63 protein-coding genes, 4 tRNA genes and 2 rRNA genes (1 of these 69 only partly in view) are annotated in these 55,116 nt (G+C 56.0%); 12 read left to right on the top strand and 57 right to left on the bottom strand.

Features of this window, described 5'->3' with window-relative positions; all coding sequences use genetic code 11:
• On the top strand, positions 1-378 hold the end of the coding sequence (locus EAH74_RS20940) for a lysylphosphatidylglycerol synthase domain-containing protein (RefSeq protein WP_140680795.1). It extends 609 nt beyond the left edge of the window; only the last 378 of its 987 coding nucleotides appear in the window; the start codon falls outside the window, past its left edge; it ends in the stop codon at positions 376-378.
• 141 nt (positions 379-519) lie between these two features.
• Here EAH74_RS20940 and EAH74_RS20935 read toward each other — a convergent pair whose 3' ends face one another.
• The 3 genes from EAH74_RS20935 to EAH74_RS20925 all read right to left on the bottom strand — a co-directional run bounded on the left by EAH74_RS20935 (position 520) and on the right by EAH74_RS20925 (position 3,541).
• Positions 520-1,278: an alpha/beta hydrolase family protein gene (locus EAH74_RS20935; protein ID WP_123365600.1), complete on the bottom strand. Its 759-nt coding sequence runs from the start codon at positions 1,276-1,278 to the stop codon at positions 520-522.
• Positions 1,268-2,377, bottom strand: coding sequence for a DUF3182 family protein (locus EAH74_RS20930; RefSeq protein WP_140680793.1), 1,110 nt, complete (start codon positions 2,375-2,377; stop codon positions 1,268-1,270). Before EAH74_RS20930 ends, EAH74_RS20935 begins: the two co-directional genes overlap by 11 nt.
• Positions 2,378-2,554: 177 nt before the next feature.
• Positions 2,555-3,541, bottom strand: a complete 987-nt coding sequence (locus tag EAH74_RS20925; RefSeq protein WP_140680791.1) for a GlxA family transcriptional regulator — start codon at positions 3,539-3,541, stop codon at positions 2,555-2,557.
• Positions 3,542-3,642: 101 nt separating this feature from the next.
• On the opposite strand from EAH74_RS20925, the gene EAH74_RS20920 reads away from it, so the two are divergent.
• The 10 genes from EAH74_RS20920 to EAH74_RS20870 all read left to right on the top strand — a co-directional run bounded on the left by EAH74_RS20920 (position 3,643) and on the right by EAH74_RS20870 (position 12,946).
• Positions 3,643-4,197: a cysteine hydrolase family protein gene (locus tag EAH74_RS20920; RefSeq protein ID WP_140680789.1), complete on the top strand. Its 555-nt coding sequence runs from the start codon at positions 3,643-3,645 to the stop codon at positions 4,195-4,197.
• A 282-nt stretch (positions 4,198-4,479) separates the two neighbouring features.
• Positions 4,480-5,061: a YjfI family protein gene (locus EAH74_RS20915; RefSeq protein WP_123365596.1), complete on the top strand. Its 582-nt coding sequence runs from the start codon at positions 4,480-4,482 to the stop codon at positions 5,059-5,061.
• A gap of 24 nt (positions 5,062-5,085) precedes the next feature.
• Complete coding sequence (locus tag EAH74_RS20910; RefSeq protein ID WP_140680787.1) at positions 5,086-5,784, top strand: PspA/IM30 family protein; 699 nt, start codon at positions 5,086-5,088, stop codon at positions 5,782-5,784.
• Between the two features lie 153 nt (positions 5,785-5,937).
• Positions 5,938-6,501, top strand: coding sequence for a rhomboid family intramembrane serine protease (locus EAH74_RS20900; RefSeq protein WP_140680785.1), 564 nt, complete (start codon positions 5,938-5,940; stop codon positions 6,499-6,501).
• 71 nt (positions 6,502-6,572) lie between these two features.
• Positions 6,573-7,607 (top strand): ion channel, encoded by a 1,035-nt coding sequence (locus EAH74_RS20895; RefSeq protein WP_140680783.1) that lies wholly within the window; start codon positions 6,573-6,575, stop codon positions 7,605-7,607.
• Entirely contained in the window at positions 7,594-8,271 is a 678-nt protein-coding gene (locus EAH74_RS20890) for a DUF2491 family protein (RefSeq protein ID WP_140680781.1), read from the top strand. The genes EAH74_RS20895 and EAH74_RS20890 overlap by 14 nt, the downstream gene beginning before the upstream one ends.
• A 15-nt stretch (positions 8,272-8,286) precedes the next feature.
• Entirely contained in the window at positions 8,287-8,715 is a 429-nt protein-coding gene (locus EAH74_RS20885; RefSeq protein ID WP_123365591.1) for a DUF350 domain-containing protein, read from the top strand.
• Positions 8,716-8,733: 18 nt separating this feature from the next.
• Complete coding sequence (locus EAH74_RS20880) at positions 8,734-9,450, top strand: DUF1190 domain-containing protein (RefSeq protein ID WP_140680779.1); 717 nt, start codon at positions 8,734-8,736, stop codon at positions 9,448-9,450.
• Positions 9,451-9,462: 12 nt separating this feature from the next.
• A complete protein-coding gene (locus EAH74_RS20875) occupies positions 9,463-10,620 on the top strand; it encodes a glutathionylspermidine synthase family protein (RefSeq protein WP_123365589.1) in 1,158 nt (385 codons plus the stop codon).
• Between the two features lie 121 nt (positions 10,621-10,741).
• Positions 10,742-12,946, top strand: coding sequence for an OsmC domain/YcaO domain-containing protein (locus EAH74_RS20870; RefSeq protein WP_140680777.1), 2,205 nt, complete (start codon positions 10,742-10,744; stop codon positions 12,944-12,946).
• Positions 12,947-13,011: 65 nt separating this feature from the next.
• Here EAH74_RS20870 and EAH74_RS20865 read toward each other — a convergent pair whose 3' ends face one another.
• On the bottom strand, positions 13,012-13,539 hold the full coding sequence (locus EAH74_RS20865) for a single-stranded DNA-binding protein (protein ID WP_016969466.1): 528 nt from the start codon (positions 13,537-13,539) through the stop codon (positions 13,012-13,014).
• Between the two features lie 9 nt (positions 13,540-13,548).
• Positions 13,549-14,946 carry an MFS transporter gene (locus EAH74_RS20860; RefSeq protein ID WP_140680775.1) on the bottom strand — a complete coding sequence of 466 codons (1,398 nt, stop codon included), beginning with the start codon at positions 14,944-14,946 and terminating at the stop codon, positions 13,549-13,551.
• A gap of 191 nt (positions 14,947-15,137) precedes the next feature.
• On the opposite strand from EAH74_RS20860, the gene uvrA reads away from it, so the two are divergent.
• Positions 15,138-17,972, top strand: a complete 2,835-nt coding sequence (gene uvrA, locus EAH74_RS20855; RefSeq protein ID WP_140680773.1) for an excinuclease ABC subunit UvrA — start codon at positions 15,138-15,140, stop codon at positions 17,970-17,972.
• A 66-nt stretch (positions 17,973-18,038) separates the two neighbouring features.
• Here the strand turns inward: uvrA and bfr are convergent, their stop codons facing one another.
• The 52 genes from bfr to EAH74_RS20595 all read right to left on the bottom strand — a co-directional run.
• Positions 18,039-18,503: a bacterioferritin gene (gene bfr, locus EAH74_RS20850; protein WP_140680771.1), complete on the bottom strand. Its 465-nt coding sequence runs from the start codon at positions 18,501-18,503 to the stop codon at positions 18,039-18,041.
• Between the two features lie 149 nt (positions 18,504-18,652).
• Complete coding sequence (locus EAH74_RS20845; RefSeq protein WP_140680769.1) at positions 18,653-20,107, bottom strand: catalase; 1,455 nt, start codon at positions 20,105-20,107, stop codon at positions 18,653-18,655.
• Positions 20,108-20,348: 241 nt separating this feature from the next.
• Positions 20,349-20,735, bottom strand: coding sequence for a 50S ribosomal protein L17 (gene rplQ / locus EAH74_RS20840; RefSeq protein WP_008145500.1), 387 nt, complete (start codon positions 20,733-20,735; stop codon positions 20,349-20,351).
• A gap of 42 nt (positions 20,736-20,777) precedes the next feature.
• Positions 20,778-21,779, bottom strand: coding sequence for a DNA-directed RNA polymerase subunit alpha (locus EAH74_RS20835; RefSeq protein ID WP_003186012.1), 1,002 nt, complete (start codon positions 21,777-21,779; stop codon positions 20,778-20,780).
• A gap of 22 nt (positions 21,780-21,801) precedes the next feature.
• Positions 21,802-22,422, bottom strand: coding sequence for a 30S ribosomal protein S4 (gene rpsD, locus EAH74_RS20830; RefSeq protein WP_003210056.1), 621 nt, complete (start codon positions 22,420-22,422; stop codon positions 21,802-21,804).
• A gap of 18 nt (positions 22,423-22,440) precedes the next feature.
• Positions 22,441-22,830, bottom strand: a complete 390-nt coding sequence (rpsK, locus tag EAH74_RS20825; protein WP_002555466.1) for a 30S ribosomal protein S11 — start codon at positions 22,828-22,830, stop codon at positions 22,441-22,443.
• Between the two features lie 30 nt (positions 22,831-22,860).
• Positions 22,861-23,217: a 30S ribosomal protein S13 gene (gene rpsM / locus EAH74_RS20820; protein ID WP_003186020.1), complete on the bottom strand. Its 357-nt coding sequence runs from the start codon at positions 23,215-23,217 to the stop codon at positions 22,861-22,863.
• 130 nt (positions 23,218-23,347) lie between these two features.
• Positions 23,348-23,464: a 50S ribosomal protein L36 gene (gene rpmJ / locus EAH74_RS20815; protein ID WP_002555468.1), complete on the bottom strand. Its 117-nt coding sequence runs from the start codon at positions 23,462-23,464 to the stop codon at positions 23,348-23,350.
• Positions 23,465-23,491: 27 nt separating this feature from the next.
• Entirely contained in the window at positions 23,492-24,820 is a 1,329-nt protein-coding gene (gene secY, locus EAH74_RS20810; RefSeq protein ID WP_003228718.1) for a preprotein translocase subunit SecY, read from the bottom strand.
• Entirely contained in the window at positions 24,821-25,258 is a 438-nt protein-coding gene (gene rplO / locus EAH74_RS20805; protein ID WP_007896782.1) for a 50S ribosomal protein L15, read from the bottom strand.
• 3 nt (positions 25,259-25,261) lie between these two features.
• Positions 25,262-25,438, bottom strand: a complete 177-nt coding sequence (gene rpmD / locus EAH74_RS20800; protein WP_003186033.1) for a 50S ribosomal protein L30 — start codon at positions 25,436-25,438, stop codon at positions 25,262-25,264.
• A 2-nt stretch (positions 25,439-25,440) separates the two neighbouring features.
• Complete coding sequence (gene rpsE / locus EAH74_RS20795; RefSeq protein ID WP_007943782.1) at positions 25,441-25,941, bottom strand: 30S ribosomal protein S5; 501 nt, start codon at positions 25,939-25,941, stop codon at positions 25,441-25,443.
• A 3-nt stretch (positions 25,942-25,944) separates the two neighbouring features.
• Entirely contained in the window at positions 25,945-26,295 is a 351-nt protein-coding gene (gene rplR, locus EAH74_RS20790) for a 50S ribosomal protein L18 (RefSeq protein WP_003186037.1), read from the bottom strand.
• Between the two features lie 10 nt (positions 26,296-26,305).
• The gene (rplF, locus tag EAH74_RS20785) at positions 26,306-26,839 is read right to left on the bottom strand and encodes a 50S ribosomal protein L6 (protein ID WP_007896774.1); all 534 of its coding nucleotides are present in this window, start codon (positions 26,837-26,839) and stop codon (positions 26,306-26,308) included.
• A gap of 12 nt (positions 26,840-26,851) precedes the next feature.
• Positions 26,852-27,244, bottom strand: a complete 393-nt coding sequence (rpsH, locus tag EAH74_RS20780) for a 30S ribosomal protein S8 (protein ID WP_003186040.1) — start codon at positions 27,242-27,244, stop codon at positions 26,852-26,854.
• A 209-nt stretch (positions 27,245-27,453) separates the two neighbouring features.
• Positions 27,454-27,759: a 30S ribosomal protein S14 gene (gene rpsN, locus EAH74_RS20775; RefSeq protein ID WP_003176414.1), complete on the bottom strand. Its 306-nt coding sequence runs from the start codon at positions 27,757-27,759 to the stop codon at positions 27,454-27,456.
• Positions 27,760-27,772: 13 nt separating this feature from the next.
• Positions 27,773-28,312 (bottom strand): 50S ribosomal protein L5, encoded by a 540-nt coding sequence (gene rplE / locus EAH74_RS20770; RefSeq protein WP_003176415.1) that lies wholly within the window; start codon positions 28,310-28,312, stop codon positions 27,773-27,775.
• Between the two features lie 20 nt (positions 28,313-28,332).
• Positions 28,333-28,647, bottom strand: coding sequence for a 50S ribosomal protein L24 (gene rplX / locus EAH74_RS20765; protein ID WP_008145498.1), 315 nt, complete (start codon positions 28,645-28,647; stop codon positions 28,333-28,335).
• An 11-nt stretch (positions 28,648-28,658) separates the two neighbouring features.
• Positions 28,659-29,027 (bottom strand): 50S ribosomal protein L14, encoded by a 369-nt coding sequence (gene rplN / locus EAH74_RS20760; protein WP_002555479.1) that lies wholly within the window; start codon positions 29,025-29,027, stop codon positions 28,659-28,661.
• Positions 29,028-29,050: 23 nt separating this feature from the next.
• Entirely contained in the window at positions 29,051-29,317 is a 267-nt protein-coding gene (rpsQ, locus tag EAH74_RS20755) for a 30S ribosomal protein S17 (RefSeq protein WP_003176419.1), read from the bottom strand.
• A 2-nt stretch (positions 29,318-29,319) separates the two neighbouring features.
• On the bottom strand, positions 29,320-29,511 hold the full coding sequence (gene rpmC / locus EAH74_RS20750) for a 50S ribosomal protein L29 (RefSeq protein ID WP_008030901.1): 192 nt from the start codon (positions 29,509-29,511) through the stop codon (positions 29,320-29,322).
• Positions 29,511-29,924: a 50S ribosomal protein L16 gene (gene rplP, locus EAH74_RS20745; RefSeq protein WP_008145497.1), complete on the bottom strand. Its 414-nt coding sequence runs from the start codon at positions 29,922-29,924 to the stop codon at positions 29,511-29,513. The genes rpmC and rplP overlap by 1 nt, the downstream gene beginning before the upstream one ends.
• A gap of 12 nt (positions 29,925-29,936) precedes the next feature.
• Positions 29,937-30,623 carry a 30S ribosomal protein S3 gene (gene rpsC / locus EAH74_RS20740; RefSeq protein WP_003176422.1) on the bottom strand — a complete coding sequence of 229 codons (687 nt, stop codon included), beginning with the start codon at positions 30,621-30,623 and terminating at the stop codon, positions 29,937-29,939.
• Between the two features lie 13 nt (positions 30,624-30,636).
• Positions 30,637-30,969 (bottom strand): 50S ribosomal protein L22, encoded by a 333-nt coding sequence (gene rplV / locus EAH74_RS20735; RefSeq protein WP_003103908.1) that lies wholly within the window; start codon positions 30,967-30,969, stop codon positions 30,637-30,639.
• A 13-nt stretch (positions 30,970-30,982) separates the two neighbouring features.
• On the bottom strand, positions 30,983-31,258 hold the full coding sequence (gene rpsS, locus EAH74_RS20730) for a 30S ribosomal protein S19 (protein WP_002555486.1): 276 nt from the start codon (positions 31,256-31,258) through the stop codon (positions 30,983-30,985).
• A gap of 16 nt (positions 31,259-31,274) precedes the next feature.
• Complete coding sequence (rplB, locus tag EAH74_RS20725; RefSeq protein ID WP_003176423.1) at positions 31,275-32,099, bottom strand: 50S ribosomal protein L2; 825 nt, start codon at positions 32,097-32,099, stop codon at positions 31,275-31,277.
• 14 nt (positions 32,100-32,113) lie between these two features.
• A complete protein-coding gene (gene rplW, locus EAH74_RS20720) occupies positions 32,114-32,413 on the bottom strand; it encodes a 50S ribosomal protein L23 (protein WP_002555488.1) in 300 nt (99 codons plus the stop codon).
• The gene (gene rplD / locus EAH74_RS20715) at positions 32,410-33,012 is read right to left on the bottom strand and encodes a 50S ribosomal protein L4 (protein ID WP_007896707.1); all 603 of its coding nucleotides are present in this window, start codon (positions 33,010-33,012) and stop codon (positions 32,410-32,412) included. Before rplD ends, rplW begins: the two co-directional genes overlap by 4 nt.
• 12 nt (positions 33,013-33,024) lie before the next feature.
• The gene (rplC, locus tag EAH74_RS20710) at positions 33,025-33,660 is read right to left on the bottom strand and encodes a 50S ribosomal protein L3 (RefSeq protein ID WP_003186059.1); all 636 of its coding nucleotides are present in this window, start codon (positions 33,658-33,660) and stop codon (positions 33,025-33,027) included.
• A gap of 80 nt (positions 33,661-33,740) precedes the next feature.
• Complete coding sequence (rpsJ, locus tag EAH74_RS20705; protein ID WP_003186070.1) at positions 33,741-34,052, bottom strand: 30S ribosomal protein S10; 312 nt, start codon at positions 34,050-34,052, stop codon at positions 33,741-33,743.
• Positions 34,053-34,193: 141 nt separating this feature from the next.
• Positions 34,194-35,387, bottom strand: a complete 1,194-nt coding sequence (gene tuf / locus EAH74_RS20700) for an elongation factor Tu (protein WP_046047317.1) — start codon at positions 35,385-35,387, stop codon at positions 34,194-34,196.
• 31 nt (positions 35,388-35,418) lie between these two features.
• Positions 35,419-37,524, bottom strand: coding sequence for an elongation factor G (gene fusA / locus EAH74_RS20695; RefSeq protein ID WP_140680767.1), 2,106 nt, complete (start codon positions 37,522-37,524; stop codon positions 35,419-35,421).
• A gap of 30 nt (positions 37,525-37,554) precedes the next feature.
• Positions 37,555-38,025: a 30S ribosomal protein S7 gene (rpsG, locus tag EAH74_RS20690; RefSeq protein WP_002555493.1), complete on the bottom strand. Its 471-nt coding sequence runs from the start codon at positions 38,023-38,025 to the stop codon at positions 37,555-37,557.
• 118 nt (positions 38,026-38,143) lie between these two features.
• On the bottom strand, positions 38,144-38,515 hold the full coding sequence (rpsL, locus tag EAH74_RS20685; RefSeq protein ID WP_002555494.1) for a 30S ribosomal protein S12: 372 nt from the start codon (positions 38,513-38,515) through the stop codon (positions 38,144-38,146).
• Between the two features lie 216 nt (positions 38,516-38,731).
• On the bottom strand, positions 38,732-42,931 hold the full coding sequence (rpoC, locus tag EAH74_RS20680) for a DNA-directed RNA polymerase subunit beta' (protein WP_123365583.1): 4,200 nt from the start codon (positions 42,929-42,931) through the stop codon (positions 38,732-38,734).
• A 64-nt stretch (positions 42,932-42,995) separates the two neighbouring features.
• Complete coding sequence (gene rpoB / locus EAH74_RS20675) at positions 42,996-47,069, bottom strand: DNA-directed RNA polymerase subunit beta (protein WP_008145491.1); 4,074 nt, start codon at positions 47,067-47,069, stop codon at positions 42,996-42,998.
• Positions 47,070-47,289: 220 nt separating this feature from the next.
• Positions 47,290-47,655, bottom strand: coding sequence for a 50S ribosomal protein L7/L12 (gene rplL / locus EAH74_RS20670; protein WP_008145490.1), 366 nt, complete (start codon positions 47,653-47,655; stop codon positions 47,290-47,292).
• 80 nt (positions 47,656-47,735) lie between these two features.
• The gene (rplJ, locus tag EAH74_RS20665) at positions 47,736-48,236 is read right to left on the bottom strand and encodes a 50S ribosomal protein L10 (RefSeq protein ID WP_010467255.1); all 501 of its coding nucleotides are present in this window, start codon (positions 48,234-48,236) and stop codon (positions 47,736-47,738) included.
• 198 nt (positions 48,237-48,434) lie between these two features.
• Positions 48,435-49,130 (bottom strand): 50S ribosomal protein L1, encoded by a 696-nt coding sequence (gene rplA, locus EAH74_RS20660; RefSeq protein WP_007896626.1) that lies wholly within the window; start codon positions 49,128-49,130, stop codon positions 48,435-48,437.
• Positions 49,130-49,561: a 50S ribosomal protein L11 gene (gene rplK / locus EAH74_RS20655; protein ID WP_003210097.1), complete on the bottom strand. Its 432-nt coding sequence runs from the start codon at positions 49,559-49,561 to the stop codon at positions 49,130-49,132. Before rplK ends, rplA begins: the two co-directional genes overlap by 1 nt.
• Positions 49,562-49,678: 117 nt before the next feature.
• Positions 49,679-50,212, bottom strand: a complete 534-nt coding sequence (nusG, locus tag EAH74_RS20650) for a transcription termination/antitermination protein NusG (protein ID WP_007896622.1) — start codon at positions 50,210-50,212, stop codon at positions 49,679-49,681.
• A gap of 9 nt (positions 50,213-50,221) precedes the next feature.
• Positions 50,222-50,590, bottom strand: coding sequence for a preprotein translocase subunit SecE (gene secE / locus EAH74_RS20645; RefSeq protein ID WP_008145488.1), 369 nt, complete (start codon positions 50,588-50,590; stop codon positions 50,222-50,224).
• 45 nt (positions 50,591-50,635) lie between these two features.
• A tRNA-Trp gene (locus EAH74_RS20640) sits at positions 50,636-50,711 on the bottom strand.
• A gap of 53 nt (positions 50,712-50,764) precedes the next feature.
• A complete protein-coding gene (gene tuf / locus EAH74_RS20635) occupies positions 50,765-51,958 on the bottom strand; it encodes an elongation factor Tu (protein ID WP_007896619.1) in 1,194 nt (397 codons plus the stop codon).
• Positions 51,959-52,042: 84 nt separating this feature from the next.
• Positions 52,043-52,118 (bottom strand) — tRNA-Thr (locus EAH74_RS20630).
• A gap of 26 nt (positions 52,119-52,144) precedes the next feature.
• Positions 52,145-52,218, bottom strand: a tRNA-Gly gene (locus EAH74_RS20625).
• A 24-nt stretch (positions 52,219-52,242) separates the two neighbouring features.
• Positions 52,243-52,327, bottom strand: a tRNA-Tyr gene (locus EAH74_RS20620).
• A gap of 142 nt (positions 52,328-52,469) precedes the next feature.
• The gene (locus EAH74_RS20615) at positions 52,470-52,910 is read right to left on the bottom strand and encodes a hypothetical protein (protein ID WP_123365581.1); all 441 of its coding nucleotides are present in this window, start codon (positions 52,908-52,910) and stop codon (positions 52,470-52,472) included.
• Positions 52,911-52,917: 7 nt separating this feature from the next.
• A complete protein-coding gene (locus EAH74_RS20610) occupies positions 52,918-53,667 on the bottom strand; it encodes a pantothenate kinase (RefSeq protein ID WP_140680765.1) in 750 nt (249 codons plus the stop codon).
• The gene (birA, locus tag EAH74_RS20605; protein ID WP_140680763.1) at positions 53,657-54,616 is read right to left on the bottom strand and encodes a bifunctional biotin--[acetyl-CoA-carboxylase] ligase/biotin operon repressor BirA; all 960 of its coding nucleotides are present in this window, start codon (positions 54,614-54,616) and stop codon (positions 53,657-53,659) included. The genes EAH74_RS20610 and birA overlap by 11 nt, the downstream gene beginning before the upstream one ends.
• A 135-nt stretch (positions 54,617-54,751) precedes the next feature.
• Positions 54,752-54,867: ribosomal RNA gene (gene rrf / locus EAH74_RS20600) — 5S ribosomal RNA — on the bottom strand.
• 154 nt (positions 54,868-55,021) lie between these two features.
• A 23S ribosomal RNA gene (locus EAH74_RS20595) occupies positions 55,022-55,116 on the bottom strand; the annotation flags it as partial.

Raw genomic sequence — 55,116 nt, 5'->3', positions numbered from 1 at the left:
ATACGCGGGATAGAAATCGACCTGCCCTCCCTGCGCATGGCGGTGCTGCAACTGGCCCTCGGGGCGCTGAACTGGTCGCTGATGGCGGCGGTGATTTTCACCTTGCTGCCGAGCAAGCTGGATTACCCGCTGGTGCTTGGGGTGTTGTTGATCAGCGCGATTGCCGGGGTCATTACGCACATCCCGGCAGGGCTCGGCGTGCTTGAAGCGGTGTTCGTGGCGCTGCTGCAACATGAAGCGTCCCGAGGCAGCCTGGTGGCGGGATTGCTGGCCTATCGGGCGATCTATTTCATCTTGCCGCTACTGATTACCCTGGTGATGTACCTGATCGTGGAAGCCAAGGCCAAGTCGTTGCGGATCGAGAAGAAACCTTCTTGAGCAATGCGCTGAAGCAGATGCCGCTATCGCGAGCAAGCTCGCTCCCACATTTGATATCTGGTGCTCACCAATACTGTGCTCACCTCAAATCCAGTGTGGGAGCGAGCTTGCTCGCGATTGATCGCAAGAACACCGCAGATCTTAACTGGATTGGATAATGCTCAACCGCTCACCCACCACCATCTCGGTGATCCAGCCCACCAGGATCGAGGTGTATGCCTGTTGCGAAACAGGCTCGCTCAAGGCGTGATCGGCGCCGTCGATAATCCGGTGGGTCAGCGAGTGAGTCTGCTGACAGGCCGCGCGGTAACTCATGATGGTGGCGTGGGGCACATAGTCGTCGGTCTCGGACTCCACCAGCAGCACATCCCCGGTAAATTGCGAACACGCATGCAGCGCACGATTGCTGTCGGCGCGGACTAACGTGCGGCGGTAATCACGTAAATCGAGCTTGTCCAGGTCACGTTTGGGTGTGTGCCATTGATCATCGCGATACAGCGCCGGCACCCGCAGCGCCAGCCAGCGCACCGGACGCAATGACGTCAGGATCGACGCCAGGTAACCGCCATAACTGGTGCCGACCACGGCAATCGCCGATGTATCGAGCGCCGGGTGCGCGAGCAAGCGGTCATACGCCGCCAGCAGGTCGCGCAGATTGTCTTCCCGTGTGACTCGATTCAGCGCAATACCGGCCCCGCCGGTGTGTCCGCGCAAGTCGAACGTCAGGCAAACACAACCCAGACCGGCGATGCCTTTCGCCCGCTCCAGGTCTCGCTCCTGACTGCCGCCCCAACCATGCACAAAGAGCACGCCGGGGACTTTCGATTTGGGACTGAGAAAGGTCCCGATCATCTGTTCATCGTCGATGTCGATCTGAATGGTTTCGCTTCTAGCCGTCATAGGATTTAACCGTTACGTACTTGAGAAGAAAGTCACTGTTTTGCGCCGGCCCGCGATACACCTCGATGGCGTCCGCCGGCAGCGGCTGGTCGATGTAGGTCTCGACCGACGACACGCGAATCGCACGCATCCCGGGGTCGTTGACGAAGCTCTGCAAGGCGGCGACTTCGGCGCTGCTGGCACCGCCCATCCGCCAGGACTGCTCGAGCACGCCGCTGCGCTGTTTGCCGTTACTGTCCACACCTTGGGCGATGTCGTAGTTGCGGCGGGAGGCGTAAAAACCGGGATAAGCCTCGTCCGCGGCACTGTCGAACACTTGCGCCTGGTGGATCGCCAGCCGTACATCGTCCGGCAGATCCAGTTCGAGCAGATCGTCGTAGTACCCCTGCACCACCAGCAGGTTGGACCCTCCATAAACCTGCTCGCCCTGACCGTCTTCGGTCAAGTATTGATCACCGCAATAACTCAGCACCTGGTCGCCGATAAAGCTCTGACCGACGCTGTGGGTGATCACCTTGTCCAGGTCTTGCTCCAGCACCACACCTTCAGTGAACAGCGTTTTGGCATCGGGCCTGGCGAGGATGGCGTCGAACTGGTCGAGGCTTTTGATCACTTCCTGACCACGGCCGGCGCAGGCATGAATCGGTTTGATGCGAATCGGGCCGCTGTAGAGCAGGTGTTCTGCCGCGGGCCGCGCATCGTCCATGGAAAAAACACTGAGACCATCGAGCACCACGCTGCGCACACGTTCGGAAAACAACGGCGACCAGCCTTCCGGTGCATGAGCATTTTTGTTGCGTAACCCGTGGCTGATGGCTTTGGTGCAGATGAAATCATGGTCGACGTAACCGCCCCACAAATCCTCCGGCCCTTTGACGCCCAATCGCCGGGCAGCAGCGACGCCAACAAGCGTCTGGGTTGGCAACAGATACAGGTCTCGACCGTTGTGCAGTTCCGGGTCGTAACTGCCGCCGTATTTAAGCCCCAGGACCTGTGCCAGCCAACGGGCCAGCGCACGATTGGTTTCCACTTCGTGCAACGGAGCCTCGGGGCGCACGGAGTGGGCGACCACCAGTTTTTTGCGGCTTGCTGGGGTCATGCGTCCCCCTTCAATCTGCGCTTGATGAATGTAGTAGAAGAGGTGCAGAGATCAGGCCAAGGGGGGCCAAAGACAAACGTTTTTCAAATCAGCCAGTTACGAAAAACATGATGGCACCGTGCCTGCTTGATTCTGCACGACAAGGGTATCAACTATGGCATTTTGCACGACTGACGCTCATCCCTGACTCGCTCCCACCCCGAACCGTGTCCGGTAATCACTGGGCGCCAACCCGGTAATCTTCTTGAACGTCGCCCGAAAGGCACTCGGATCCTGATAACCCACCGTCCAGGCAATGTGATCAATGGTGCCGTTGGTGAACTCGAGCATTTCCCGGGCCTTGCCGACCCGCAGGTGCTGGCAGTACTCGGTGGGTTTGAGCCCGGTTGCCGCACGAAATCGACGCAAAAAAGTGCGCTCTTCCAGCCCTGCCCGCTCGGCCATCGTCGCCACCGACACATCGGTCGCTCCGGTGCTTTGCAGCCAATGCTGGACCTTGAGAATCGAGGCGTCGCCATGGCTGAGAATGGGTGAAAAATTGCTGCCGCATTCACTTGCGCTGTCGCTGTGTTCCACCACCAGAAACCGTGCGGTACTGGTGGCGATGCTCGGCCCCAGCAGGCGGTTGACCAGGCGCAAGCCCAATTCGGACCAGGCCATCAGCCCGGCAGTGGTGATCAGGTCGCCGTCGTCAATGATGGGTGTGTCGGCCTTGAGCTTGATCGCCGGGTAACGCTCGGCGAAGGTTTTGGCCGAGGTCCAGTGGGTGGTGGCGCTGCGACCGTCGAGCAGCCCGCTTTCGGCCAACAGAATCGACCCCACACAAACCCCTCCGAGTGTCGCGCCATTAGCGTGTTGCTGACGCAGCCAGCGAATCAGCCCCTGCGGTGCCTGGCCTTCGGAAAAACCGGCAATCGACGGCGGGATCAACACCGCCACCAGCGCGCTGTCTGGAGCGGGATGACTGTCGTAGACCCGCTCGGGTGTCTGTTCGCCAGCAACCTGCCAATGGCTGACCCGCAGCAACGGCAACTGCGTCGCCTGATGCTCGGCGGCAATCCGGTTCGCCACCCCGAACAAGTCTGTCAATCCATGCACCGCCGCCATCTGCGCACCGGGATAGATCAGCACGCCCAGTTCGACGATTGGCCTTTCTGCGTCCATTGTCAGTTTTCCCCCTTCTATTGTCGGTGCGGCCAATCCTCGGACGGCCTGCGAGACCCAATACTTCATTCCACTCCAACAAGCACTTCGAGGACACAGTCATGGCCAAGCAAGCACTCATCGTAGTTGATATCCAAAACGACTACTTCCCCCAAGGCAAGTGGCCGCTGGTCGGCGCCGATGCCGCGGCGGACAACGCCGCACGGTTGATCAAAGCCTTCCGCGATGCCGGTGATTCGGTGGTACACATCCGCCACGAATTCACCTCCGACGACGCCCCGTTCTTCACCCCGGGTTCGGAAGGCGCGAAGCTGCACTCCAAAGTCCTGAATCGCGCCGATGAGCCTGTGGTGCTCAAGCATTTCGTCAACTCGTTCCGTGAAACACAACTGAAATCGATCCTCGACGAACAAGGCATCAAGGAACTGGTGGTCGTCGGCAGCATGAGTCACATGTGCGTCGACGGCATAACCCGCGCCGCGGCTGATTTCGGCTACACCGTCACCGTGATCCACGACGCTTGCGCCTCTCGCGACCTGGAATTCAACGGCGTCACGGTGCCCGCCGCCCACGTTCACGCCGCCTTTATGTCGGCCCTGGGCTTCGCCTATGCGAGCGTGATTTCCTCTGACGAATTCCTGGCGGCCACCCATTAACCACTTAACGCATTGATCAAATTCCAAAAAGGGCCCGCCGCGCTTGAGCGCTGCGGGCCTTTTTCGTGGGGCGAAAAATGTATGACAAAAAATCTCACGCGTGAGCTATTGAGCGTGACAAAAATTGCCTGTAGTGTTTCTCACGCGTGAGTTTTTCACAACGAGGTCAGCCCCATGAAAAGCAGCTCTCCATCGAGTCCTCCCACGGGGCCCGATAACGATTCGGCAAGCCGCAAGGGAGAGCGCTCGAAACCGTCCGCGAAGAAGCCATCGAGCTTTTACATGAAGCAGATGCGCGCGGGCCTGGGTGCCGCCGGTTATGTGAAACACGAGACTTGGGTGCTTCCCGAAAACCGAAGCCTGCTCAAGCAGATGGAGAAACAGCTTCGCCAACCGATTCTGGCTGGCTCATTCATGTCGGAGAATTACATGAGCGCAGGTACTAACTGGAACATCGATCGCCTCTACAGCGCCCTCCAGGCCCTGGATGAAGTGGTTTCGAACGACATTACGCTTTCTCTCGTTCAAGGCTCTGAATCCAGTATCAAGCTGGAAATGAACGATTTCGGTGGCTTGCCGATTTACATCGCGGTGGTGGGCGAACAAATCATCGTCGATACCGTTCTGGTCGACGTTGAGTCCATCAACGACATTCCGGCTTTCAACGACGCCGTGCTGCGCAGCCGGGAGATGTTCCCGCTGTCCTCGATCGGTATCGAGTCCATGCCGAACGGGCAGATTGTCTACAACATGTTCGGCGCTTTGAGCTCCGACTCCAGCCTGACGAACATCGTGACCGAGGTCAAAACCCTCGTCGACAACGTCCAGCGCGCCAGCGAAGCCTTCGAACGTTTCTTCAATTAATTACTCGGGAACAGGAAATATCCAATGACTCAGTCCATCTGGAGCAAATTGTTCACCGCGCTGCGTGGCGGTGCCAATGAAGTCGGCGAATCGATCGTCGACCAACAGGCCCTGCGCATCCTCGACCAGGAAATTCGCGATGCTGACAGCGCCCTGGCCAACGCCAAGCGTGAGCTGGTCACCATCATGGCCAAGCACAAACTCTCGGCTGACCGCGTCAGCGAGTACAACGCCAAGATCAAGGACCTGGAATCCAAGGCCCTGGCCGCAATCCAGGCCAACCGCGAAGACCTGGCCATGGAAGTGGCCGAAGCCATTTCGACCCTGACCAATGAGCTGGACGTCGAGCAAAAGCAGGCCACCGAGTTTGGCGGTTATGCGGACAATATGCGCAAAGACATCACCAAGGCTGAAAACCGCATCAAAAGCCTGCGTCAGCAAGTGGACATGGCCAAGGCGCGCGAAAGCGTACAGAAAGCCCAGGTCAGCGCGTCCATCGCCAGTGGCGGCGCCAATGGCAAGCTGGAAACCGCCGTCGGTACGCTGAACCGCCTGCAGGCCAAGCAGCAGCAACGCGCGGCTGAACTGGAAGCTCAGGACCAATTGGCCGATGCGTCGACGGGCACTGACCTGGAACGCAAACTGCGCGAAGCCGGCATCACGCCGAACGAAGGCAGCGCCAATGCGATTCTGGAACGCCTGAAGCAAAAATCGGCCGAGTAACTTTGCCGGACGCATAACCTGTGGGAGCGAGCCTGCTCGCGAAAGCGGTATGTCAGACAACATTGATGTCGACTGACACTCCCTCTTCGCGAGCAGGCTCGCTCCCACATGGAATGCGCCCAACTGACGGACATTCAACTGTCGAGGTCAAGGATGGATGCCCTGAAGGGTTTCAAGACAATCGCAGGCCTGGCCCTTTTCATGGTCGCGCTGCAACTGTTCAATGTAGCGACCGGCTACAGCCTCATGTCCTTCGGCCTGATCCCGAGAACCGTGCACGGACTGCTCGGCATCATCACCTCGCCTTTCCTGCACGCGTCCTTTGCACACCTGAGCGCGAACCTGGTTGCCTTCTTGACCCTGGGCACCCTGGTCATTGTCGAAGGGCTCAACCGGTTCATTGCCGTCAGTGCGATCATTATTCTGCTGGGCGGCTCACTGGTCTGGCTGTTCGGTTTTACAGGCGTCCACATCGGCGCCAGCGGCTGGGTATTCGGGTTATGGGCGTACCTCCTGTCCCGCGCCTGGTTCCACAGGAGCTGGGGCAACCTGATAACGGCCGGCGTCGTGGCCCTGCTCTACGGCGGTCTGATTTTTGGCTTCCTGCCTCGCCAGGGCGTTTCCTTCGAAGGCCATCTGTTTGGTGCGCTCGCCGGATTTATTGCAGCCAAGGTACTTTTCTCGGCACCGCGCAGCAGGTTAAATGCCGCCGGTTAAACGCACTTGCGCATTCAGACGCCGAGGCGATGAAGTCGCCAGGAACAAGTACCCACGGAGTCAGGGACGAAATGTCGATTTTCCTTTTATTGCGCCTGTACGCTTCCTCCCTCTTCCACCGATTCGGTTGGGCAGGCCTGGTCATTGCCTTGGGCGTACACCTGATCACCGCTTACCTGGGCCTGGTGCTTCTGGGCGAACAACACCTCACCGCCCCCGCCACGTTTACTTACTTCTATCTGACCACCACACTCACCGTCGGCTATGGCGATCTCGCGCCGCAGACAGCGGCGGGACGGATTTTCGTGGCCACCTGGGTGATGCTCGGGGGCATCGCGCTGCTGACGGCAGCCATCGGCAAAACCACCAGCAGCGTCATCGATGCATGGAGAAAAGGCATGAAGGGCAAAGGCGATTTCACCGGCAAGGTCGGCCATACGGTTCTCATCGGCTGGGAAGGCGCGTCCAGTGAACGGGTCATTGAGTTGTTGCTTCAGGACGAAACCTCGAGCGACAACCTGATCGTCATTTGCGATTGCACCCTCGAAGAAAATCCGATGCCGGGCAAAGCGAGCTTCATCAAAGGTGAAAGCCTGTCCTCTGTGGCCTTGCTGCTGCGCGCAGGGGTTCCCGGTGCCGAACGCGTTCTGGTGCGAACCTATTCAGACGACCTGACCCTGGCCACTGTGCTGGCGGTCAATCAACTGAAGCCTGTCGGGCATGTGGTCGCCCATTTCAATGACAGTGAAATCGCTGCGCTCGCCAGCGCCTACGCGCCCAGCCTGGAATGCACTTCAAGCATGGCCATCGAGATGTTGGTGCGCGCCTCTCAGGATCCGGGCTCGTCAGTGGTCATCAATGAACTGCTGTGCGTGGGCCAGGGCGCCACTCAATACCTGATGAAGCTGCCCGAAGCGTTCGAAGCCACGTTCGGCGACCTGTACTCGCGGATGAAAGAACACCACAACGCCACCCTCATTGGCTATCGCGCCAAAGGTGCCACACAACCGTCGATCAACCCGCCCAGCGCCACCCGCGTTGAGGGCGGCGAACTCTTCTACATCGCCTCCACTCGCCTCAAGGAAATCTCCAATGGGATGGTTTAAACAGTTGATGGGGCTTGAGGCCCCGAACGCGACGACCGAATCGAAATGGACCGCCAGCGAAACCCCGCCACCGGCCACTGGCCCATTGGGCCTGGGATTGGGCAAAGGCGTGATGTTCGACACCACCCTGAAATTGTTGCTCGACGGAAATACCACGGTGACCATCCCGGGCTCCCAGCAGATCTGGAGCAACGGCACCGTTGATCTCGGGCAGTCGACCTGGCTGTCGCGTTATTACATGAACGACGAAGACTACTGGCTGCAGGTGCACACCACCGGGGACATTGCCGGACAGGTCGAGTCGGTGATCCTGTTCAATTACCTCAGTTACATCACCATCAGCAGTGAAGCGGAGCTGCGCCGGTTGGCCGGTCCGCAAAGCCTGATCGGGCTGCCGACCTACACCCATAACAGCGTCGAATACACCCGTGAATGGGGCACCGAGAATGGCCAGACAGAGTTGGTGGCGCTGAGCGAACAGCTGAAGAATCCGGACGAGTCCTACAGTATCGAACACCGTTCGATGCTTTACGCTCGCGAAACCGGCCTGACCGATCGCCGGGAATTCCTGCTGTTTTCCGTCGAAGAAGACGCCGAAGGCACCATCAGTTTGAGCACGTCGCTGGGCATCTCGCTGTACACAACCGACCTGAACACGTTTTAAAAAAGGAAGAAGTCCATGCTAGAAGCACTCTCCATCTCCCTGAACAAAGCCGCCGTGTTCGGGTTTGTCACGTACCTTCTCGGCGCTGCCGTGTTGTTCGCCCTGTTCCAGTTCATCTACACCCGCATCACGCCGCACAAGGAATTCGAACTGATCCGCTCGGGCAACGTTGCCGCTGCGATCGCCCTGGGCGGCGCCATCATCGGTTTCGCCATTCCGGCCAGCAATGTGATTGCCTACTCGATCAGCATCCTCGACTTCGTCGTCTGGGCGGTGATCGCCGCCCTTGTACAACTGCTGGCGTTCCTGGTGACCAGCCTGGTGCTCAAAGGCACCTCCGAGCGCATCAAAAAAGGTGAAATCGCGGCCGGCATCTACGTGGCAGCCGTGGCCATCAGCGTCGGCATGTTGAACGCCGCGTGCATGACTCCTTCCCAGAACTGATTGCGCCCGGAGCTCCCGATGAAACGAAGCAAGTACGTTCAGCTTTCGCTGGCAGCGTCGGTCGCCATGGCGATATCAGGCTGCGGGCCGACGGAAAAAACCTACGCGGTGCAGAAGAAGTACAACTTCCAGTCCGTCCAGCAATGTGCCGATGAAAAGCTCCCGGTGGATGTCTGCTCGGACGCCTACATGACGGCCATGGCCGAGCACCGCCGCATAGCGCCGGTGTACGACAACCAGGCCGATTGCGATGCCGACTTTGTCGCCGACTGGTGCCAGCAGGACTCCGCTGGCAAGTTCATCCCCAAGCTGGGCGGTTTCGAACTGACCGCCGATGGCCAGGTCACGCAATCCCAGGTAGACGCAGCCAAGGCGCAATTACCGGCCTCGGAAGCGAACAGTGGCGGCTCGGGTTTCTCCACCAGCAGCCTGCTGACCGGCCTGCTGATCGGCAACATGCTGAGCAGCAACCGCAACAGCTACTACTCCGAGCCGGTGTACCGCTATCGCGATGATCGTGGCAGCTATTCGAACTCGACACTCAGCCAGCGGATTGCCAAGGGCTCGACGTTTACCAAGTCCAATCAGGCGAGGTACGGCAGCAGCAATTACGCCGACTCGGTCCGCTCTTCTTCCAGCAAGCCGGTCTCCGTTGCCTCGTCCACTTCCCGTGGCGGCTTCGGTAGCAAGGCCAGCGCACGCAGCGGCTGGGGCGGCGGCGGGTCGAGCAGTTAAGGAAACCGGGCCATGAAGAAAATCCATTGTGCAGAGCGTGCTGACTGGAAACAGACCGCCGAGAGTCTCGGCTTTCTGTTCCACACCATCGACAACGAGCCCTACTGGGACGAGAGCGCGTATTACCAGTTCTCGCTCAAGCAGATCGAGAACGATCTCGAAGACCCGACCACCGAGATCCATGATATGTGCATGGACCTGGCGGCCCGCGTGGTTCAGAGCGAGGAGTTGCTGGAGCGCCTGAGCATTCCCGCGCCATTCTTCGACATGGTTCGCACCTCCTGGCTCGAAGGTCACCCGCACCTGTACGGGCGCATGGACTTTTCCTACAACGGCACCGGACCCGCCAAGTTGCTGGAACTCAACTACGACACGCCAACCAGCCTGTATGAGGCCGCGGCGTTTCAGTGGGGCTGGCTGGAACAATGCATCGAACGCGGTTTGCTGCCCAAGCATGCCGACCAGTTCAACAGCATCGACACCAAACTGCATCAGGCCTTCGCTCAATTGCAGCTCAAGCAGCCCTTCTACTTCGCCTCGATGAAAGATTCGGTCGAAGACAAGGGCACCACCGATTACCTGCGGCTGGTGGCGGAAAAGGTCGGCATCGAGTCACGCCATATCGACATCGAAGACATCGGCCTGACCAGTGACGGACGTTTCGTCGACCTGGAGGATCGCTGGATTCCTCACCTGTTCAAGCTGCACGCCTGGGAGTTCATCTTCCACGAGCCCTTTGGTGCCGCGATTGCCCAGAGTGATACGCAGTTTTTCGAACCGGCCTGGAAATCCATCATTTCCAACAAAGGCATCCTGCCGCTGTTGTGGGAGTTCAACAAAGGTCACCCGAACCTGCTCGCGGCGCACCTGGATACTGACCCGGGGAAAGCGGTGCCGAAAGGCTGGGTGCGCAAGCCGTTCTTCTCGCGGGAAGGCGCCAACATCGAGTTGCAAACCGCTGACGGTCTGATCGTGAAAGAGGACGGGCCCTACACCGATGCGCCGTTTATCCTTCAGGAGTTCGCGCCGCTTCCGCAGTTCGGCGACAGCTTTACTTTGATTGGCTCCTGGGTAATCGGCGATCAAGCGGCAGGGATCGGCGTGCGTGAGGACAACAGCTTGATCACCAAGGATTCGAGCCGGTTCTTGCCGCATCTGATACTCGACTGAGCCCTCCGTCGCCCACTAAAAAGACCCTGTGTGGACATATCGACAGACGCCCGCAAGACTTATGGCTGAAATGCCGGATAATGGCCGCCAAATCGTCTAGCCGTTATTCTGGTAATCCCCCATGGAAATCAAGGTCAACTTTCTCGACAACCTTCGACTTGAAGCCAAGTTCGACGACTTCACGGTGGTGGCCGATCAACCTATCCGCTACAAGGGCGATGGCTCGGCACCGGGTCCGTTCGACTACTTCCTGGCTTCGTCGGCGTTGTGTGCGGCTTATTTCGTGAAGCTGTACTGCGACACTCGCAGTATTCCCACCGAAAACATCCGCCTGTCGCAGAACAACATTGTTGACCCGGAAAACCGCTACAACCAGATTTTCAAGATCCAGGTCGAGTTGCCGGCGGACATCTCCGACAAGGACCGCCAAGGCATCCTGCGTTCCATCGACCGTTGCACCGTGAAAAAAGTCGTGCAAGCCGGGCCTGAGTTTGTGATCGAAGAGGTGGAAAACCTCGACGCCGATGCCCAAGCGTTGCTGATGCCTGCTTCTACCTCAGAGGCGAGCACGTATATTGCGGGCAAGGATCTGCCGCTGGAGCAGACCATCGCCAATATGTCGGCCATTCTGGCGGACCTGGGCATGAAGATTGAAATCGCCTCGTGGCGCAATATCGTGCCCAACGTGTGGTCGCTGCATATCCGCGATGCGCACTCGCCAATGTGTTTTACCAACGGCAAGGGCACAACCAAGGAAGGCGCGCTGGCGTCGGCGTTGGGCGAGTTTATCGAGCGACTCAACTGCAACTTCTTCTACAACGACCAGTTCTGGGGCGAAGAGATCGCCAACGCGCCGTTTGTGCATTACCCGGACGAACGCTGGTTCAAGCCTGGCCGTAAAGATGAACTGCCGGCCGAAATACTCGACGCGTACTGCCTGAAGATTTACAACCGAGAGGGCGAGTTGCGTGGTTCCCACCTGATCGACACCAACTCGGGCAATGAAGAGCGCGGCATCTGCTCGCTGCCCTACGTGCGCCAGTCGGACGGCGAAGTGGTGTATTTCCCGTCCAACCTGATTGAAAACCTGTTCCTGAGCAACGGCATGAGTGCCGGCAACACGCTGGCCGAAGCCCAGGTGCAGTGCCTGTCGGAGATCTTCGAGCGCGCGGTCAAACGCGAAATCATCGAAGGTGAATTTGCCCTGCCGGACGTGCCGGCCAACGTGCTGGCGAAGTACCCCGGGATACTGGCCGGTATTCAGGCGCTGGAAGAGCAAGGGTTCCCCGTATTGGTGAAGGATGCGTCCCTGGGGGGTGAATTCCCGGTGATGTGCGTCACGTTGATGAACCCGCGTACCGGCGGTGTGTTCGCCTCGTTCGGCGCGCACCCGAGCCTGGAAGTGGCGCTGGAACGCAGCCTGACCGAGTTGCTTCAGGGCCGCAGCTTCGAAGGCCTCAATGACTTGCCCCAGCCGACGTTTGAAGGCCATGCGGTGACCGAGCCAAATAACTTCGTCGAGCACTTCATCGATTCCAGCGGCGTGGTGTCGTGGCGCTTCTTCAGCTCCAAGTCCGATTACGAATTCGTGGAGTGGGACTTCTCCGGCCAGGGTGAAAACTCGAATGCCGAGGAAGCCGCGACCTTGTTCGGCATTCTCGAAGGCATGGGCAAGGAAGTGTACATGGCGGTCTACGAGCATATCGGCGCGACGGCATGCCGCATCCTGGTGCCGGACTATTCGGAAATCTATCCCGTGGACGACCTGATCTGGGATAACACCAACAAAGCGCTGTTCTTCCGCGCCGATATCCTGAACCTGCATCGCCTGGACGACGACGAACTGCAAGCACTGGTTGAGCGGCTGGTGGAAAGTGAGCTGGACGACTACACCGACATCACCTCCCTGATCGGCATCGAGTTTGACGACAATACGGCCTGGGGTCAGCTGACGATCCTGGAGTTGAAGCTGCTGATTTATCTCGCCTTGCAGCAATTTGAAGAGGCGAAAGAGGCGGTGGAGATGTTCCTGCAGTACAACGACAACACCGTTGAACGTGGCTTGTTCTACCAAGCCGTCAACGCGGTGCTGGAGATGAAGCTGGACGAAGACCTGGAGCTGGAAGACTACGAGGCCAATTTCCACCGGATGTTCGGCAACGAGCGAATGGATGCAGTGATCGGCTCGGTGGACGGCAGCGTGCGCTTCCATGGCTTGACGCCGACCAGCATCAAACTGGAAGGCCTCGATAGACACCTGCGCCTGATCGACAGCTACAAAAAACTGCACGTGGCGCGGGCCAACGTGACGACGTTATCCAGTTAATAGCGCCCACAAAAAAGCGAAGCCAGATGGCTTCGCTTTTTTGTTACTGACTGGATAGCTGCTTTTTAGAACGGGATATCGTCATCAAAGCTGTCGAAATCCGGAGCCGGCTGCGGAGCGGCCTGCTGTGGAGCTGGAGCCTGACGCGACTGCTGCGGTGCCGACTGCTGCGGGCGCGGAGCCTGCTGGCGTGGAGCCGGGGCGGACTGCTGGTAGTTATTGCCCCCGCCTTGTTGGTCGCCCTGCTGTGGACGGCCGCCGAGCAGTTGCATGGTGCCTTGCATGTCGACCACGATTTCAGTGGTGTAACGCTTGATACCGTCTTTTTCCCACTCGCGGGTCTGCAGCTTTCCTTCGATGTAGACCTGCGAACCTTTACGCAGGTATTCACCGGCGATCTCGGCCACCTTGCCGAACATCGACACACGGTGCCATTCGGTCTTCTCGACCTTCTGACCGGTTTGCTTGTCGGTCCATTGTTCGCTGGTCGCCAGACTCAGGTTGGTCACGGCGTTACCGTTAGGCAAGTAGCGAACTTCGGGATCCTGGCCGCAAGTGCCGACCAATATGACTTTGTTAACCCCACGGGCCATAACGTTCTCCTAGGCTACGCACGCTGCCCCGGCCGGGTTGTTCACCAGGCGCTCAAGGGTGGTGCGATCCAATAGTTCTGTGTCCAATTTGATGTAAATCGCCGCCTCATCAGCAACGATTACCGCATCTGTTACCCCTACGACGGCCTTCAGGCGCTCAACCAGACCCGCTTCGCGGATCGCCTCGGGCGACAACGGCAAGCGCAGGCTCGTGACATAAGGTGGTTCGCGCATGGTAACAGCAAAGGCCAGCCAGAGGGCAGCCAGGCCGGCGCATCCGAGGAATACAACCGACAAACCGCCGTGCTGGAACATCCAGCCGCCGAGGATCCCGCCGAGCGCCGAACCGAGGAACTGGCTGGTGGAATAAACCCCCATCGCCGTGCCCTTGCCGCCTGCCGGTGAAACCTTGCTGATCAGCGATGGCAACGAAGCTTCCAGCAGATTGAACGCGGTAAAGAACACCACCGTGCCAATCACCAGAGCCCGCAGGCTATCGCCGAACTGCCAGAAGAATAGCTCAGTGAGCATCAGCGTCGCGACGGCGCCCAGTAAAACTCGTTTCATTTTGCGTTTCTTCTCGCCGTAGATGATGAACGGGATCATGGCGAAGAAGGAAATCAGCAGCGCGGTGAGGTAGACCCACCAGTGCTGTTCTTTGGGCAACCCGGCTTTTTCGACCAGGGCCAATGGCAATGCAACGAAGCTCGACATCAACATCGCGTGCAACACAAAAATGCCCAGGTCCAGGCGCAGCAGGTCCGGATGCTTGAGCGTCGGCATCAGCGCCGAACGGGCGACGCCGGACTCACGGTGCTGCAACGGGCCTGTGGAACGCGGCACCATGAACATCACGATCACGATACCGAACAGCGCCATGCCGCCGGTGGCGAGGAACAACCCGGACAGACCGAACGCACGAGTCAGCAACGGTCCTACAACCATGGCGACAGCGAACGACAGACCAATCGTCATGCCGATCATGGCCATGGCTTTGGTCCGGTGCTGTTCGCGGGTCAGGTCTGACAGCAACGCCATCACCGCCGCGGAAATCGCCCCGGCGCCTTGCAGGATTCGTCCGGCGATCACGCCCCAGATCGAATCGGCATTGGCTGCCAGCACGCTACCGAGGGCGAAGACGATCAGCCCGAGGTAAATCACCGGGCGACGACCGATGCGGTCGGAAATGAAGCCGAAAGGAATCTGGAAGATCGCCTGGGTCAGGCCGTAAGCGCCAATCGCCAGCCCGATGAGGGCCGGGGTCGCTCCTGCCAGATCCATCCCATAGGTCGCCAGTACCGGCAACACCATGAACATGCCAAGCATACGGAAGGCAAACACCAGGGCCAGACCGCTTGCTGCTCGGGTCTCGCTGCCACTCATGCGTTCGCTGTGGGGATCGTGCATGGAAAAACCTCATGTGAACCGGCGGCGATTCTACCAGTCCCATCGATTGACGGGGTATATCGCGACGCTTTGACGCGCTCCGCTGACAGACTCTTCATGTAAGACACCCATCCGCTCGTTTGATAGTGTGCATCCATCCAGTATTTGGCCGTATACTCCTACGTTTTCGACGCCCGCCAAGCGAGGCCACTTTGGACAAGATCCTGATTCGTGGGGCCCGAACCCACAACCTGAAGAACATCGACCTGACCCTGCCACGGGACAAACTGATCGTCATCACCGGCCTGTCCGGATCCGGCAAATCGTCCCTGGCGTTCGACACGCTGTACGCCGAAGGCCAGCGCCGCTACGTCGAATCGCTGTCGGCCTATGCCCGGCAGTTCCTGTCGATGATGGAAAAGCCTGACGTCGACACCATCGAAGGTCTGTCGCCAGCCATTTCCATCGAACAGAAGTCGACCTCGCACAACCCGCGCTCGACGGTCGGCACCATCACCGAAATCTACGACTACCTGCGCCTGCTTTATGCCCGCGTGGGTATTCCGCGTTGCCCAGATCACGACATTCCGCTGGAAGCGCAGACCGTCAGCCAAATGGTCGACCTGGTCCTCGCCCAACCGGAGGGCAGCAAACTCATGCTGCTGGCCCCGGTGATCCGCGAGCGTAAAGGCGAACACCTTTCGGTCTTCGAAGAACTGCGCGCCCAGGGCTTTGTGCGAGCCCGGGTCAACGGCAGGCTCTGTGAGCTGGACGAATTACCGAAGCTGGATAAGCAGAAGAAGCACTCAATCGATGTGGTGGTCGACCGCTTCAAGGTGCGCGCCGACCTGCAACAGCGTCTGGCCGAGTCGTTCGAGACCGCGCTGAAGCTGGCAGACGGCATCGCCCTGGTCGCGCCGATGGACGATGAGCCCGGCGAAGAAATCATCTTCTCCGCGCGCTTCGCCTGCCCGATCTGCGGTCATGCCATCAGCGAACTGGAACCCAAGCTGTTCTCCTTCAACAACCCGGCTGGCGCTTGCCCGACTTGCGATGGACTGGGTGTTAAGCAGTTCTTCGACATCAAGCGATTGGTCAATGGCGAACTGACGCTCGCGGAAGGCGCGATTCGTGGCTGGGACCGGCGCAACGTCTATTACTTCCAGATGCTCGGCTCGCTGGCTTCGCACTACAAGTTCAGCCTGGAAGTGCCGTTCAACGAACTGACGGCCGATCAGCAGAAGTTCATCTTGCACGGCAGCGGGTCGCAGAACGTCGACTTCAAATACCTGAACGACCGTGGCGACATCGTCAAACGTTCGCATCCGTTCGAAGGCATCGTGCCGAACCTGGAACGACGCTACCGCGAAACCGAATCCGCCTCGGTGCGTGAAGAGCTGGCCAAGTTCCTCAGCACACAACCTTGCCCGGATTGCCGAGGTACTCGCCTGCGGCGTGAGGCGCGGCATGTGTGGGTGGGCGAGAAGACGCTGCCGGCGGTGACCAATCTGCCGATTGGCGATGCCTGTGAATATTTTGGCGTGCTGAAACTCACCGGCCGTCGCGGTGAAATTGCCGACAAGATTCTCAAGGAAATTCGCGAGCGACTGCAGTTCCTGGTCAACGTTGGCCTGGACTATTTGTCGCTGGATCGCAGTGCCGACACGTTGTCCGGTGGTGAAGCGCAGCGTATCCGTCTGGCCAGCCAGATCGGCGCAGGCCTGGTTGGCGTTCTGTACATTCTCGACGAACCGTCGATTGGTTTGCACCAGCGAGACAACGATCGATTGCTCGGTACGCTCAAGCACCTTCGGGATATCGGTAACACGGTGATCGTGGTCGAGCACGACGAAGATGCGATTCGCCTGGCTGACTACGTGGTGGACATCGGTCCGGGCGCGGGTGTACACGGCGGGCATATCGTCGCTGAAGGTACGCCGGCCGAGGTCATGGCTCACCCGGATTCGCTGACCGGCAAATACTTGTCGGGCCGGGTGAAGATTGCAGTCCCAGCCAAACGCACGCCGCGTAACAAGAAGTTGTCGCTGTCCCTCAAGGGCGCTCGCGGCAACAACTTGCGCGATGTCGATCTGGATATTCCAATCGGCCTGCTGACCTGTGTAACCGGCGTGTCCGGCTCGGGCAAGTCGACGCTGATCAACAACACCTTGTTCCCGCTTAGCGCTACAGCTTTGAACGGTGCGACGACGCTCGAAGCGGCCGCTCACGACAGCATCAAAGGTCTGGAGCATCTGGATAAGGTTGTCGACATCGACCAGAGCCCGATCGGTCGAACGCCACGCTCCAACCCGGCGACCTACACCGGGTTGTTCACACCGATTCGCGAACTGTTCGCCGGCGTGCCGGAGTCCCGCTCCCGCGGTTATGGTCCTGGACGCTTCTCCTTCAACGTGAAGGGCGGACGTTGCGAAGCTTGTCAGGGCGATGGCCTGATCAAGGTGGAAATGCACTTCCTGCCGGACATCTATGTCCCATGTGACGTCTGCAAGAGCAAGCGCTATAACCGCGAAACCCTGGAGATCAAGTACAAGGGCAAGAGCATCCACGAAACCCTCGAGATGACGATCGAGGAAGCGCGAGTGTTCTTCGACGCGGTTCCGGCCCTGGCGCGCAAGCTTCAGACGCTGATGGATGTCGGCCTGTCGTACATCAAGCTCGGGCAATCAGCGACCACGCTGTCGGGTGGTGAAGCCCAGCGGGTGAAGCTGTCCCGTGAACTGTCCAAGCGCGATACCGGCAAGACGCTGTATATCCTCGATGAGCCGACGACCGGCCTGCACTTCGCGGATATTCAGCAACTGCTCGACGTGCTGCATCGCCTGCGCGACCACGGCAACACCGTGGTGGTGATCGAACACAACCTCGATGTGATCAAAACCGCTGACTGGTTGGTGGACCTGGGACCAGAAGGTGGTTCCAAGGGTGGCCAGATCATTGCAGTCGGTACGCCGGAAGAAGTGTCGGAAATGAAGCAATCTCACACGGGCTTCTACCTCAAGCCGCTGCTGGCTCGCGACAAAGCCTGAATCAGGCCCACGAAAAAGCCCCTGTCACTTCATCGGTGACAGGGGCTTTTTTTGTAGCCGCCGGAATTAGAACTGCGATTGCAGGTAATTCTCCAGACCGATCAACTTGATCAGACCCAACTGTTTCTCGAGCCAGTAGGTGTGATCTTCTTCGGTGTCGTTCAGCTGAATACGCAGCATCTCGCGGCTGACGTAGTCCTTGTGCAGCTCGCAGAGCTCGATGCCCTTGCAGAGTGCGGCGCGGACTTTGTATTCCAGGCGCAGGTCAGCGGCGAGCATCTCAGGTACGGTGGTGCCGACATCCAGGTCGTCCGGACGCATCCGCGGCGTGCCTTCGAGCATGAGGATCCGGCGCATCAGGGCGTCAGCGTGCTGCGCCTCTTCTTCCATCTCGTGGTTGATACGTTCGTAGAGCTCGGTGAAACCCCAGTCCTCGTACATCCGCGAATGGATGAAATATTGATCACGCGCCGCCAGTTCGCCGGTCAGCAACGTGTTGAGGTAATCGATTACGTCTGGGTGGCCTTGCATCGCCCTACATCTCCCTGCTTGAAAGTCAGCAGTTTGAACCAAGCCGGCTGCCTGGTCACTTCGTTTGCGCGACAAAAGCGAAGAAATCCTGAGAAATGTGGCTTAAATAACGCAAAAACCGCCCAAATAAGGGCGGTTCTGCTTCTCGTTTAGACTTCGTTAAGCTGTACGTCCAACGCCGTTGCGATTGCTTCTCCGTACGCCGGGTCGGCCCTGAAAAAATGCTGCAATTGACGATCAATCACGTCGCTGGAAACCCCTGCCATGGCGCCGGCAATGTTGTTGATCAGCAGCGTTTTCTGCGCATCGCTCATCAGACGGAACAGCGCACCCGCGTGACTGTAGTAGTCAGTATCTTCGCGATGATCGTAACGATCAGCTGCACCACTCAGCACCAGCGCCGGCTCTGCATAGCGAGGTGCTTGTTTCGGCGAGTCAACGTAGCTGTTCGGCTCATAGTTAGGTGTCGCACCTCCATTGCTGCCAAACGCCATCGAACCGTCGCGCTGATAGCTGTTCACCGGGCTGCGAGGCGCGTTCACCGGCAATTGCTGGTGGTTGGTGCCAATACGGTAGCGGTGAGCATCGGCGTAAGCGAACACTCGACCTTGCAGCATGCGATCCGGCGACAAACCGACACCCGGAACCATGTTGCTTGGCCCGAACGCCGCTTGCTCGACTTCAGCAAAATAGTTCTGCGGGTTGCGGTTAAGCTCCAACTCGCCCACTTCGATCAGCGGAAACTCTTTCTGCGACCAGGTTTTGGTCACGTCAAACGGGTTCTCGTAGTGCGCTGCGGCCTGAGCCTCGGTCATGATCTGGATGCACACGCGCCATTTCGGGAAATCACCGCGCTCGATCGCGCTGAACAGATCACGCTGTGCGTAATCTGGATCGGTACCAGCCAGGCGCGCCGCTTCTGCTGGCGCCAGGTTTTTGATCCCTTGCTTGGTCTTGTAGTGCCATTTCACCCAGTGACGTTCGCCATTGGCGTTGATCAGGCTGTAGGTGTGGCTGCCGAAGCCGTGCATGTGACGGTAGCCATCGGGGATGCCACGGTCCGAGAACAGAATAGTGACCTGATGCAACGCCTCAGGTGAGTGCGACCAGAAGTCCCACATCATTTGTGCGCTTTTCAGATTGCTTTGCGGAAGACGTTTTTGGGTGTGAATAAAGTCCGGGAATTTGAGCGGATCGCGAATGAAGAACACTGGCGTGTTGTTGCCGACGATGTCCCAGTTACCTTCTTCGGTGTAGAACTTCAGGGCAAAGCCACGTGGATCGCGCTCGGTGTCGGCCGAACCACGCTCACCGCCCACGGTGGAAAACCGCAGGAAGGTTGGGGTTTGCTTACCAACAGATTCAAACAGTTTGGCACTGGAGTACTCGGTGATGTCCCGAGTTACGGTGAACGTACCGTAAGCACCCGAACCTTTAGCGTGTACGCGGCGCTCAGGGATGTTTTCACGGTTGAAGTGGGCAAGCTTCTCGATCAGGTGAAAGTCGTCGAGCAGCAGCGGGCCACGAGGGCCGGCGGAACGGGAATTCTGGTTGTCGGCGACAGGAGCGCCACTGGCGGTCGTAAGTGTTTTATTTTGGCTCATGCGATCTTCTTCCTCTGTCAGTTTTGGAACTGCTGGCTAATCGGCTTGGGACGGAGTATTGACCATTGATCAGGAAGGCTACAAATTCATTAATTTGTGGAGATCAATAGAAAAATACTACCAACAATCCCGTTCGCATCATGACGGCATGAACCGCAGGGAAGCTTGTATAAACAGTGCGTTTTCTTACAGGCACAAAAAACCGGGCACTAGGCCCGGTTCTTCGTTTCAGACTGACGTCTTACTCAGCGGATACAGCTTCACCACCGGCAGGACGATCAACCAACTCGACGTACGCCATAGGCGCGTTGTCGCCAGTGCGGAAACCGCACTTGAGGATGCGCAGGTAGCCACCCTCACGGGTAGCGTAACGCTTGCCCAGGTCGTTGAAGAGCTTACCAACGATAGCTTTCGAACGAGTACGGTCGAAAGCCAGACGGCGGTTAGCCAGGCTGTCTGTCTTGGCCAAAGTGATCAGCGGCTCAGCAACGCGACGCAGTTCTTTAGCTTTCGGCAGTGTAGTTTTGATCAGCTCGTGCTCGAACAGCGACACTGCCATGTTTTGAAACATGGCCTTGCGGTGCGAGCTAGTGCGGCTCAGGTGACGACCACTTTTACGATGACGCATGGTTCATTCCTTACCAAACACAACGTTCGGTGATTACGACGATCAGGCAGTCGCCTTGTCGTCCTTCTTAAGACTTGCAGGCGGCCAGTTGTCGAGGCGCATGCCGAGGGACAGACCGCGGGAGGCCAGAACGTCCTTGATTTCAGTCAAGGATTTCTTGCCAAGGTTCGGAGTCTTCAACAGCTCTACTTCGGTACGCTGAATCAGGTCACCGATGTAGTAGATGTTTTCCGCCTTAAGGCAGTTAGCCGAACGTACAGTCAGTTCCAGATCGTCAACCGGGCGAAGCAGGATCGGATCGATCTCGTCTTCCTGCTCGACAACCACTGGCTCACTGTCACCTTTGAGGTCGACGAACGCAGCCAACTGCTGTTGCAGAATGGTTGCAGCGCGGCGAATTGCCTCTTCAGGATCCAGAGTACCGTTGGTTTCCAGATCAATAACCAGCTTGTCCAGGTTAGTACGCTGTTCGACACGGGCGTTTTCCACCACGTATGCGATACGGCGAACCGGGCTGAACGAAGAGTCAAGCTGCAAGCGACCGATGCTGCGGCTTTCGTCTTCATCGCTCTGACGCGAGTCTGCCGGTTCATAACCACGACCACGAGCTACGGTGAGCTTCATGTTCAGGGCGCCGTTAGACGCCAGGTTAGCGATTACGTGATCGGGGTTAACGATCTCGACATCATGATCCAGCTGAATATCGGCAGCGGTAACCACCCCCGAACCCTTCTTCGACAAGGTCAGCGTAACTTCGTCACGGCCGTGCAGCTTGATAGCCAGACCTTTAAGGTTCAACAGGATTTCAATTACGTCTTCCTGTACACCTTCGATGGCGCTGTACTCATGGAGCACACCGTCAATCTCGGCCTCGACTACTGCGCAGCCGGGCATTGAGGACAACAGGATGCGTCGCAGCGCGTTGCCCAGGGTGTGGCCGAAACCACGCTCGAGAGGCTCGAGAGTGATCTTGGCGCGGGTTGGACTGACAACCTGCACATCAATATGGCGGGGTGTCAGGAACTCATTTACCGAAATCTGCATGGATGCACCTATTTTCTAGCCCTTACTTGGAGTAGAGCTCGACAATCAGGCTTTCGTTGATGTCGGCGGACAGATCACTGCGAGCTGGAACGTTCTTGAAAACGCCCGACTTCTTCTCAGTGTCTACTTCTACCCATTCTACGCGGCCACGTTGGGCACACAGATCGAGAGCTTGGACAATGCGAAGTTGGTTCTTTGCTTTCTCGCGAATCGCGACCACGTCACCAGCACGAACCTGGTACGACGGCACGTTTACGGTCTGACCGTTAACGCTTACGGATTTGTGCGATACCAGCTGACGGGATTCGGCACGAGTAGAGCCAAAACCCATACGGTATACAACGTTGTCCAGACGGCATTCGAGCAGTTGCAACAGGTTTTCGCCAGTTGCGCCTTTCTTGCCAGCAGCTTCTTTGTAGTAGCCGCTGAATTGACGCTCGAGAACGCCGTAGATACGACGGACCTTCTGCTTTTCACGCAGTTGGGTGCCGTAATCGGATTGGCGACCGCGGCGTTGGCCGTGGATACCAGGTGCTGCTTCAATGTTGCACTTCGATTCGATCGCGCGCACGCCGCTCTTCAAGAAGAGATCGGTGCCTTCGCGACGAGCGAGTTTGCATTTTGGACCAATGTAACGAGCCATTCTTTACAATCTCCTGGATTACACGCGGCGCTTCTTCGGCGGACGGCACCCGTTGTGCGGGATTGGCGTCACGTCGGTGATGCTGGCGATCTTGTAGCCACAGCCGTTCAAAGCGCGGACTGCAGATTCACGACCTGGGCCTGGACCTTTGACGTTGACGTCGAGGTTTTTCAGGCCGTATTCCAGCGCAGCTTGACCAGCACGTTCAGCAGCTACTTGAGCAGCAAACGGGGTGGACTTGCGGGAACCGCGGAAACCCGAACCACCGGAGGTAGCCCAGGAAAGAGCGTTACCTTGACGGTCGGTGATGGTCACGATTGTGTTGTTAAAAGACGCGTGGATGTGGGCGATGCCATCAACCACTGTCTTTTTGACTTTTTTACGAGGACGAGCAGCAGGTTTAGCCATGATTAATTTCCTGTCGATTCGCTGGGGCGATTACTTGCGGATCGGCTTACGCGGACCTTTACGGGTACGCGCGTTAGTCTTGGTACGCTGACCGCGCACTGGAAGACCACGACGATGACGCAGACCGCGATAGCAACCGAGGTCCATCAAACGCTTGATTTTCATGTTGATTTCGCGACGCAGGTCACCTTCAGTGGTGAACTTCGCCACTTCGCCACGCAGCTGTTCAATCTGCTCGTCGCTCAGATCTTTGATCTTTGCGGCTGGGTTTACCCCAGTCACTGCACAGATCTTCTGTGCAGTAGTGCGACCAACACCATAGATGTAGGTCAGCGAGATAACAGTATGCTTGTTATCTGGAATGTTAACGCCTGCAATACGGGCCATTCAGTGGGACTCCAATTGACAGCTACCTACGCCCCGGAAGCCAAGAAATAGGGCGCGAGATAATATCGCTGTAATAACAAATAATCAACCCGGTAGCGCACTAGCTACCGGGCTTGAAGCACAATCACACTCAGCCTTGGCGCTGTTTGTGACGCGGTTCCGCGCTGCAAATTACTCGAACAACACCTTCGCGGCGAATAATCTTGCAGTTACGGCACAGCTTTTTCACCGATGCACGAACTTTCATCACCAACTCCTCGAACCTTATGGGTACTCAGCGCAACATGCCGCTGCCGTAACCCTTCAGGTTGGCTTTCTTCATCAGGGATTCGTACTGGTGCGAAACGAGGTGCGATTGTACTTGGGACATGAAGTCCATCACAACCACGACGACGATCAGCAACGAGGTCCCGCCAAGGTAGAACGGTACGTTTGCTGCAACCACCAGGAACTGGGGCAGCAAGCACACGGCCGTCATGTAAAGAGCACCGAACATGGTCAAGCGAGTCAGAACGCCATCAATATAGCGCGCAGACTGCTCACCTGGACGGATGCCCGGAATAAAGGCACCGGACTTCTTCAGGTTTTCCGCTACGTCTTTCGGATTGAACATCAACGCCGTATAGAAGAAGCAGAAGAAAATAATCCCTGCACTAAACAGCAGAATATTCAACGGCTGACCAGGAGCGATCGACTGCGAGATGTCCTGCAACCAGCCCATACCTTCAGACTGGCCGAACCAGGCACCCAACGAAGCCGGGAACAGCAAAATGCTGCTCGCGAAAATGGCCGGAATAACACCGGCCATGTTCACCTTCAGCGGCAAGTGGCTAGTCTGCGCAGCGAAGACCTTGCGGCCCTGCTGACGCTTGGCATAGTGAACAGCAATACGGCGCTGACCACGCTCAATGAACACCACGAAACCGATAATCGCTACTGCCAGCAAACCGATGGCAACCAGGGCGAAGATGTTGATATCACCCTGACGCGCAGACTCGAAAGACTGCCCGATCGCTCTCGGAAGACCGGCGACGATACCCGAAAAAATCAACATCGAGATACCGTTGCCAACACCACGCTCAGTAATCTGCTCACCCAGCCACATCATGAACATCGCACCAGCCACAAAAGTGGATACCGCGACGAAATGGAAGCCAAAGTCACCAGTGAACGCAACGCCCTGCCCCGCCAGACCAATGGACATGCCAATTGCCTGAACGAGAGCGAGGACGACAGTGCCGTAGCGGGTGTACTGGCTAATCTTGCGACGGCCAGCTTCACCTTCCTTCTTCAACTGTTCCAGCTGCGGGCTCACGGCGGTCATCAGCTGCATGATGATCGATGCCGAAATGTACGGCATGATCCCCAGTGCAAAGATGCTCATCCGTTCCAGCGCGCCGCCGGAAAACATGTTGAACAAGCTAAGAATGGTCCCCTCATTCTGTCGAAACAGGTCCGCGAGTCGGTCCGGGTTAATACCTGGAACCGGGATGTGTGCGCCTATTCGGTAGACGATAATCGCCAGGAACAGAAAACGCAGACGAGCCCAGAGTTCAGACATACCGCCTTTGCCGAGCGCAGAGAGAGCACCTTGCTTAGCCATTTATTCCTCGAACTTGCCGCCAGCTGCTTCGATAGCCGCACGCGCACCTTTGGTGGCGCCGATTCCCTTTCCGATGGTGACAGCGCGAGTAACTTCGCCGGACAGCATGATTTTCACACGCTGAACGTTGACGTTGATCACGTTGGCATCTTTCAAGGACTGCACGGTGACGATGTCGCCTTCCACTTTAGCCAGCTCGGACAAACGCACTTCTGCGCGATCCATGGCTTTCAGGGAAACGAAACCGAATTTCGGCAGGCGACGATGCAGCGGCTGTTGACCGCCTTCAAAGCCTGGAGCAATGGTGCCACCGGAGCGGGAGGACTGACCTTTGTGGCCACGGCCACCGGTCTTACCCAAACCACTACCGATACCACGGCCCGGACGATGCTTTTCGCGACGGGAACCCGGCGCTGGACTCAGATCATTGAGTTTCATCGATTAACCCTCGACACGCAGCATGTAGTAAGCCTTATTGATCATCCCGCGATTCTCGGGAGTATCAAGTACTTCTACAGTGTGACCGATGCGACGCAGACCCAAACCCTTAACGCACAGTTTGTGGTTAGGGATGCGGCCGGTCATGCTTTTGATCAGCGTAACTTTAACGGTAGCCATGATCAGAAGATCTCCTTGACGCTTTTGCCACGCTTGGCGGCAATGGATTCAGGAGACTGCATAGCTTTCAAACCTTTGAAAGTGGCGTGAACCACGTTTACCGGGTTAGTCGAGCCGTAGCACTTGGCCAGAACGTTCTGAACGCCAGCAACTTCGAGGACAGCACGCATAGCGCCGCCAGCGATGATACCGGTACCTTCAGAAGCAGGCTGCATGTACACCTTCGAAGCGCCGTGACCGGACTTCATTGCGTACTGCAGAGTGGTGCCGTTCAGATCAACTTGGATCATATTGCGACGAGCAGCTTCCATTGCCTTCTGGATCGCAGCAGGCACTTCACGTGACTTGCCACGGCCGAAGCCAACACGCCCTTTACCATCACCCACCACGGTCAACGCGGTGAAAGTGAAGATACGGCCGCCTTTAACGGTTTTGGCTACGCGGTTAACTTGAACCAGCTTCTCAATGTAGCCTTCGTCGCGCTTTTGGTCGTTATTTGACATAACTTAGAACTCCAGCCCAGCTTCACGAGCAGCATCAGCCAGCGCCTTGACGCGGCCATGGTACTTGAAGCCAGAGCGGTCGAAAGCCACCTGCGAGACGCCAGCGGCTTTAGCACGCGTAGCGACCAGCTGGCCAACCTTAGTGGCCGCGTCGATGTTGCCAGTGGCGCCATCACGCAGTTCTTTATCCAAAGTCGAGGCAGATGCCAGGACTTTGTTGCCGTCGGCCGAAATGACCTGGGCGTAGATGTGCTGCGACGAGCGGAACACGCAGAGACGCACGACTTCGAGTTCGTGCATTTTCAGGCGTGCTTTGCGAGCGCGACGCAGTCGAGTAACTTTTTTGTCGGTCATTTGCTATGCCCTACTTCTTCTTGGCTTCTTTACGACGGACGACTTCGTCCGCGTAGCGCACACCTTTGCCTTTGTACGGCTCTGGTGGACGGAAGTCGCGGATCTCGGCGGCCACTTGACCTACCAGCTGCTTATCGATACCCCGGATCAGGATGTCGGTCTGGCTAGGAGTCTCAGCGGTGATGCCTTCCGGCAGTTCATAATCCACTGGGTGCGAGAAGCCAAGAGCCAGGTTCAGCACTGTGCCTTTTGCTTGCGCTTTGTAACCAACACCGACCAGCTGGAGCTTGCGCTCGAAGCCTTGGCTTACGCCTTGGACCATGTTGTTTACCAACGCACGAGTGGTACCAGCCATTGCGCGAGTTTGTTGATCGCCATTGCGAGCAGCGAAACGCAGCTCACCAGCTTCTTCAACGATCTCAACGGACGAATGGATGTTCAGTTCGAGAGTGCCCTTGGCACCCTTCACCGAAAGCTGTTGGCCTGCGAATTTTACTTCGACACCGGCTGGCAGCTTAACGGGGTTCTTAGCGACGCGTGACATGCTTATCCCCCCTTAGAACACAGTGCAAAGAACTTCGCCGCCGACACCGGCAGCGCGCGCAGCACGATCCGTCATCACACCTTTGTTGGTGGAGACGATAGACACACCGAGACCGCCACGAACTTTTGGCAGATCATCGACGGACTTGTACTGACGCAGGCCTGGACGGCTAACGCGCTTCACTTCTTCGATAACCGGACGGCCTTCGAAGTACTTCAGCTCGATGGACAGCAGTGGTTTGATTTCGCTGCTGATCTGATAACCCGCAATGTAACCTTCGTCCTTCAGGACTTTGGCAACAGCTACCTTCAAAGTAGAAGATGGCATGCTTACGACGGACTTTTCAGCCATCTGGGCATTACGGATTCGAGTTAGCATGTCCGCTAACGGGTCCTGCATACTCATGGGCTAGACGCTCCTAATACAAAAAAATTAGCCTTGCGGCTACTACTTGTCGCCGAGCTCATCCATGCGGAAAAAGCACGGGCTCAGGCGAGCCGGGTATTCTAGACACACCCCACAAATGAATCAAGCCCCAATAGGGGCTTGATTCAAGTTCAAGGTCACCGGTGGTCAGGATCTTGCGATCCCGAGCACCGAGACTTTGATAGTGCTTACCAGCTGGCTTTAACCAGACCAGGTACGTCACCACGCATTGCAGCTTCACGCAATTTGTTACGGCCGAGGCCGAACTTGCGGTAAACGCCGTGTGGACGACCGGTCAGGCGGCAGCGGTTACGCATGCGCGAAGCGCTTGCGTCACGTGGCTGCTTCTGCAGAGCTACTGTAGCTTCCCAACGCGCTTCTGGACTTGCGTTCAGATCAACGATGATAGCTTTCAGTGCTGCACGCTTTTTGGCGTACTTGGCAACCGTGAGCTGACGCTTCAGCTCGCGGTTTTTCATGCTCATCTTGGCCATTTTCCTACTCCAATCAGTTGCGGAACGGGAATTTGAAAGCACGCAATAGGGCGCGACCTTCATCATCGTTCTTGGCAGTGGTGGTCAGGGTAATGTCCAGACCGCGGAGAGCATCGATCTTGTCGTAGTCGATTTCCGGGAAGATGATCTGCTCTTTAACGCCCATGCTGTAGTTACCACGACCATCGAAGGACTTGGCATTCAGGCCGCGGAAGTCGCGAACCCGAGGCAGGGAGATCGACAGCAGACGATCCAGGAACTCGTACATACGCTCACGACGCAGGGTCACTTTGACGCCGATCGGCCAACCTTCACGGACTTTAAAGCCAGCGATGGATTTCCGAGCGTAGGTCACAACGACTTTCTGGCCGGTGATCTTTTCCAGGTCGGCAACAGCGTGCTCGATGACTTTTTTGTCACCGACCGCTTCGCCCAGACCCATGTTCAGGGTGATTTTTGTAACGCGTGGAACTTCCATCACGTTCGAAAGCTTAAGTTCTTCCTTAAGCTTCGGTGCGATTTCCTTCCAGTAAATCTCTTTTAGTCGTGCCATGGTCTTCTACCTAGCAGTGTTCAAGCATCAACCGCTTTTTGGGTCGACTTGAAGACACGAATTTTCTTGCCGTCTTCTACTTTGAAACCAACGCGGTCAGCCTTGTTGGTTTCGCCGTTGAAAATGGCGACGTTAGAAGCGTCCAGTGGAGCTTCTTTTTCGACGATACCGCCTTGTACGCCCGACGCCGGGTTAGGCTTGGTATGACGCTTAACCAGGTTCAGACCACCAATAACCAGACGGTTATTAGCGAGAACCTTAAGCACCTTACCGCGCTTACCTTTGTCTTTGCCGGCGATCACGATGATCTCGTCGTCACGACGAATCTTTTGCATGTCGGATCTCCTTACAGCACTTCTGGGGCGAGCGAGACGATCTTCATGAACTTCTCAGTACGAAGTTCACGGGTCACTGGCCCAAAGATACGGGTGCCGATCGGCTCTTGCTTGTTGTTCAGAAGAACAGCAGCGTTGCCATCAAAGCGGATAATGGAGCCATCAGCACGACGTACGCCGTGACGAGTGCGGACTACAACAGCAGTCATCACTTGGCCTTTTTTCACTTTACCGCGAGGAATTGCTTCCTTCACGGTAACTTTGATGATGTCACCGATACCAGCGTAACGACGATGGGAGCCACCCAGCACCTTGATGCACATAACACGGCGAGCGCCGCTGTTATCGGCCACATCGAGCATGGATTGAGTCTGAATCATATAATTTCTCCGACCCCTAGTCCTTAGACTTCCACAGCGCGTTCGAGAACATCAACCAGCGCCCAAGACTTTGTCTTGGCCAAAGGACGAGTTTCACGAATAGTGACTTTGTCGCCGATGTGGCACTGATTGGTTTCGTCGTGCGCGTGCAGCTTAGTCGAACGCTTAACGTATTTACCGTAGATCGGGTGCTTAACGCGACGCTCGATCAGAACGGTGATGGTCTTGTCCATTTTGTCGCTGACAACACGGCCAGTCAGCGTACGGACGGTTTTTTCGGCTTCAGCCATGATTACTTACCTGCCTGCTGTTTGAGCACAGTCTTCACGCGAGCGATGTCACGCTTAACTTGCCGGAGCAGGTGAGACTGCCCCAACTGGCCAGTTGCTTTCTGCATGCGCAGATTGAACTGGTCGCGCAGCAGGCCGAGCAATTGCTCGTTAAGCTGCGGCGCGTCTTTTTCACGAAGTTCGTTCGCTTTCATCACATCACCGTCCGTTTAACGAAGGCAGTGGCGAGCGGCAGCTTTGCAGCAGCCAAGGCAAAAGCCTCACGCGCCAGCTCTTCAGTAACACCCTCGATTTCATACAGGACTTTGCCTGGCTGAATCTGGGCAACCCAGTACTCCACACTACCCTTACCTTTACCCATCCGAACTTCGAGTGGCTTTTTGGAAATAGGCTTGTCCGGGAATACACGGATCCAGATCTTGCCGCCACGTTTAACGTGACGGGTCAGAGCACGACGCGCTGACTCGATCTGACGAGCGGTGAGACGACCACGAGCTACAGACTTCAGCGCGAACTCGCCGAAGCTGACTTTGCTACCGCGCTGTGCCAGACCACGGTTGTGGCCTGTCATCTGCTTGCGGAACTTCGTACGCTTTGGTTGCAACATTTGGCGTACCCCTTACTTAGCAGCTTTTTTACGAGGCGCTGGTGCTTGTGGTTTCAGTTCTTCTTGGCGACCACCAATTACTTCGCCTTTGAAGATCCAAACCTTTACACCGATCACACCGTAAGTGGTGTGAGCTTCGTAGTTGGCATAGTCGATGTCGGCACGCAGGGTGTGCAGTGGCACACGACCTTCGCGATACCATTCAGTACGTGCGATTTCAGCACCGCCGAGACGACCGCTCACTTGGATTTTGATGCCTTTGGCACCAATGCGCATGGCGTTCTGTACAGCGCGCTTCATAGCGCGACGGAACATTACGCGACGCTCCAGCTGCTGAGCTACGCTCTGCGCAACCAACATACCGTCGAGTTCCGGCTTGCGGATTTCTTCGATATTGATGTGCACAGGCACACCCATTTGTTTGGTCAGGTCCTGACGCAGTTTCTCAACATCTTCACCTTTCTTCCCGATAACAATACCTGGACGAGCGGTGTGGATGGTGATACGTGCAGTCTGAGCCGGACGATGGATATCGATACGGCTTACGGACGCGCTTTTTAGTTTGTCTTGGAGATACTCACGCACCTTCAGATCAGCGAACAAATAGTCCGCATAAGTCCGACCGTCTGCGTACCAGACGGAGGTGTGCTCCTTGACGATTCCCAGGCGAATGCCAATGGGATGTACTTTCTGACCCATCTCTTCGACTCCGTTACTTGTCAGCAACCTTGACAGTGATATGGCAAGACCGCTTGACGATGCGATCAGCACGGCCTTTGGCACGTGGCATGATTCGCTTCAGCGAACGCCCTTCGTTGACGAAAACGGTGCTGACTTTAAGGTCATCAACGTCTGCGCCTTCGTTATGCTCGGCGTTGGCTACGGCCGACTCCAGCACTTTCTTCATGATCTCGGCGGCTTTCTTACTGCTGAAAGCCAACAGGTTGAGCGCTTCGCCCACCTTCTTCCCGCGGATCTGGTCGGCGACCAAGCGGGCTTTCTGGGCGGAGATTCGAGCGCCCGACAACTTAGCGGCTACTTCCATCGTTCCTTACCCCTTAACGCTTGGCTTTCTTGTCTGCCACGTGCCCACGATATGTGCGGGTACCGGCAAACTCGCCCAGTTTGTGGCCGACCATGTCTTCGTTCACGAGAACTGGAACATGTTGACGACCGTTATGCACTGCAATGGTCAAACCGACCATTTGTGGCAGGATCATCGAACGACGCGACCAGGTTTTAACTGGTTTGCGATCGTTCTTTTCCGCCGCCACTTCGATCTTCTTCAGTAGGTGAAGATCAATAAAAGGACCTTTTTTCAGAGAACGTGGCACTGTCGTATCCCTCTATTTACTTGCGACGACGGACGATCATTTTGTCGGTACGCTTATTACCACGAGTCTTCGCGCCCTTAGTCGGGAAGCCCCATGGCGATACCGGATGACGACCACCAGAGGTACGACCTTCACCACCACCATGTGGGTGGTCAACCGGGTTCATGGCAACACCACGAACGGTTGGGCGAACGCCACGCCAGCGTTTGGCACCAGCTTTACCCAGCGAACGCAGGCTGTGCTCGGAGTTCGAGACTTCACCCAGGGTCGCGCGGCATTCAGCCAGCACTTTACGCATCTCACCAGAACGCAGACGCAGGGTCACGTAGACACCTTCACGAGCGATCAGCTGAGCCGAAGCACCAGCGGAACGAGCGATTTGCGCGCCTTTACCTGGCTTCAATTCGATGCCGTGTACGGTGCTACCAACTGGAATGTTACGCAGTTGCAGAGCGTTGCCCGGCTTGATCGGTGCCAGAGCACCTGCGATCAGCTGGTCGCCAGCACTCACGCCTTTAGGGGCGATGATGTAGCGACGCTCGCCATCTGCGTACAGCAGCAGAGCGATGTGAGCAGTACGGTTTGGATCGTATTCAATACGCTCGACAGTGGCAGAGATGCCATCTTTGTCGTTGCGACGGAAATCGACCAGACGATAATGCTGCTTATGGCCACCACCGATGTGACGAGTGGTAATACGACCATTGTTGTTACGACCACCAGTCTTCGATTTTTTCTCGAGCAGCGGTGCGTGAGGAGCGCCTTTATGCAGCTCCTGGTTGACCACCTTGACCACAAAACGGCGGCCAGGGGAAGTCGGTTTGCATTTAACGATTGCCATGATGCACCCCTTCCTTACTCAGCACTGCTGCTGAAATCGAGATCTTGGCCTGGCTGAAGGGAGATAACTGCCTTCTTCCAGTCATTACGCTTGCCCAGACCGCGAGCAGTGCGTTTGCTCTTACCCAGAACATTCAGGGTAGTAACACGCTCTACTTTCACGCTGAACAGGCTTTCGACGGCCTTCTTGATTTCCAGCTTGGTTGCGTCAGTTGCAACCTTGAAAACGAACTGGCCTTTCTTGTCAGCCAGAACCGTAGCCTTCTCGGAAACGTGCGGGCCAAGCAGAACTTTAAATACGCGTTCCTGGTTCATCCCAGCAGCTCCTCGAATTTCTTCACGGCCGACACGGTGATCAACACCTTGTCGTATGCGATCAGACTAACTGGATCGGAACCTTGCACGTCACGTACATCAACGTGTGGCAGGTTACGAGCAGCCAGGTACAGGTTCTGATCAACTACTTCAGACACGATCAAGACGTCAGTCAGGCCCATGCCGGTCAGTTTGTTCAGCAGATCTTTGGTCTTCGGTGCATCAACAGCGAAGTCCTGAACCACAACCAGACGATCAGTACGCACCAGCTCAGCAAGGATGGAACGCATTGCTGCGCGATACATCTTCTTGTTCAGCTTCTGGGTGTGATCCTGAGGACGAGCTGCGAAAGTGGTACCGCCGCCACGCCAGATTGGGCTACGGATAGTACCGGCACGAGCACGGCCAGTACCTTTCTGACGCCATGGGCGCTTACCGCCACCACGAACGTCGGAACGGGTCTTTTGCTGCTTGCTACCTTGACGGCCGCCGGCCATGTAGGCCACGACTGCTTGGTGAACCAGCGTCTCGTTGAATTCGCCGCCAAATGTCAGTTCGGAAACTTCGATCGCTTGAGCGTCATTTACATTTAATTGCATGTCAGCTTCCCCTTAACCGCGAGCCTTGGCTGCTGGACGTACAACCAAGTTGCCGCCAGTAGCGCCAGGAACAGCGCCCTTGACCAACAACAGATTGCGTTCAGCGTCCACGCGCACTACTTCGAGGGACTGCACGGTCACGCGCTCAGCGCCCATATGACCGGACATTTTTTTGCCCTTGAATACACGACCAGGAGTCTGGCACTGGCCGATAGAACCTGGAACGCGGTGGGATACGGAGTTACCGTGGGTATTATCTTGCCCGCGGAAATTCCAACGCTTGATCGTACCCTGGAAGCCTTTACCTTTGGACTGACCGGTTACATCAACCAGTTGACCAGCGGCGAAGATTTCAGCGTTGATCAGATCGCCGGCCTGGTACTCGCCTTCTTCAAGGCGGAATTCCATTACGGTACGACCAGCGGCAACGTTCGCTTTAGCGAAGTGGCCAGCTTGAGCAGCTGTAACACGCGAAGCACGACGCTCGCCTACAGTGACTTGCACTGCACGATAGCCATCGGTCTCTTCAGTTTTGAACTGGGTGACGCGATTCGGTTCGATCTCAATGACCGTGACCGGAATGGAGACACCTTCTTCGGTGAAAATACGGGTCATACCGCATTTACGACCGACTACACCAATAGTCATGTTGTAAACCTCATGAGTGTACGGGGCTTTCACCCGCTATGGCCGCCCATTTCAGAGCGTTACACGACTAAGACCGAGTCTTAGCCGAGGCTGATCTGCACTTCCACACCGGCCGCAAGATCAAGCTTCATAAGAGCATCAACGGTTTTATCCGTTGGCTGGACGATGTCCAGAACGCGCTTATGAGTACGGATCTCATACTGGTCACGCGCGTCTTTGTTGACGTGCGGGGAGACCAGAACGGTGAACCGCTCTTTACGGGTAGGCAGTGGAATTGGACCACGCACTTGAGCACCAGTACGTTTCGCGGTTTCCACGATTTCCTGGGTGGATTGGTCGATCAGGCGATGGTCAAAAGCCTTCAACCTGATACGGATTTGCTGATTTTGCATTGGATTTCAGACTCCGGCTGCTATTCCCAGCGAGCGCAATACGCCCGTTAAAAGGAGGCGCAATTCTATAGACGGGCTACTACAGTGTCAACCCAATAAAAAAGCCCCCGCTAGGCGGGGGCTTTTTCAAGTCATCACTTATTAAGCGATGATTTTGGCTACGACGCCAGCGCCGACGGTACGACCGCCTTCACGAATAGCGAAACGCAGACCATCTTCCATTGCGATGGTTTTGATCAGGGTGACAACCATTTTGATGTTGTCGCCCGGCATTACCATTTCAACGCCTTCCGGCAGTTCGCAGTTACCGGTCACGTCAGTGGTCCGGAAGTAGAACTGTGGACGGTAGCCTTTGAAGAACGGAGTGTGGCGACCGCCTTCTTCTTTGCTCAACACGTACACTTCAGCTTCGAAGGTAGTGTGCGGCTTAACCGAACCTGGCTTGACCAGAACCTGGCCACGCTCAACGTCGTCACGCTTGGTGCCGCGCAGCAGCACGCCGCAGTTCTCACCAGCACGACCTTCGTCGAGCAGCTTACGGAACATTTCAACACCGGTGCAGGTGGTGACGGTAGTGTCACGCAGACCAACGATTTCCAGTGGATCCTGAACCTTGACGATACCGCGCTCGATACGGCCAGTTACAACAGTACCGCGACCGGAGATCGAGAATACGTCTTCGATTGGCATCAGGAACGGCTTGTCGATAACACGAACTGGATCTGGGATGTAGCTGTCCAGAGTTTCTACCAGGCGCTTAACAGCGGTGGTACCCATTTCGTTGTCGTCTTGGCCGTTCAGGGCCATCAGAGCCGAACCGATGATGATCGGAGTGTCGTCACCTGGGAAGTCGTAAGTGCTCAGCAGATCGCGCACTTCCATCTCAACCAGTTCCAGCAGCTCAGCGTCGTCAACCATGTCAGCCTTGTTCAGGAAGACAACGATGTACGGAACGCCAACCTGACGGGACAGCAGGATGTGCTCACGGGTTTGTGGCATCGGACCATCAGCGGCCGAGCAAACCAGGATAGCGCCGTCCATTTGAGCAGCACCGGTGATCATGTTCTTCACATAGTCAGCGTGACCTGGGCAGTCAACGTGAGCGTAGTGACGGATCAGCGAGTTGTATTCAACGTGTGCGGTGTTGATGGTGATACCACGAGCCTTTTCTTCCGGAGCGCTATCGATTTTGTCGAAAGCAACAACGGCCGAACCGAAAATTTCGGAGCAGACGCGAGTCAGAGCAGCGGTCAGCGTGGTTTTACCGTGGTCGACGTGACCGATGGTGCCAACGTTGACGTGCGGGAGGGTACGGTCAAATTTTTCTTTAGCCACGACAATTAACTCCTAGCCTAAAGGGGCTGAATCAGCCTTGTTTTTTGGTAACGGTTTCGACGATGTGCGACGGAGCCGTATTGTATTTTTTGAATTCCATAGAGTAGCTTGCGCGACCTTGGGACATGGAACGGACGTCGGTTGCGTAACCAAACATCTCACCCAACGGAACCTCGGCGCGAATCACTTTGCCGGAAACCGTGTCTTCCATACCCAGGATCATGCCGCGACGACGGTTAAGGTCGCCCATCACGTCACCCATATAGTCTTCAGGCGTAACAACCTCTACCGCCATGATCGGCTCAAGCAACTCACCACCGCCCTTCTGGGCCAGTTGCTTGGTCGCCATGGAAGCAGCCACCTTAAACGCCATCTCGTTGGAGTCGACGTCGTGGTAGGAACCATCAAACACGGTAGCCTTCAGGCCGATCAGCGGATAGCCGGCAACTACGCCGTTCTTCATCTGCTCTTCGATACCCTTCTGGATAGCCGGGATATATTCCTTAGGAACCACACCACCCACTACTTCGTTCAGGAATTGCAGACCTTCCTGACCTTCGTCAGCAGGAGCAAAACGAATCCAGCAATGACCGAACTGGCCACGACCGCCGGATTGGCGAACGAATTTGCCTTCAATTTCGCAGCTCTTCGTGATGCGCTCACGGTACGAAACTTGAGGCTTACCGATGTTGGCTTCGACGTTGAACTCACGGCGCATCCGGTCAACCAGGATGTCCAGGTGCAACTCGCCCATGCCGGAGATGATCGTTTGACCAGTCTCTTCATCAGTCTTGACGCGGAAAGACGGGTCTTCCTGAGCAAGTTTGCCCAGAGCGATACCCATTTTTTCCTGGTCGTCCTTGGTCTTAGGCTCTACGGCAACCGAAATAACCGGCTCCGGGAAGTCCATGCGAACCAGGATAATTGGCTTGTCAGCGTTGCACAAAGTTTCACCAGTGGTGACGTCCTTCATGCCGATCAAGGCCGCGATGTCACCAGCGCGAACTTCCTTGATTTCTTCACGGGCGTTTGCGTGCATTTGCACCATACGACCCACGCGCTCTTTCTTGCCTTTAACCGAGTTGATCACGCCGTCGCCGGATGCCAACACGCCCGAGTAAACTCGAACAAAGGTCAAGGTACCCACGAATGGGTCGGTAGCGATCTTGAACGCCAGAGCCGAGAACGGCTCGCTGTCGTCTGCGTGACGCTCCATTTCCTGGGTCTCATCATCCGGGTCAGTACCCTTGATGGCAGGAATGTCGCTTGGAGCAGGCAGGTAGTCGATAACGGCGTCGAGAACCAGGGGAACACCCTTGTTCTTGAAGGAAGAACCGCAAACAGCCAGAACGATCTCACCAGCGATAGTACGCTGACGCAGAGCGGCCTTGATTTCGTCGTTGGTGAGTTCTTCACCTTCGAGGTACTTGTTCATCAGCTCTTCGCTGGCTTCGGCCGCAGCCTCAACCATGTTGCCGCGCCACTCGTCAGCCAGTTCCTGCAGTTCAGCAGGGATAGGCTTGCGAACTGGAACCATGCCTTTGTCAGCGTCATTCCAGTAAACAGCTTCCATGGCCATCAGATCGATCTGACCCTGGAAGTTGTCTTCGGAACCGATAGCCAACTGGATTGGAACCGGAGTGTGACCCAGACGCTGCTTGATCTGACCGATCACGCGCAGGAAGTTGGCGCCAGCACGGTCCATCTTGTTTACGTAAACAAGACGTGGAACGCCGTACTTGTTGGCTTGACGCCATACGGTTTCCGACTGAGGCTCAACACCCGAGGTGCCGCAGAACACAACGACCGCGCCATCGAGTACACGCAGGGAACGCTCAACTTCAATAGTGAAGTCAACGTGGCCCGGGGTATCAATAACGTTGAAGCGGTATTGGTCTTTGTGCTGCTTCTCGGAACCCTGCCAGAAGGCGGTAATAGCAGCAGAAGTAATGGTAATACCACGCTCCTGCTCCTGCACCATCCAGTCTGTGGTCGCGGCGCCGTCATGCACCTCGCCCATCTTGTGACTTTTGCCAGTGTAAAAAAGGACGCGCTCGGTGGTGGTGGTTTTACCAGCATCCACGTGAGCAACGATACCAATGTTACGGTAGCGATTAATCGGTGTAGTACGAGCCATAAAGCCCTCGCAAAATTAGTGACGCTAAAATTAGAAGCGGTAGTGCGAGAAAGCCTTGTTGGCTTCAGCCATACGGTGCACGTCTTCACGCTTCTTAACTGCAGCACCTTTACCTTCAGCAGCGTCCAACAGTTCGCCAGCCAAACGCAGGGCCATAGACTTCTCGCCGCGCTTGCGGGCGAAGTCTACCAACCAGCGCATTGCCAGGGCGTTACGACGGGACGGGCGAACTTCGACCGGAACCTGGTAAGTAGCACCGCCTACACGGCGCGACTTCACTTCGACCAGCGGAGCGATGGCGTCGAGAGCTTTCTCGAAGATTTCCAGGGGATCGCTGTTCTTACGTTCTTTAACCTTTTCCAGCGCGCCATAAACGATACGTTCGGCAACGGCTTTCTTGCCGCTTTCCATAACGTGGTTCATGAACTTGGCCAGGATTTGGCTTCCGTATTTTGGATCGTCAAGCACTTCGCGCTTGGCTGCTACGCGTCTTCTTGGCATGGATAAGCCCTCAAACGGTCTTCAGGTTCGCTCGGAATCGGTGCCCTTTCGGGACGCCTCCGACCTTACTCTTATCGACTCAGAAAAATAGAAAATCAGTTTTTACAAAAAGCCACTACTACTTAGGCTTCTTGGTACCGTACTTCGAACGACCCTGGTTACGACCTTTAACGCCGGAAGTATCCAAAGAACCGCGTACGGTGTGGTAACGAACACCTGGCAAGTCTTTTACACGACCGCCGCGGATCAGTACCACGCTGTGCTCTTGCAGGTTGTGGCCTTCACCGCCGATGTACGAGGAAACCTCGAAACCGTTGGTCAGACGCACACGGCATACTTTACGCAGTGCCGAGTTAGGTTTTTTCGGCGTGGTGGTATACACACGGGTGCATACGCCACGACGTTGCGGGCAGTTCTGCAGCGCAGGCACGTCGGATTTCTCGACGATACGCTTACGCGGCTGACGTACCAGCTGGTTGATAGTTGCCATCTACTAGCTCCACTGTTGTCTTGCGACGCTATTGTCTTGCAAGAAAAGCAAAATGGCAGGAACGAATTCCCGCCAAATTTAGGGGTACAAGAGTCTAAAGAGGATCTTGTCCCCAGTCAAGGCAAGGCCCCGACCTCCCCGCTCATCCAACCTCGACAATTTGTCTCGATTCGATGAACGGAACGGCCGGGGCCCCACGCTCATTTACCGCAGAACTCAGTTACCGCTCGAGTTCAATGCTTCGGTCAGTGCAGCTTCCACTTCACTGGCGCTTACGCGCAACGGTTTGTCAGCATCACGGCGGCGCTTGCGCTCGCTGTGATAAGCCAGACCGGTACCCGCCGGGATCAAACGACCCACGACCACGTTTTCTTTCAGGCCGCGCAGGTAATCGCGCTTGCCGGTTACCGCCGCTTCGGTCAGTACGCGAGTGGTTTCCTGGAAGGAAGCCGCCGAGATGAACGATTCGGTGGACAACGACGCCTTGGTGATACCCAACAGCACGCGAGTAAACTTGGAAACGAATTTCTCGTCGCCAGCCAGACGCTCGTTCTCTACCAGAACGTGAGTCAATTCCATCTGGTCGCCCTTGATGAAAGTTGAATCGCCGGACTCAGCGATTTCAACCTTACGCAACATCTGACGCAGGATGGTCTCGATGTGCTTGTCGTTGATCTTCACGCCTTGCAGACGATAAACGTCCTGGATCTCGTTCACGATGTACTTGGCCAGCGCACTCACACCCAGCAGACGCAGGATGTCGTGTGGATCACTCGGGCCATCGGAGATAACTTCGCCGCGGTTTACCTGTTCGCCTTCGAAGACGTTCAGGTGACGCCACTTCGGAATCAGCTCTTCGTACGGATCGCTACCGTCGTTCGGGGTAATGACCAGACGGCGCTTGCCTTTGGTCTCTTTACCGAACGCGATGGTGCCGCTGACTTCAGCCAGGATCGAGGCTTCTTTCGGACGACGGGCTTCGAACAAGTCGGCAACACGCGGCAGACCACCGGTGATGTCGCGAGTTTTCGAAGTTTCTTGCGGGATACGAGCGATAACATCACCGATCGCGATTTTCGCACCGTCCGCTACACCGACCAGGGCGTTAGCAGGCAGGAAGTACTGAGCAATTACGTCGGTACCCGGCAGCAAGAGATCCTTGCCGTTGTCATCAACCATCTTCACAGCAGGACGGATATCTTTACCGGCAGCTGGACGGTCTTTGGCGTCGAGTACTTCAATGTTGGTCATACCGGTCAATTCGTCAGTCTGACGCTTGATCGTGATGCCTTCTTCCATGCCCACGTAGGTCACGGTACCTTTCATTTCGGTAACGATTGGGTGAGTGTGCGGATCCCACTTGGCCACGATTGCGCCAGCGTCGACCTTGTCACCTTCTTTAACCGAAATCACAGCACCGTACGGCAGCTTGTAACGCTCGCGCTCACGACCGAAGTCATCAGCGATCGCCAGCTCACCGGAACGGGACACAGCAACCAGGCAACCATCCACTCGCTCAACGTGCTTCAGGTTGTGCAGACGGACGGTACCGCCATTCTTCACCTGAACGCTGTCGGCTGCGGAGGTCCGGCTTGCCGCACCACCGATGTGGAACGTACGCATGGTCAGCTGGGTACCCGGCTCACCGATGGACTGGGCAGCGATAACGCCGACCGCTTCACCGATGTTCACCTGGTGACCACGAGCCAAGTCACGGCCGTAGCACTTGGCGCAAATGCCGTAGCGGGTTTCGCAGCTGATCGGCGAACGCACGATCACTTCATCGATGCTGTTCAGCTCAATGAACTCGACCCACTTCTCGTCTACCAATGTGCCGGCAGGAACGATGATTTCTTCGGTACCTGGCTTGAACACGTCACGGGCAATGACACGACCCAATACGCGCTCACCCAGCGGCTCAACAACGTCACCGCCTTCAATGTGCGGAGTCATTACCAGGCCATGTTCGGTGCCGCAGTCGATCTCGGTTACTACCAGATCCTGCGCCACGTCTACCAGACGACGAGTCAGGTAACCGGAGTTCGCAGTTTTCAACGCGGTATCCGCCAAACCTTTACGAGCACCGTGAGTGGAGATGAAGTACTGAAGTACGCTCAAACCTTCACGGAAGTTCGCAGTAATCGGCGTTTCAATGATGGAACCGTCCGGCTTGGCCATCAGGCCACGCATACCGGCGAGCTGACGGATCTGCGCAGCAGAACCCCGTGCGCCCGAGTCGGCCATCATGTACATCGAGTTGAAGGATTCCTGGTCGACTTCGACGCCATGACGATCGATGACTTTCTCTTTCGAGAGGTTGGCCATCATCGCCTTGGAAACTTCGTCGTTCGCCTTGGACCAAAGGTCGATCACTTTGTTGTACTTCTCGCCCTGGGTTACCAGGCCGGAGGCGTACTGACTTTCGATCTCTTTCACTTCATCAGTAGCAGCATTGATGATGCGGGCTTTTTCATCAGGGATAACGAAGTCGTTAACGCCGATGGAAACGCCGGAAATGGTCGAATAGGCAAAACCGGTGTACATCAACTGGTCAGCGAAGATCACGGTCTCTTTCAAACCAACCACGCGGTAGCACTGGTTGATCAGCTTGGAGATCGCTTTTTTCTTCATCGGCTGGTTGACGACGTCGTACGACAGGCCAGGTGGAACAACCTGGAACAACAGCGCACGGCCGACAGTGGTGTCGACGATACGGGTGTTCTTGACGCTGCCGCCATCACGATCGTTAACGGTTTCGTGGATCCGCACTTTGACTTTAGCGTGCAGTGCGGCTTCGCCTGCACGGAACACACGGTCAACTTCTTGCAGATCCGCGAACACACGACCTTCGCCTTTGGCGTTGATCGCTTCACGAGTCATGTAGTACAGACCCAATACAACGTCCTGCGAAGGAACGATGATTGGCTCACCGTTGGCTGGCGACAGAATGTTGTTGGTCGACATCATCAACGCACGCGCTTCCAACTGGGCTTCCAGTGTCAGCGGTACGTGCACGGCCATTTGGTCGCCGTCGAAGTCGGCGTTGTACGCAGCACAGACCAACGGGTGCAGCTGGATAGCCTTACCTTCGATCAGTACCGGTTCAAACGCCTGGATACCCAGACGGTGAAGGGTCGGTGCACGGTTGAGGAGAACCGGGTGTTCACGGATCACTTCAGCGAGAACGTCCCAAACCTCTGGCAGCTCGCGCTCGACCATCTTCTTGGCAGCTTTGATGGTGGTAGCGAGACCACGCATTTCCAGCTTGCCGAAAATGAACGGCTTGAACAGCTCGAGAGCCATTTTCTTCGGCAGGCCGCACTGGTGCAGACGCAGGGTCGGACCTACGGTAATTACCGAACGACCGGAGTAGTCAACACGCTTACCGAGCAAGTTCTGACGGAAACGACCTTGTTTACCCTTGATCATGTCAGCCAGGGATTTCAGAGGACGCTTGTTGGAACCAGTGATAGCGCGGCCACGACGACCGTTGTCGAGCAGTGCATCGACGGCTTCCTGCAACATACGCTTTTCGTTGCGCACGATGATGTCCGGAGCGGACAGATCGAGCAGACGCTTCAAGCGGTTGTTACGGTTGATCACTCGACGATACAGATCGTTGAGGTCGGAAGTCGCGAAGCGACCGCCATCCAGCGGGACCAGTGGACGCAGATCTGGCGGCAGAACCGGCAGAACGGTCAGCACCATCCATTCTGGAAGGTTGCCGGAACCCTGGAAGGCCTCCATCAACTTCAGACGCTTGGACAGCTTCTTGATTTTGGTTTCGGAGTTGGTTTGCGGAATTTCTTCACGCAGACGGCCAATCTCGTGTTCCAGGTCGATAGCGTGCAGCAGTTCACGGACAGCTTCGGCACCCATGCGTGCATCGAAATCGTCGCCGAACTCTTCCAGCGCTTCGAAGTACTGCTCGTCGTTCAGCAGCTGACCTTTTTCAAGGGTGGTCATGCCTGGATCGATAACGACATAGCTCTCGAAGTAGAGAACGCGTTCGATATCACGCAGGGTCATGTCCATCAGCAAGCCGATACGGGACGGCAGCGATTTCAGGAACCAGATGTGGGCAACTGGCGAGGCCAGTTCGATGTGCGCCATGCGCTCACGACGAACTTTTGCCAGCGCGACTTCAACGCCGCACTTCTCGCAGATCACACCGCGGTGCTTCAAGCGCTTGTACTTACCGCACAGGCACTCGTAATCCTTTACCGGGCCAAAGATCTTGGCGCAGAACAGGCCGTCACGCTCTGGTTTGAACGTACGGTAGTTGATGGTTTCCGGCTTTTTAACTTCACCGAACGACCACGAACGGATCATCTCAGGCGATGCCAATCCAATACGGATGGCGTCGAACTCTTCGACTTGACCCTGGTTTTTCAGCAAATTCAGTAGGTCTTTCAAGGCCTTTCCTCCTGGCGGAGCAGAGAGCGGGCAATCCTGCCCCGCTCTCGATTCGCGTCACGTGTTATTCGGTTTCCAGATCGATATCGATGCCGAGGGAACGAATTTCCTTGATCAACACGTTGAAAGACTCGGGCATGCCCGGCTCCATACGGTGATCGCCATCCACGATGTTTTTGTACATCTTGGTACGGCCGTTCACATCGTCCGACTTCACTGTGAGCATTTCTTGCAGAGTGTAAGCGGCACCGTATGCTTCCAGTGCCCAGACCTCCATCTCCCCGAAACGCTGACCACCGAACTGCGCCTTACCACCCAGCGGCTGCTGGGTAACCAGGCTGTACGAACCGGTAGAACGAGCGTGCATCTTGTCGTCTACCAAGTGGTTCAGCTTCAGCATGTACATGTAGCCAACAGTAACCGGGCGCTCGAACTTGTTGCCGGTACGGCCGTCGGTCAGCTGCATCTGGCCGCTTTCTGGCAGGTCAGCCAGTTTCAGCATGGCCTTGATTTCGCTTTCCTTGGCGCCGTCGAACACTGGAGTGGCCATTGGAACGCCGCCACGCAGGTTCTTCGCCAGATCCAGGATTTCCTGGTCAGAGAAGCTATCCAGATCTTCGTTACGACCGCCGATCTGGTTGTAGATCTCGTCGAGGAATTTACGAAGCTCAGCGACTTTGCGCTGCTCTTCGATCATCCGGTTGATCTTCTCGCCCAAACCTTTAGCCGCGAGGCCCAGGTGGGTTTCAAGGATCTGACCAACGTTCATACGCGAAGGTACGCCCAACGGGTTGAGGACGACGTCGACCGGGGTGCCATTGGCATCGTGCGGCATGTCTTCAACCGGCATGATCACGGAGACCACACCTTTGTTACCGTGACGACCGGCCATCTTGTCGCCCGGCTGGATGCGGCGACGGATTGCCAGGTAAACCTTGACGATTTTCAGCACGCCTGGAGCCAGGTCATCGCCCTGCTGCAGTTTGCGCTTCTTGTCTTCGAACTTGTCGTCCAGCAGACGGCGACGATCAACGATGTAGGCCTGGGCCTTCTCGAGCTGCTCGTTCAGAGCATCTTCAGCCATGCGCAGTTTGAACCACTGACCATGCTCAAGACCGTCGAGAACTTCGTCGGTGATGTCCTGACCTTTCTTCAGACCGGCGCCGCCTTCGGCTTTGTGGCCGACCAGAGCGGAACGCAGACGTTCGAAAGTTGCGCCTTCTACGATACGGAACTCTTCGTTCAGATCCTTGCGGATCTCGTCGAGTTGAGTCTTCTCGATCGACAGTGCACGAGCATCACGCTCAACGCCGTCGCGGGTGAAGACCTGTACGTCGATGACGGTACCCTTGGTGCCGGTAGGCACACGCAGGGAGGTGTCTTTAACGTCGCTGGCTTTTTCACCGAAGATGGCACGCAGCAGTTTTTCTTCCGGAGTCAGTTGAGTCTCGCCTTTCGGAGTGACCTTACCAACCAGGATGTCGCCTGCGCCAACTTCAGCACCTACGTAAACGATACCGGCTTCGTCCAGTTTGTTCAGTGCAGCCTCACCCACGTTCGGGATGTCTGCAGTGATTTCCTCTGGCCCAAGCTTGGTGTCACGTGCCACACAGGTCAGTTCCTGAATGTGGATCGTGGTAAAGCGGTCTTCTTGAACAACTCGTTCCGACAGGCAGATGGAGTCTTCGAAGTTGTAACCGTTCCAGGCCATGAACGCGATGCGCATGTTCTGACCCAGCGCCAGTTCACCCATGTCGGTGGACGGGCCGTCAGCCATGATGTCGCTACGCTGAACCCGATCACCTTTACGCACCAGCGGACGCTGGTTGATACAGGTGTTCTGGTTGGAGCGGGTGTATTTGGTCAGGTTGTAGATGTCGACACCAGCTTCACCGGTTTCAACTTCATCATCAGCAACACGAACCACGATACGGCTGGCGTCGACGGAATCGATAACGCCACCACGACGAGCCACGACGCAAACGCCGGAGTCACGAGCTACGTTACGCTCCATGCCAGTACCGACCAGCGGCTTGTCAGCGCGCAGGGTTGGTACAGCTTGACGCTGCATGTTCGAACCCATCAACGCACGGTTGGCGTCATCGTGCTCGAGGAACGGGATCAGCGACGCTGCAACCGAAACTACCTGCTTCGGAGAAACGTCCATCAAGGTGACGTCTTCCGGCGCCTTGACGGTGAACTCGTTCAAGTGACGAACAGCTACCAGCTCGTCGATCAGCATTTTCTTGTCGTTCATCGTGGCCGAAGCCTGAGCGATCACATGATCAGCTTCTTCGATGGCGGACAGGAATACGATCTCGTCGGTGACCAGAGCGTCTTTCACCACACGGTACGGGCTTTCGAGGAAGCCGTACTGGTTGGTGCGCGCATAGGCGGCCAGGGAGTTGATCAGACCGATGTTCGGACCTTCCGGCGTTTCAATCGGGCATACACGACCGTAGTGAGTCGGGTGTACGTCACGAACTTCAAAGCCAGCACGCTCACGAGTCAAACCGCCAGGGCCGAGTGCAGAAACACGACGCTTGTGGGTGATCTCGGACAGCGGGTTGTTCTGGTCCATGAACTGGGAAAGCTGGCTGGAACCGAAGAACTCCTTCACCGCCGCAGCCACTGGCTTGGCGTTGATCAGGTCTTGTGGCATCAAGCCTTCGCTTTCAGCCATCGACAGACGCTCTTTGACCGCACGCTCAACACGTACCAGGCCAACGCGGAACTGGTTCTCGGCCATTTCGCCTACGCAGCGAACACGACGGTTACCCAGGTGGTCGATGTCATCGACGATGCCTTTACCGTTACGGATGTCGACCAGAGTCTTCAGCACCGCAACGATGTCTTCTTTGCACAACACGCCCGAACCTTCGATCTCGGTACGACCGATACGACGATTGAACTTCATCCGGCCGACCGCAGACAGGTCATAGCGCTCAGGACTGAAGAACAGGTTGTTGAACAGAGTCTCGGCAGCGTCTTTGGTTGGCGGCTCGCCTGGACGCATCATGCGATAGATCTCGACCAGCGCTTCCAATTGGTTGCTGGTGGAGTCGATCTTCAGAGTGTCGGAGACGAACGGACCGCAGTCGATATCGTTGGTGTACAGAGTTTCGATGCGAACAACCTGGGACTTGGCGATTTTCGCCAGGATCTCGGTGTTCAGCTCGGTGTTGCACTCTGCCAGGATTTCGCCGGTTGCCGGATGCACGATGACCTTGGCGGTAGTGCGACCCAGGACGTAGTCCAGAGGCACTTGCAGCTCTTTGATCCCGGCTTTTTCCAGCTGGTTGATGTGGCGAGCAGTGATACGACGACCTTGCTCGACAATAACCTTGCCTTTGTCATCCAGGATATCCAGGACAGCAATTTCACCACGCAGGCGGTGAGGTACCAGTTCCAGGCTGAGGTTTTCACCTTGCACGTGGAAGACGTTGGTGGTGTAGAACGCGTCGAGCACTTCTTCAGTGGTATAGCCGAGCGCGCGCAGCAGTACCGATGCAGGCAGCTTGCGACGACGGTCGATACGCACGAATACGCAGTCTTTCGGGTCGAACTCGAAGTCCAACCACGAACCGCGGTAAGGAATGATACGCGCCGAGTACAACAGTTTGCCGGAGCTGTGCGTCTTGCCACGGTCGTGGTCGAAGAACACGCCCGGGGAACGGTGCAGCTGGGAAACGATTACACGCTCGGTACCGTTGATTACAAAGGTACCGTTCTCAGTCATCAGGGGGATTTCACCCATGTAGACTTCTTGCTCTTTGATGTCCTTGATCGCTTTATTCGACGATTCTTTGTCGAAAATGATCAGGCGCACTTTTACCCGCAAAGGTACGGCGTAAGTTACACCGCGCAATACGCATTCTTTGACATCAAATGCCGGTTCGCCCAGGCGATAACCGACGTACTCCAGCGCAGCATTGCCGGAGTAGCTGATGATCGGGAAAACGGATTTGAAGGCCGCATGCAGGCCCACGTCGCGGAACTGATCTTTAGTCGCTCCCGCTTGCAAGAATTCACGATACGAATCCAGCTGGATGGCCAGGAGGTACGGCACATCCATGACGTCCGGCAACTTGCTAAAGTCCTTGCGGATACGTTTTTTCTCAGTATATGAGTAAGCCATCAGCGTTCCCCAGCTTGGTCACCTGCTTGTTTGGCCCCTCCCGACGGGAGCAGCCAGAAAATCGTGCAAACCCCATGGTTTGCGCCACCGCATCGGGTGGTTACAGCTCGTTATCAGCACCGACCCAGTCGGCTGCCAATAACGGAAAAAGGCCGGTGGCAAGAGCCACCAGCCATCAGCCTTTCGCTTAACGCTCGGGCTGGAGACGCAAAGTCGATGCTTACTTCAGCTCGACTTTAGCGCCTGCTTCTTCCAGAGTGGCTTTTGCTTTGTCAGCTGCGTCTTTCGAAACAGCTTCCAGAACAACGCCAGGAGCGCCGTCAACTACAGCCTTGGCTTCTTTCAGGCCCAGACCGGTCAGTTCACGCACTGCCTTGATCACGTTAACTTTCTTCTCGCCAGCTTCCAGCAGCATGACGTTGAATTCAGTTTGTTCTTCAACAACGGCAGCGACAGCAGCTGGACCAGCGGAAGCAGCGGCAGCGGAAACGCCGAACTTCTCTTCCATGGCCTTGATCAGCTCAACGATTTCCAGAACGGATTTTTCGCCGATTGCTTCGATGATTTGGTCGTTAGTCAGAGACATGACTATAAATTCCTGTATTGGGGTGACAGCCTACGCGGCCATCGAAATAAACAATAAACGCTGAAAGGAGTCGCTCAGCCTTAGGCTGCGGCAGCTTCTTTCTGGTCGCGAAGAGCCGCCAGAGTACGAGCCAATTTGCTGGTTGCGCCTTGAATCACGCTCATCAGCTGGGAAATTGCTTCGTCACGGGTCGGCAGGCTTGCCAGTACGTCGATCTGATTAGCTGCGAGGAACTTGCCCTCGAACGCAGCTGCCTTGATCTCGAACTTATCCTGACCTTTTGCGAACTCTTTGAAGATACGAGCAGCAGCGCCCGGATGTTCTTTGGAGAATGCAATCAAGGTCGGGCCGGTGAACACGTCGTTGAGCACGTCATATTGAGTGCCAGCAACGGCGCGCTTGAGCAGGGTGTTACGTACAACACGTACGTAAACGCCAGCTTCACGAGCCTCTTTACGGAGTCCGGTCATAGCGCCTACTGTTACGCCACGGGCATCAGCCACGACAGCGGACAGAGCAACTTGGGCAGCCTTGTTGACTTCAGCGACGATGGCCTTCTTGTCTTCAAGTTTAATTGCCACGGGAAAAACTCCTGCTTGTTACCGTTTCATCCAACCGAGGCCAGATGTCGTTTTGGTGTCTGATTCGGTAAGGAACCGGGAGCACCATCTGCGTAGGCTTAAGGTTTAAGACTTGCGTCGCCTACGGTCTTGGATAGCCCCCGCCAGGCAGGGACCCCAATCTTTCAATTGGCGCAATCGCTTGCGCCAACCTGCGTCTTACGCGTCGAGCGAGCCTTGGTCGATGACCAGGCCTGGACCCATGGTGGTGCTCAGGGTAACGCGCTTGACGTAAATACCTTTCGAGGAAGCTGGCTTGATACGCTTCAGATCAGCGATCAGGGCTTCAACGTTTTCCTTCAGCTTGACGGCGTCGAAGCCAACCTTGCCAACGGAGGTGTGGATGATGCCGTTTTTGTCGGTGCGATAACGAACCTGACCAGCCTTGGCGTTCTTAACCGCGGTAGCTACGTCTGGCGTTACGGTGCCGACTTTAGGGTTAGGCATCAGGCCACGTGGGCCCAGGATCTGACCCAACTGACCAACAACGCGCATTGCATCCGGGGATGCGATAACTACGTCATAGTTCAGGTCGCCGCCTTTCATTTCGGCAGCCAGATCGTCCATACCTACACGGTCAGCGCCGGCAGCCAAAGCGGCCTCAGCAGCTGGACCTTGGGTGAACACAGCAACGCGAACGGTCTTGCCAGTGCCGTGTGGCAGCACAGTAGCGCTACGAACGACCTGGTCGGATTTACGCGGGTCAACACCCAAGTTTACAGCAACGTCAAACGACTCGCTGAACTTGACGGTCGACAGCTCAGCCAGCAAAGCAGCCGCGTCTACAAAGTTGTAGGACTTGCCTGCTTCAATTTTGCCGGCGATAGCCTTTTGACGCTTGGTCAACTTAGCCATTACACACCCTCCACGTTAAGGCCCATGCTACGAGCAGAACCGGCGATAGTACGCACGGCCGCGTCCATATCAGCTGCAGTCAAATCCGCGTTTTTGGTTTTCGCGATTTCTTCCAGCTGAGCACGGGTAACGGTGCCAACCTTAACGGTGTTCGGACGAGCGGAACCGCTAGTCAGACCAGCAGCTTTCTTCAGCAGAACCGAAGCAGGTGTGGATTTGGTTTCGAAAGTGAAGCTACGGTCGCTGTAGACAGTGATGATCACTGGAGTCGGCAGACCTGGCTCAATACCCTGAGTACGGGCGTTGAAAGCCTTGCAGAATTCCATGATGTTCACGCCATGCTGACCCAGAGCAGGACCAACAGGTGGGCTTGGGTTAGCCTGAGCGGCCTTCACTTGCAGCTTGATGTAAGCGGTAATCTTCTTGGCCATGAGGCACTCCAATTACGGGTTCGAACGCCTCGAAAGGCTCCCCGGTTACTTGCGCGTTTATCCCAGTGACGACAAAACCCCACAGCCTAGGGCTGCGGGGTTGGGATGCTTGCTCAGCTAGACTTTTTCGACCTGGCTGAACTCTAGCTCTACCGGAGTAGAGCGACCGAAAATGAGCACTGCCACTTGAATCCGGCTCTTCTCGTAGTTAACTTCTTCGACCGTGCCAGTAAAGTCGGCAAACGGGCCGTCATTGACACGTACCGACTCACCTGGCTCGAACAACGTCTTCGGCTTCGGCTTGTCGCTACCATCAGCAACGCGACGCAGAATCGCTTCTGCCTCTTTATCTGTGATAGGTGCAGGCTTATCAGCGGTACCGCCGATAAAACCCATCACCCGAGGAGTATCCTTGACTAAGTGCCAAGTACCCTCATTCATGTCCATCTGAACCAGCACATAACCTGGGAAGAACTTGCGCTCGCTTTTGCGTTTCTGGCCATTACGCATTTCAACCACTTCTTCAGTGGGAACCAGAATTTCGCCAAAGCCATCTTCCATGCCAGCCAGCTTTACGCGCTCTACCAACGAGCGCATGACATGCTTCTCGTAACCGGAGTAAGCATGCACAACGTACCAACGCTTAGCCACGGGACACCCTTAGCCGACAATCAAGGAAACAAGCCAGCCGAGCAGGGAATCAAGCCCCCACAACAGCAACGCCATAACCAGTACAACAGCCACAACGATCAACGTGGTCTGCGTGGTTTCTTGGCGAGTTGGCCATACGACTTTACGAATCTCGGTGCGAGCTTCCTTAACCAGTACAAAGAAAGACTTGCCCTTGACTGTTTGCAGGCCTACAAAGGCAGCTACAGCAGCAATGGCGAGCAAAGCTAGTACGCGGTACAGGATCGGCGAAGCAGAGTAATACTGATTGCCAACAACGCCAACAACCACCAAAGCGACTACTACTAGCCACTTGAGCAGATCGAAGCGAGAGCCTTGAGCTTCAGCTTTAGGAGTCATCTATGAAGATCCTGTGAAAAGAAAGCCAGACACACCAAGTGAATCTGGCAGGTCAGGAGGGAATCGAACCCCCAACCTACGGTTTTGGAGACCGTCGCTCTGCCAATTGAGCTACTGACCTAAAACAAAATCAGGCCGACCATTATGCCGGCCCGAAAAAGACATTACAACAACTTACTCGATGACTTTAGCTACGACACCGGCGCCGACGGTACGACCGCCCTCACGGATAGCGAAGCGAAGCCCATCTTCCATCGCGATGGTTTTGATCAGGGTGACAGTCATCTGAACGTTGTCACCCGGCATTACCATTTCAACGCCTTCTGGCAATTCGCAGTTACCGGTCACGTCCGTGGTACGGAAGTAGAACTGTGGACGGTAACCCTTGAAGAACGGAGTATGACGACCGCCTTCTTCCTTGCTCAGAACGTAAACCTCTGCAGTGAACTTGGTATGCGGCTTGACAGTGCCCGGCTTGACCAGAACCTGGCCACGCTCAACATCATCACGCTTGGTACCACGCAGCAATACGCCGCAGTTCTCGCCAGCACGACCTTCATCGAGCAGCTTGCGGAACATCTCAACACCAGTGCAAGTAGTTTTGACAGTGTCACGAAGACCAACAATCTCAACTTCTTCCTGAATGCGGACAATGCCACGCTCAACACGACCAGTCACAACAGTACCGCGACCGGAGATCGAGAAAACATCCTCGATCGGCATCAGGAACGGCTTATCAATAGCACGCTCAGGCTGCGGAATGTAGCTATCCAGTGTCTCGACCAACTTCTTGACGGCAGTAGTACCCATCTCGTTGTCGTCTTGACCGTTCAACGCCATCAGCGCAGAACCAATGATGATCGGAGTGTCATCACCTGGAAAATCATAAGTGCTCAGCAGATCGCGCACTTCCATCTCAACCAGCTCCAGCAGCTCAGCATCGTCAACCATGTCAGCCTTGTTCAGGAAGACAACGATGTACGGAACGCCAACCTGGCGGGACAGCAGGATGTGCTCACGGGTTTGCGGCATCGGACCATCAGCGGCCGAGCAAACCAGAATCGCACCATCCATCTGGGCAGCACCGGTAATCATGTTTTTTACGTAGTCAGCGTGACCTGGACAATCAACATGTGCGTAGTGACGCACGGCCGAATCGTATTCAACGTGAGCGGTGTTGATGGTGATACCACGAGCTTTTTCTTCAGGGGCGCTATCGATCTTGTCGAAGTCAACCTTTGCCGAACCGAAAACTTCGGAGCAGACACGGGTCAAAGCAGCAGTCAGAGTGGTTTTACCGTGATCGACGTGACCAATGGTACCAACGTTGACGTGAGGCTTATTACGTTCGAACTTTTCCTTAGCCATCAAAATCACCCCTAGGAGAAGAATTGAGCAGGTCAAACAAGCCATTAAAACAAAGGCAGATATTTTCATATCTGCCTTGTTATATGGAGCTCTTGAGCGGATTTGAACCGCTGACCTCACCCTTACCAAGGGTGTGCTCTACCAACTGAGCTACAAGAGCGTAACGCTATGCAGGATCTGCAAACTTGGAGCGGGTAGCGGGAATCGAACCCGCATCATCAGCTTGGAAGGCTGAGGTTCTACCACTAAACTATACCCGCGGAGCTTGCAGCTCTCGCTAAAAATGGTGGAGGGGGAAGGATTCGAACCTTCGAAGTCGTAGACGTCAGATTTACAGTCTGATCCCTTTGGCCGCTCGGGAACCCCTCCTAAGCGAGCCGGCATTCTATATCATGCCAGCCTTCTGTCAAGCATTTTCTCATTAAAAACCTGAGGTTAGCTGCGTTGACATCACTTTGCGGTGTTAACCATCAAAGGTCTTCACTGCGAAGCGGGCGCCATTCTATGCAAACTATTCGGCGGGTGCAACCCCCTCGCACGGCATTATTTTATGTTTTAACTCATTGAATTCTCTAGAAAGGTTTTTCAGCTGCGAGTCATCTAGCCAACGCCGGCTTTCTGGTGCCACACGCACCCAGTAACCATCAGACCCGGCGGGGGCCCTCAGCAAGGACTCGAACTTGATTTCCATGCCACTCAATCGCCGCTCAACCGCCTGAGCCGCTTCCTGACGAGTAAAACCGCCAAGATAGAGACATCCATCGTCTGCCTGGGCAGGCTTTCCTTTATCACGAGCCGCGTCAGTCGTTTCACTCAACAAGCGAATGTCCTGCTGCGAACCCCGATACAAACTCAAAGGGGTTACATCCTTTGCGCGCAGAGGAGCCTCTTGTTGGTGCCAGATGTAATAGAACACATTGAGAACAAGCAGCAGCAGAAACAACCAACGCATAAAAACCTCACGACAAGGGACACGCCATAGCCAAACCTACAAACACCAGATCTGGAACCACCCTGGCCTCAGGCACGATCCCGGAAACCAGGTCTGCATCTCCTCCAGTGAGGAACACAGCAAAATCATCCCCCCAATAACTACGCGCCAACTCTAGCTGTGTCAGGACAAAGCCTCTCAACATCAACGAGCATCCCCGCTCGACCGCTTCGACAGTTGTCCGACCAGGAACGAGACTTTCCAGAGCGCGCTCGGCTGCTAGATCGCCATAACGAATTCTACGGGTGTGGGTACGCAATTGGTTACGCATCAGAGGCATTCCTGGGCATATAAATCCTCCGAGGTGCTCTCCATCTCTAGAGATGAAGTCCGCAGTAACAGCCGTACCAAAATCAAGCACAAGGCACGCACCCGAAGCCAGTTGGAATCCCCCAAGCATCGCCAGCCAACGGTCGAGCCCTAACCGCTCGAACTCCTCATAACCATTGCGAACCCCAGACATTTCGCGGGACGGCGCTGCACACACCACCGAAACACCAAAAGCTTCTGTCAGCAGAGAAATCAGTGCACTGGTTTCTTCGGCGGTCCTGACACTGACCAACCGACAAAACTTGAGCGTGAGACCCTTGAGCGTTTTCAAGCTCTCCAACAAAGCGAGATCCGATTCAACGACACCCTCACCAACCACCCGCCGAACATCCGCATCGAGCACACGCCACTTGATAAAACTGTTTCCGCAGTCGAGCTCAAGAATCATCACGCAACCTCAGACTGAGCTCACCACCACTAAAGACTTTTTCCACACCACCCACCCTCAAGCGCAGAGCACCCTGACTATCAATTCCCAGCACTTCGCCTTCTATATGGTTAACACCTGCGATCAACGACACGGCCCGCCCCTGCCAGAGATGATTTTGCTCCCACTCTGCCTGGATAGCTGAAAATCCGTCGACTTGATGACGACACAGATATGCCTGGAGCATCGCGCCCAACTCCCCGACCAAGTGATTTCGATCAAACACCTTGCCCGACTCTAGCCGCATGGACGTCCACTGCTGATCTACCTCATCGGTAATCTGCATGTTCACATTAATTCCCACACCCAGCACAACGTGACACACATCAGCAGGATCTCCCACCAGCTCGAGCAATATCCCGGCAATCTTCTTCTGACCAACCAGAACATCGTTGGGCCACTTCAATCCAGCCCCCGAAATACCGAGTTCACGCAGGGCCTGCATGACCGCAAGCCCAACAACAAGACTCAAGCCTTCCAGCTGACGCATTCCACCTTCAATACGCAGCACGAGGCTGTAATAGATGTTTTCCGCGAATGGACTCGCCCATTTACGTCCACGCCGCCCACGACCTGCAGTTTGCCGTTCGGCAAGCACCAGAAAGGGTGCCGCCTGCCCCCGCTCTATGGCGCGCAAAGCCTCGGCATTAGTGGAGTCAATTGAATCGAAAACCAGGATGGGCCAATCACAAGAAGGCGCTTGCTCTCTTATCTCGACAGGATCAAGCAGCGTCAATGGCGCAGCCAGTTGATAGCCGCGCCCCCGCACCTTATGAATAGATAATCCCAGCTCAGCTTCTAAATGCTGAAGCTGCTTCCAAACGGCACTACGACTGACACCTAAGGCGACGCCCAAGGCCTGACCCGAATGGAATCGGCCATCTTTAAGAAGCTTTAACAATGTCAGCATGCAAGTCTCGCCTCACAATGAGGCCCGCATGATAGCCATGCCCCGCGCCATTGCATAGAAACCCTACAGGTCAGTTTTCCTGCGGGCAAAACAAAACCCCTACCTGCATACGCAGATAGGGGTTTCGGAATTTAATCTTGACGATGACCTACTCTCACATGGGGAAACCCCACACTACCATCGGCGATGCATCGTTTCACTRCTGAGTTCGGGATGGGATCAGGTGGTTCCAATGCTCTATGGTCGTCAAGAAATTCGGTAGCCAGGTCGTTCTCCTTACGGATCACGCTCCAGCGAATGGGTATGCGATAGATTTGTGTGTTTCGTTTCGAATTTTCGACTTGTATCGTCTTCACACACCGCAATCTGGTGCCTTTTCAGGTCAGCAAATTGCTTGGGTGTTATATGGTCAAGCCTCACGGGCAATTAGTATTGGTTAGCTCAACGCCTCACAGCGCTTACACACCCAACCTATCAACGTCGTAGTCTTCGACGGCCCT

The organism is Pseudomonas mandelii, from assembly GCF_006438925.1.
GTDB lineage: Bacteria > Pseudomonadota > Gammaproteobacteria > Pseudomonadales > Pseudomonadaceae > Aquipseudomonas > Aquipseudomonas mandelii_C.
This window is presented reverse-complemented; position numbering and strand designations above follow the sequence as displayed.

Excerpts from the sequence above, each read along its gene's own strand:
- EAH74_RS20615 (WP_123365581.1), bottom strand. The coding sequence starts at position 52,910 with ATGCGTTGGTTGTTTCTGCTGCTGCTTGTTCTCAATGTGTTCTATTAC.
- EAH74_RS20610 (WP_140680765.1), bottom strand. The coding sequence starts at position 53,667 with ATGATTCTTGAGCTCGACTGCGGAAACAGTTTTATCAAGTGGCGTGTG.
- rpsD (WP_003210056.1), bottom strand. The coding sequence starts at position 22,422 with ATGGCTCGTTACATTGGTCCAAAATGCAAACTCGCTCGTCGCGAAGGC.
- rplV (WP_003103908.1), bottom strand. The coding sequence starts at position 30,969 with ATGGAAGTAGCCGCTAAGTTGTCGGGCGCTCGAATCTCCGCCCAGAAA.
- EAH74_RS20900 (WP_140680785.1), top strand. The coding sequence starts at position 5,938 with ATGGATGCCCTGAAGGGTTTCAAGACAATCGCAGGCCTGGCCCTTTTC.
- EAH74_RS20910 (WP_140680787.1), top strand. The coding sequence starts at position 5,086 with ATGACTCAGTCCATCTGGAGCAAATTGTTCACCGCGCTGCGTGGCGGT.
- EAH74_RS20920 (WP_140680789.1), top strand. The coding sequence starts at position 3,643 with ATGGCCAAGCAAGCACTCATCGTAGTTGATATCCAAAACGACTACTTC.
- rplE (WP_003176415.1), bottom strand. The coding sequence starts at position 28,312 with ATGGCACGACTAAAAGAGATTTACTGGAAGGAAATCGCACCGAAGCTT.
- rplK (WP_003210097.1), bottom strand. The coding sequence starts at position 49,561 with ATGGCCAAGAAGATTACCGCTTACATCAAGCTGCAAGTGAAGGCCGCT.
- rplB (WP_003176423.1), bottom strand. The coding sequence starts at position 32,099 with ATGGCAATCGTTAAATGCAAACCGACTTCCCCTGGCCGCCGTTTTGTG.
- rpmC (WP_008030901.1), bottom strand. The coding sequence starts at position 29,511 with ATGAAAGCGAACGAACTTCGTGAAAAAGACGCGCCGCAGCTTAACGAG.
- EAH74_RS20865 (WP_016969466.1), bottom strand. The coding sequence starts at position 13,539 with ATGGCCCGTGGGGTTAACAAAGTCATATTGGTCGGCACTTGCGGCCAG.
- rplP (WP_008145497.1), bottom strand. The coding sequence starts at position 29,924 with ATGTTGCAACCAAAGCGTACGAAGTTCCGCAAGCAGATGACAGGCCAC.
- rpsM (WP_003186020.1), bottom strand. The coding sequence starts at position 23,217 with ATGGCCCGTATTGCAGGCGTTAACATTCCAGATAACAAGCATACTGTT.
- rplD (WP_007896707.1), bottom strand. The coding sequence starts at position 33,012 with ATGCAATTAAATGTAAATGACGCTCAAGCGATCGAAGTTTCCGAACTG.
- EAH74_RS20885 (WP_123365591.1), top strand. The coding sequence starts at position 8,287 with ATGCTAGAAGCACTCTCCATCTCCCTGAACAAAGCCGCCGTGTTCGGG.
- rpsE (WP_007943782.1), bottom strand. The coding sequence starts at position 25,941 with ATGTCAAATAACGACCAAAAGCGCGACGAAGGCTACATTGAGAAGCTG.
- bfr (WP_140680771.1), bottom strand. The coding sequence starts at position 18,503 with ATGCAAGGCCACCCAGACGTAATCGATTACCTCAACACGTTGCTGACC.
- EAH74_RS20930 (WP_140680793.1), bottom strand. The coding sequence starts at position 2,377 with ATGACCCCAGCAAGCCGCAAAAAACTGGTGGTCGCCCACTCCGTGCGC.
- EAH74_RS20880 (WP_140680779.1), top strand. The coding sequence starts at position 8,734 with ATGAAACGAAGCAAGTACGTTCAGCTTTCGCTGGCAGCGTCGGTCGCC.
- rplF (WP_007896774.1), bottom strand. The coding sequence starts at position 26,839 with ATGTCACGCGTCGCTAAGAACCCCGTTAAGCTGCCAGCCGGTGTCGAA.
- rplQ (WP_008145500.1), bottom strand. The coding sequence starts at position 20,735 with ATGCGTCATCGTAAAAGTGGTCGTCACCTGAGCCGCACTAGCTCGCAC.
- rpsC (WP_003176422.1), bottom strand. The coding sequence starts at position 30,623 with ATGGGTCAGAAAGTACATCCCATTGGCATTCGCCTGGGAATCGTCAAG.
- rpsJ (WP_003186070.1), bottom strand. The coding sequence starts at position 34,052 with ATGCAAAATCAGCAAATCCGTATCAGGTTGAAGGCTTTTGACCATCGC.
- EAH74_RS20915 (WP_123365596.1), top strand. The coding sequence starts at position 4,480 with ATGAAGCAGATGCGCGCGGGCCTGGGTGCCGCCGGTTATGTGAAACAC.
- EAH74_RS20845 (WP_140680769.1), bottom strand. The coding sequence starts at position 20,107 with ATGAGCCAAAATAAAACACTTACGACCGCCAGTGGCGCTCCTGTCGCC.
- rpoB (WP_008145491.1), bottom strand. The coding sequence starts at position 47,069 with ATGGCTTACTCATATACTGAGAAAAAACGTATCCGCAAGGACTTTAGC.
- EAH74_RS20860 (WP_140680775.1), bottom strand. The coding sequence starts at position 14,946 with ATGCACGATCCCCACAGCGAACGCATGAGTGGCAGCGAGACCCGAGCA.
- EAH74_RS20890 (WP_140680781.1), top strand. The coding sequence starts at position 7,594 with ATGGGATGGTTTAAACAGTTGATGGGGCTTGAGGCCCCGAACGCGACG.
- rpsN (WP_003176414.1), bottom strand. The coding sequence starts at position 27,759 with ATGGCCAAGATGAGCATGAAAAACCGCGAGCTGAAGCGTCAGCTCACG.
- rplA (WP_007896626.1), bottom strand. The coding sequence starts at position 49,130 with ATGGCTAAGTTGACCAAGCGTCAAAAGGCTATCGCCGGCAAAATTGAA.
- tuf (WP_007896619.1), bottom strand. The coding sequence starts at position 51,958 with ATGGCTAAGGAAAAGTTCGAACGTAATAAGCCTCACGTCAACGTTGGT.
- rpmD (WP_003186033.1), bottom strand. The coding sequence starts at position 25,438 with ATGGCTACCGTTAAAGTTACGCTGATCAAAAGCATGACCGGCCGCATC.
- EAH74_RS20895 (WP_140680783.1), top strand. The coding sequence starts at position 6,573 with ATGTCGATTTTCCTTTTATTGCGCCTGTACGCTTCCTCCCTCTTCCAC.
- EAH74_RS20935 (WP_123365600.1), bottom strand. The coding sequence starts at position 1,278 with ATGACGGCTAGAAGCGAAACCATTCAGATCGACATCGACGATGAACAG.
- fusA (WP_140680767.1), bottom strand. The coding sequence starts at position 37,524 with ATGGCTCGTACTACACCGATTAATCGCTACCGTAACATTGGTATCGTT.
- rplO (WP_007896782.1), bottom strand. The coding sequence starts at position 25,258 with ATGAAACTCAATGATCTGAGTCCAGCGCCGGGTTCCCGTCGCGAAAAG.
- rplC (WP_003186059.1), bottom strand. The coding sequence starts at position 33,660 with ATGACTATTGGTGTAGTCGGTCGTAAATGCGGTATGACCCGTATTTTC.
- rpsH (WP_003186040.1), bottom strand. The coding sequence starts at position 27,244 with ATGAGTATGCAGGACCCGTTAGCGGACATGCTAACTCGAATCCGTAAT.
- rpmJ (WP_002555468.1), bottom strand. The coding sequence starts at position 23,464 with ATGAAAGTTCGTGCATCGGTGAAAAAGCTGTGCCGTAACTGCAAGATT.
- rpsG (WP_002555493.1), bottom strand. The coding sequence starts at position 38,025 with ATGCCAAGAAGACGCGTAGCAGCCAAGCGCGAAGTGCTTGACGATCCA.
- secE (WP_008145488.1), bottom strand. The coding sequence starts at position 50,590 with ATGACTCCTAAAGCTGAAGCTCAAGGCTCTCGCTTCGATCTGCTCAAG.
- rplX (WP_008145498.1), bottom strand. The coding sequence starts at position 28,647 with ATGCAAAAGATTCGTCGTGACGACGAGATCATCGTGATCGCCGGCAAA.
- rpsL (WP_002555494.1), bottom strand. The coding sequence starts at position 38,515 with ATGGCAACTATCAACCAGCTGGTACGTCAGCCGCGTAAGCGTATCGTC.
- EAH74_RS20870 (WP_140680777.1), top strand. The coding sequence starts at position 10,742 with ATGGAAATCAAGGTCAACTTTCTCGACAACCTTCGACTTGAAGCCAAG.
- secY (WP_003228718.1), bottom strand. The coding sequence starts at position 24,820 with ATGGCTAAGCAAGGTGCTCTCTCTGCGCTCGGCAAAGGCGGTATGTCT.
- rplW (WP_002555488.1), bottom strand. The coding sequence starts at position 32,413 with ATGAACCAGGAACGCGTATTTAAAGTTCTGCTTGGCCCGCACGTTTCC.
- rpsK (WP_002555466.1), bottom strand. The coding sequence starts at position 22,830 with ATGGCTAAACCTGCTGCTCGTCCTCGTAAAAAAGTCAAAAAGACAGTG.
- EAH74_RS20875 (WP_123365589.1), top strand. The coding sequence starts at position 9,463 with ATGAAGAAAATCCATTGTGCAGAGCGTGCTGACTGGAAACAGACCGCC.
- rplR (WP_003186037.1), bottom strand. The coding sequence starts at position 26,295 with ATGACCGACAAAAAAGTTACTCGACTGCGTCGCGCTCGCAAAGCACGC.
- EAH74_RS20835 (WP_003186012.1), bottom strand. The coding sequence starts at position 21,779 with ATGCAGATTTCGGTAAATGAGTTCCTGACACCCCGCCATATTGATGTG.
- EAH74_RS20925 (WP_140680791.1), bottom strand. The coding sequence starts at position 3,541 with ATGGACGCAGAAAGGCCAATCGTCGAACTGGGCGTGCTGATCTATCCC.
- birA (WP_140680763.1), bottom strand. The coding sequence starts at position 54,616 with ATGCTGACATTGTTAAAGCTTCTTAAAGATGGCCGATTCCATTCGGGT.
- rplN (WP_002555479.1), bottom strand. The coding sequence starts at position 29,027 with ATGATTCAGACTCAATCCATGCTCGATGTGGCCGATAACAGCGGCGCT.
- rpsQ (WP_003176419.1), bottom strand. The coding sequence starts at position 29,317 with ATGGCTGAAGCCGAAAAAACCGTCCGTACGCTGACTGGCCGTGTTGTC.
- rplL (WP_008145490.1), bottom strand. The coding sequence starts at position 47,655 with ATGTCTCTGACTAACGACCAAATCATCGAAGCAATCGGCGAAAAATCC.